The sequence below is a fragment of the Arthrobacter sp. AK01 genome, assembly GCF_021109375.1.
Taxonomy (GTDB): domain Bacteria; phylum Actinomycetota; class Actinomycetes; order Actinomycetales; family Micrococcaceae; genus Arthrobacter.
The window spans coordinates 114,216-171,886 of the sequence record NZ_JAJOHP010000001.1; the positions used below are offsets into that span (position 1 = coordinate 114,216).

Here is a 57,671-nt window from a genome sequence, read left to right on the forward strand (position 1 = left end):
AGGGCAGTGTTGACCATCCCTTTCAGCTCGCTGGCAGCACTGTCATCGGCCGGCGGCCAGGATCTGCCCCGCGGCAACTACTAGGTCTGGGGTGACTTGGTCTTAGCCTCTTCGATCATGCGGCTGGCTTCTGCATAACGTTCCTGGATGTACTGCTCAAGCATCGTTTCCTCGATACGCCATTGCCCCCGGCCCCCTACCTGGATGGCTTTCAATTCTCCGCTTCGGACAAGGGCATACGCCTGTGGGGAGTTGATTTGGAGTTGTTCGGCGACGTCCGCCAGAGTCAGGAATCGGGGCATGGATCCATTTTGCCACTGATGCCCCCGTTTGGTGCACTTATCCACAGTTTCAGGCCATTTGCCCTCATTGGCTTTGGTGCATGAGAAGTCGTCGGTAAAGAATGGTGTGGCGGGTCAGTAGTCCATGCCATTACTCATGACGGGGGAGCAGGGAAATGGGTTCAGCAGCCATCGTTGCCGGCCAGAGACTGAAGAAGCCATCGTGGAAGGACCCCCGCCTTCTTATTGGTGTGTTACTGGTGTTGGCGTCCATCGCGGGCGTCATAGCCTTGGTCGGCACAGCTGACAGGACCACGCAGGTCTATGCGGCCCGGGAAGATATCTCCGTGGGCCAGGCGGTGACGGCAGCGGACTTGTCTATCGTCAAAGTCCGGCTTGATGACATCGAGTCAAGTTACGTGACAGTGGAGGAGGGCCTTGCAGCGGGCAAAGTCGCTCTGCAGCGGGTGGAGAAGAATCAGCTTATTCCCCAGCAGAGCCTGGGCAAGGCCGACGCCTTGAACAGGAAGCCAGTCGCCATTTCAATGGATGAAGAACTCCCCGAGCAAGCAACGCCTGGTGCGCGCGTGGACGTATGGGTTTCCATGCCGGGTTCGAACAATGCGTATGACAAGCCGCAGCTGTTGCTGCCAGGTGCAGAAATTGCCAATGTGGCCTCGGGATCCGATACCTTGGGCGCCTCGAAGACCACCGTGGTTCAGGTCTTGGTGACTGATGAGCAGATACCCAAACTGTTGGGTGCCCAGGCGAACAAAGCTAATATTTCCGTAGTCTGGAACCCAGCAGGCTCAGGCCAATGAGTATTCCCATTGTTACTGTCGGCAGTGCGCGAGAGGCCGTAGTCGGAGGGCTGGAACGACTTCATGGCCCGGTGACGGTGGTTCGTCGTTGTTCTGAGCTGGCTGAGCTGATGGCTGCCTGCCAAAGCGGCCTTGCGATGGCTGCTGTCGTGGCTGAGGGCTCCGAGGAACTGACGACAACTTTGGTCGATCGGCTTGGGGCGGTTGGAGTTTCCATCGTAGCCTTGACGGACGATCCAGCCGAAACCCACCGTTTGCGGTCAATCGGTGTTGTCGCAGCAGCTTCCGGAATAGAACCTTCAGCACTCGCAGCCAGAATCTCCGAGGCTGTTGCCCGCGAGCACACCCGCGGCCGTCTGGGGTCGGGGCATGACGTGGGATTCGCAGATGCCGGGGAGGACTTGGTCTTACTGCCGGCAACCGAAATTGCGGACGAAGTGTCAAGGGGCGCAGGCCAGGTCATTGCCGTCTGGGGGCCTGTAGGTTCGCCAGGCCGAACCCTCGTCGCGGTCAATATCGCAGCGGAATTGGCATTGAATGGTCAATCTGTCCTTCTTGTGGACGCTGACAGCTACGGTGCCAGCGTCTCTGCGGTTCTGGGACTCTTGGACGAGTCCGCCGGCCTGGCCCAAGCGTGCAGGCTCGCAGATCAGGGCATGCTTGACGTCAGCTCCCTTAAGACGACGGCTATCCCCGTCTTCACCAAGGGTGGCTCATTCCGCGTACTTACGGGTACTACACGCGCTGACCGTTGGACCGAGCTCAGGTCGGCGGCACTCTCACTGGTACTCGAACGAGCCAGGCACTTGGCGGATGTTGTGGTCGTGGACACAGGGTTCTGCCTCGAATCGGATGAAGAGCTGAGCTTTGACACCATGGCACCGAGGAGAAACGCTGCAACCCTCCGCAGCCTGGAAACAGCAGATGTCGTGTTCGCCGTGGGGGCAGCGGATGCGGTCGGGGTGCCACGCTTGGTTCGTGGACTGGCCGAACTTGAAGCAGCAGTTCCGCAAGCATCCCCACGTATCGTGCTGAACAAGGTCAGGCGCTCCACCGTGGGCCATTCGCCAAAACAGCAATTGGAGGACGCCTGGGACCGCTACGGCCCGGGAACGGGAATCGATGCCTACCTGCCGGCTGATCCGGTGGCCTGCGACGCCGCATTGCTTTCCGGATCGGTTCTACTCGAAGTTGCACCAGAATCGGCGCTTCGTGTCGCCATTGCCAATTTGGTCTGTGCGCCTGCCCAGCAAAATCCAAAATCTTCTGTACTAACTACCAGAGCCTCCCGCTTCCTAAAGCGCTAGGCTCACCATGTGGGCTGCAGAGTCGCAGCAATCAACATGTGATGGAGGCGTTTGTCGATGTCGTCAGGATCCAGCGTAGAGGATCGGTCCGATGCAGCAGTTGTCCGGGAGGGGTTCTTTGGTGACTACTATGAGCACCTCGCAGAGGAGGACTCCCGCGCATACTCTCCTGAGCTTCTGATATCGCGGGCTACCAATCACAGAAGTGTCGCGCAGTCCCGTTTGCCGGGCAACGCCGTCGTCGAGATCGCCAGTGAGGCTGACCGAAGCGTCGTCTACATCGTCACGGACGATATGCCGTTCCTTGTCGACTCTGTTAACGCAGAACTCGTTCGCCAGAACTGCGCCATCAGGTTGGTAATGCACCCCTTGTTCGTGGTCACCCGTGATCGGGTGTCCGGGGAACTGCGCAATATTTCCAGAGTTCCGTCCAACGTCGGAATATCCAGCGGCGATACCGCTGCCTTACCCAGCATTGCCCATCTTCTCGGTGACGGCGACAACGCCTCCCATATGGAGTCGTGGATCGCTGTGGAAATCGACCGGGTCAGCGACGAAGCCCGTGCAGAATTGATCGCAGGACTGCAACGTGTCCTCGGTGATGTCAAGGCGGCGGTCGAGGACTGGCCAAAGATGCGTAGCAAAGCACTTGAACTGGCTGAAGCACTTGGGAGCGTATCCCACCCTGAACAAGTCGCCGAACTCCGGCAGGCCCAGGATCTCTTGCGGTGGCTGGATAACGGTAACTTCACGTTCTTGGGATACCGCGAATACGATCTCGTTGACGAAGAAGGTGAGGACGTCCTTCAACTGCGTGACGACAGCGGTCTTGGGCTTCTCCGCGCGGGCGACACCACACGCCAGGTCCAGCATCTGACCGATGCCGGTCGTAAGCGTGCCCGGGAAAAGCGCGCACTGGTGATCACCAAAGCGAACTCCCGGTCCACAGTTCACCGGCCCGCGTATCTCGACTACATCGGAGTCAAGAGCTTTGACGCTTTGGGCAACGTTAATGGGGAGCGGCGCTTCATCGGGCTATTCGCAACGAGTGCGTATACAGGATCTGTCCGGAACATCCCCATCGTTCGCGACAAGGTCGACGCCGTACTGCGGAACGCAGGGTTCCCGATTGACTCTCATTCCGGCAAGGACCTCCTCGGCATTCTGGAGACGTACCCGCGTGATGAACTGTTCCAGATCGAAATAGCGGACCTGGCTGCCACAGCTACCGGCATTCAGCGCCTGCAGGAACGCCGCCGGACCAAGCTCTTCCTCCGCCCTGACATCTATGGCCGCTTCATGTCCGCAGTCGTATATCTGCCCCGCGACCGCTACACCACCAGCGTTCGCCTTCGGATCGAGCAAGAACTACGGGAAACCTTCCAAGCTGAGAGCATCGATTACGAGGCTCGAATAACCGAGTCTGCCTTGGCTCGTGTCTTCTTCCGGATCAGGCTGCCACGTACAGCTGAACTCGCTGAAGTCAACGTGGCGGAGCTCGAACACCGGCTGATGAGGGCATCCCGATCCTGGAGCGAAGGTGTTGCCGAGGTCCTCCGCGAACACCGCCCCGCGGAGAATGCCGATGTCCTGTCTGCGCTGTGGGCCGAGGCATTCCCGGCAGGCTACCGCGTCGACTACGAGGTTGAGGATGCGCTGGAGGACATCGAACGCTTCGAGAAATACGGAGCGCAGGCCGAGCGTGCCGGGGAAGCAACCAAGCAGGTCAAGCCGGGTGTTCACGTGTACCTTCCCGACGGTGCCGGCGAAGCCTTGGAGGAGGACGCCCGCGTCAAGCTCTACCTCATGGAGCCCAAGAGCTTGAGCCAGATCCTTCCGTACTTCCATAATCTTGGCCTTGAGGTATTGGACGAACGGCCTTTCGAAATAGAAACGTCCGACCACCGCGACTTCTTCCTTTACGACCTCGGGCTGAAGTATCCCGCCGGTGTCGATCCCATCGCCACCGGCGACCTTCTCGCCGATTCCTTTGGAGCTGCCGTCACGGGGGCCGTGGAATCGGATAACTTTGACCGTCTGGTGCTGCGTGAAGGCATGCACTGGCGGCAGGTGGTGGTTCTCCGCGCGTACGCCAAGTACATGCGCCAAATGGGCAACACCAACTCGTTCGGTTTCATAGCCGACACGCTTCTGGGCAACCCCGATGTCGCCCGGGGGCTTAACGCCCTCTACTCCGCCCGCTTCGATCCTGCGGTAGCGGAGGATCTCCGGCCTGAACGCCAAGCCGCCGCCCGGGCAGCCCTCTCGGAGTCCATTGAGCAGGTTGCCACCTTGGATGCGGACCGTGTACTGCGCACTTTCGTGAACCTGATTGAGTCCACCCTGCGGACCAACTATTTCCAGAACAAGGAATACCTCAGCTTCAAGCTGGACCCTACGTCGATTGACGGGCTGCCCTTCCCACGTCCCATGTTCGAGATCTGGGTCTACTCTCCCCGGGTAGAGGGCGTTCACCTGAGGTTCGGAAAGGTGGCCCGCGGCGGCCTTCGCTGGTCGGACCGCAGGGAAGATTTCCGGACCGAGATCCTCGGCCTCGTGAAGGCGCAGACTGTCAAGAACGCAGTCATCGTGCCTACTGGCGCCAAGGGTGGGTTCTTTGCCAAGAAACTTCCCAACCCGGCAACCGACCGTGCAGCCTGGATGGCTGAAGGAATTGAGAGCTACAAGACCTTCATCCGGGGTCTGCTCGACATCACCGACAACCTCGTAACTTCGGCTGATGGCGAGAGGCTTGTACCGCCGTCGGACGTCGTTCGACACGACGGCGACGACTCCTATTTGGTGGTGGCAGCGGATAAAGGAACGGCGACGTTCTCTGACACCGCCAACGGGCTGGCTGCCGATTATGGCTTCTGGCTGGGCGATGCCTTTGCCTCCGGCGGATCCGTCGGCTACGACCACAAGGCCATGGGTATCACTGCACGTGGTGCGTGGGAGTCAGTCAAGAGGCACTTCAGCGAGCTCGACCTGGACACCCAGACCGAAGAATTCACCGTAGTTGGTGTTGGCGACATGTCCGGTGACGTCTTCGGTAACGGGATGCTGCTTTCCCGTCACATCCGGCTTCTGGCGGCTTTCGACCACCGGCACATCTTCCTTGATCCTGCACCTGATGCCGCGACGTCCTTTGCGGAACGGCAGAGACTGTTCGAATTGCCTCGGTCGTCCTGGGACGACTATGACAGGTCGCTCATCAGCGAAGGTGGCGGCGTTTACCCGCGCCATGCCAAGACCATCCCGGTTTCCGACCAAGTCCGCAAGGCCCTGGGCTTGCCCGATGGCACGACGCAGCTGAGTCCGCCCGAACTTCTTCGTGCGATTTTGTTGGCTCCGGCAGACCTTCTCTACAACGGCGGCATTGGCACGTACGTCAAGGCCAGCACGGAAACACATGCGGCCGTTGGCGACAAAGCAAATGATGCCATTCGTGTGGACGGCCGCGACCTTCGGGTCAAGGTCGTGGGCGAAGGCGGAAACCTCGGTTTGACGCAGCGCGGACGTATCGAAGCGGCCTTGCAGGGGGTCATCCTTAATACAGACGCGATCGACAACTCTGCCGGAGTGGACTGCTCCGACCACGAGGTCAACATCAAGATCTTCGTTGATCGCATGGTCGCGGCCGGAAAGCTGGATGCTGCAGAGCGCGCGTCTTTCCTGGCGGCCATGACGGACGAAGTGGGACGCCTCGTCCTGCAGGACAATATCGACCAAAACATCCTGCTCCTGAACGATCGGACACGGGTTGCCGACTGGAGCCCGAGTTACGAGCGCCTGATGGACTGGCTGGAGAAGTCTGCCGACCTCAAGCGTGATCTTGAAGCGTTGCCCACCACGGATACCCTTCGTGCGAGGTTGGAGCAGGGCCAGGGTTTGACGTCGCCCGAACTGGCGGTCCTGGCCGCCTACGCCAAGATCGAGCTCGGCGCTGCGTTGCGGGACAGCAACCTTGCCGACGATCCTTGGTTTGCGGACACCATCCGCAACTACTTCCCCCAGCAATTGCGGGAGAAATTCGACGCCGAGCTGGACACCCACCCCCTGCGGCGCGAGATCATCGCAACTGTAGTGGCCAATGACATCATCAACCTGGGCGGCATCACGTTTGCTTTCCGGGCGATCGAAGAGACGTCGGCGAACGAGGTAGCAGTCGCCAAGGCATTCGTGGCGCTGCGTGAAATCTATGACCTCGATCCCATGGTGGCGGAGCTGAACGCACTCCCTGCATCTTTCCCGACGGAACACTGGAGTGAAGTCCACCTGGATATCCGTCGACTGCTCGACCGGGCAGTGCGATGGGTGCTGGGACAAGGGATGGCGTCACAGCCGATTTCCAAGGTTGTCGAATCATTCAAGCCGATGATGGTGCCTTTGAGGGCCAAACTCCTGGACTACCTTCGGGGCGAGGACAAGGTCCGCATTACTAGTTGGCTGGAGAAAGCCCGCGGCTGGGAGCTGCCTGAGCATCTTGCCCACCGGTGGGTGGAGCTCTTCGAGAGTTACGCACTTTTGGACATCTCCAGGATTGCCCAAGGCGGCGGCGACAGCGTCGAGGATGTTGCGCATGTCTATTACACCGTGTTCAACCGCTTCCACGTGGACTCGCTGCTGGAACGAATAAGTTCATTGCCGCGGGATGACCGTTGGCAGGCGCTGGCTCGGGCAGCACTTCGGGATGACTTGTACTCGACAGTGGCGGATATGACGACGTCGGTCCTTGAGTCGACGGAGTCCGGCACCGTGGCTGAAGACCGGCTGAGGGCTTGGGAAGGCCAGAATGCCGAGCAACTCGGGCGTGCCAAGACCATGTTTGATGAGGTCAACGCTCTCGAAGCCGACGACATGGCTTCACTGTCGGTAGCATTAAGGCTCTTGAGGTCAATCGTTCGACGCTAGGGCAACACCCGGCGTCGCAAATGGAGGTGCAGTGGCAATCTTTACAGACCCCATCAGGGAACACGCTGATTTCGGGCCTGGCGATGCCGAATGGCTGCACCTCCTCGTCGGTGACTGGCAGATGGTCGCTGACTTGGCTTTCGCGGACCTCGCGCTGTGGTTCCCGCATCCGGAGTTTGGGTACATCGCCCTCGCCCACGTTCGTCCGTCGACATCCCATACGGTGTTCCACGCGGACTTCGTGGGGGAGGGCATCCGATCTGACCTCCGCCCCTTGGTGGACAAGGCATGGAACAGCCGTTCCATCGAACGTTCCAGCGAGACAAGCTGGAGCAGCGAGATGGCGCTTCGGGTTGAAGCTGTCCCCATGGTGCGCAACGGCAGGACACTCGCGGTTGTCACGTCCCACATGGACCTGTCCAGCTCCCGCATGCCTTCAAGGCTGGAACTGACGTACCGCCAGTGCGCGTATGACCTCTTGCGGATGGGAACCCTCGGGCTGTGGCCCGATTTCGCTTCTCCGACGGGTTCTCGGCGAGGAGCGCCGCGTGTAGGGGACGGCCTTATCAGGCTCGATGCCGAAGGCATCGTCCAGTATGCCAGCCCGAATGGCGTCTCTGCCTTCCGCCGACTCGGTGAAGTTGAGTCACTCGAGGGCCGGTCTCTGGCGGAAGTGACAGCTGGCCTCCTCAAGGACCGCCGCATGGTGGACGAGACACTGCCGTTGGTCGTCACCGGCCGAATGCCTTGGCGCAGCGAGATTGAATCAAGGGGCGTCAGTCTTTCCCTGCGGGCCATTCCTTTGCGAGATGAGCAGCATCGATTCGGTGCCCTTGTCTTGTGCCGTGACGTCTCGGAATTGAGGCGAAGGGAAATGGAGCTCGTCACCAAGGACGCCACCATCCGGGAAATCCATCACAGGGTAAAGAACAATCTTCAAACTGTGGCGGCCCTGCTGCGCATGCAATCGCGGCGCATGGTCAGCGACGAAGCTAAGCAGGGTCTGGAACAAGCGATGCGACGCGTGGCCACCATCGCGCTGGTGCACGAGACCCTTTCCCAGGGGCTAACGCAGAGTGTCGATTTTGACGAACTGATTGGGCGTCAGTTCCGGCTGTCTGCCGAAGTCGCGTCACCGTCCCAACAGGTGCGAACCGAGCGCTCGGGGATGTTCGGCGAGTTGCCCAGTGATTTTGCCACCCCTCTGGCGTTGGTGATCAACGAACTTGTTACCAACGCCGTGGAGCATGGCCTTGAGGGCCGTACGGGTACGGTGTGGCTGTTGGCAGATCGGGCAGATGGCGACGGCAACGACGAATTTCTGACCGTGACAATCGCCGACGACGGCGTGGGGCTGCCGGACGGACAGTACACGGAGGGCCTGGGCTTGCAGATCGTCCGCACGTTGGTGACAAGCGAGCTCGGTGGATCCATCCAGTGGAGCCCACGCGACGGAGGGGGCACCGCCGTCGAAATCGTCTTGAACCTGGCGCGCGCGTAGGACTTCGGATGGTCCCTCAACTACCCGGGAGAGCGCACCACTGAAGCTTGGCTTAAAAGCTGACGCTTGGCTTAAAGAGAAAGGCCGGGCGGCGGCCAAGGGCGCGGCCGGGCGAGGTGGGGTGGTGGGTGGTGCGGCGGGGGGGGGGGGGGGGGGGCGCGGGGGGGGCCCCCCCGCCGGGGGAGACCAGCACCCCCCCCCCCCCCCCCCCCCCCCCCCCCCCCCCCCCCCCCCCCCCCCCCCCCCCCCCCCCCCCCCCCCCCCCCCCCCCCCCCCCCCCCCCCCCCCCCCCCCTTCCTTGATCCTGAGGTCTAGGAAGCGCGGCGTGCGCGGGCGGCGCGACGCTTGAGGGCCCGACGTTCGTCTTCACTCATGCCGCCCCAAACACCGGCGTCTTGTCCGGACTCCAAAGCCCACTGCAAGCAGGTGTCCACGACGGGGCAGCGGCGGCAGACGCTTTTGGCTTCCTCGATCTGCAGAAGTGCGGGTCCGGTGTTGCCGACTGGGAAGAAGAGCTCCGGGTCCTTGTCGAGGCAGGCTGCGCGATTACGCCAATCCATGCTGATCAGTCACTCCATTCGTGAGAACTAGATAGGCCTTTTGTGAAAACATTCACGAGAGGCTCCAAAGGAAAGGGGCCCGCATGGGCCCCCTTGGTCGTCTGAGTCAAGCGTTTCATGTTAACGCCTTGTAAACAAGGGGTGTTAGTGGTCGAAATGCCCGGAATCCGTGAGCGATGCATCACATCAGCCGCCAGTGCCCTCACTGCTAGACGACTATGTCCGGTAGTGTGCCAGTGTGTCAAGACCTCCCGTAAACCCCGCCCAACCCGCCTCCGGACCGGAGCCTAGGGACGATTCAGATGTGCAGGCGCACCACAAAACCAGCGGCCCGGGCGGCAGTCACCGACCCCGGGGCGTCCTCGTGATTTCCGCCGTAGTCCTGTTGGAAGCCCTCGCTCTCCTAGGTGCCGCCGCGTGGTACGCGTTCGAACTCCTCACCGGGGCGCCGGTGCTGACTTTTTGGGGAGCTGTCTTTACTCTGGGGCTCCTCCTGGCTTTCTCGGCGTGGTTGTTCGCAGTGGGCCATTTCCTGTTCCGCGGATATCGATGGACGCGGGCGGCGGCGCTGGTGGCCCAGCTGTTTGTCCTAACCATTGGGTTCCCCACTATGACCGCCGGGCTGGTACTGCAGGGCCTCGCGATGGTCGTCCCTGCAATTGCGGCGATCGTCTTCCTCTTCCACAAGGACGTTATTGCTTACGCATCACGCACAGGCGGTACGCCCGGGGTCCTCTAAGGCAACTGCGCTGGCGAATCATGCTTGCACCTGGGGCGGAAAGCCCGTTCCCAGCACTCCTTGAAACGGTTGCACATCAGCTCCGTTCACGAGATAGCCGCGACCAGCGTGGGCTGTCCGGTCGACTTCAAGACGGACACCAAGGAGTTCGCCATCGTGGGGTGTTCGCGGTGCCAGGACCAAACCCGTGCGCCAGGTTTGCACTTCCCGGACAAGTGGCAGTTGCTGGACCAGTGCAGGCCCTGGAGTGGCCGTCAGGACGACGCCGCGGACGCCTTCCACCAAGCTGGCGAGAGCCTGGCGGCCTTGCTTGTCCAAAGAGTCAGCGTCGTCTACCAGCAGAATGCTGTTGGGGTTCAGGCCTCCTTCGGCTGCCTTTCGTGCGACTGACGCCCAAAACGGGGCAGGGGAAGTTCCAACGGTTGGGAAGACCCATGGAACAGAGGGATTTAGGTTGTGGAGGGAGGCCAGCGTTGAGCTCTTCCCGGAGAGAGGGCTTCCGAGGATAACGGTGACAGCGTGTAAACGGAGGGGCAACGACAGAGGGATGGCTTCGTCACCTCCAACGCCGACCCAGAGTTGCGCCCCCGAGCTGCCTTCAGGATGGCCCGGCCCGCTTGTGGCGCCACGTTGATCGGACCACGATGCGGAACCCTGACCTGCACGCATCCGCTGAGCCTCGAACGTCTCCAGCCGGTCGCGGAATTCGTGTTCGCTGAGGCGACCCGGGAGGGGCCTTAGGCGGAACGGAGGTTCCGATGACGTGATGTTCGCGAACGGCCAACTTCCTATGTCCGGAGCTTCACGAAAATGTGTGACGGTGAGCTCTCCTCCGACGAAGCTGCCCGTGGTTATGGCGCGGCCCGGAAGTGGTTCCACGTCCGGAAGGCGCGGCCAGTGGAACCTCGATTCTTCCGTGGACCCGAGAGGGAAATAGGCACGACTCTGTATCGCCGCAAAAAAGCGTGAGCTGACCAGTTCCCGGTCGCCACAAATCAACACTGTGATGCCCAAGGGGCAGCCGTCCCTCACGATATCCTGCAGGACACCCTCTGCCCACGCTGAAGGTCCGGACCGGAACGCGGTTGCCCACGAGCACCACCCCGTGATCATTAACGCCAGTGGTTTGGTCCGGGTGGCTTCATTGGCTCTTCGCCGATGGTCCATTTCCTCTGACAGGCGCCTCAGGACACTGACCGCGAGAGGCAACTCGTGCAGCCCCGCCTTGGCGCCGACTCCTTCCCAGCCATCGAAGTCGCCCAGTATCCCGGCCCCATCCAGGATGTACATGTGTGGTTGAGGCCCGTGTATTGCCAACATGGCAGAGACGGCTCTGAAGCAGTTGTGCATTCCCCCTGAGGGACTGCCGATCATTGCCAGATGGCCGTGCTCGGCCGGCAGCCACAGCAGAGGCTCCACGATTTGGCGGGCCGGTCTGTCAATCAAGGCCAACGGCCCTACTGCCCAAAGTGTGGCTGGTTGTGGGGATTCATCCGAGCCTGGAAGCTCCTCATGCCATCGGATCAGCGAGGGCAGTGGCACAGCTACAGGATGTCTCGGGAGGGGGCTGCCCACCCGACCCCATGCATCCAGGACGGCAGCCGTGAGCTGTTGGACACCAGCATCGGAAAGGCCACTTTGGCGGTTTGACACCGATTGCGCCTCGGAGCGGCGGTGCAGGGCATCCCCGGCCGAACGGACAAGATCCCGCGAGATTTCCCCCCGCCCCTCGGGTGCCGTGGAATCGCTGGAAATGGCCAGGGACGCAGTCTGGAATTCTTCCGGCCTGCCCGAAGCCCGTGCCAGGTATGCCCGCCCCGGCGTGTCCGCACGTATCGAGGCAGCGGCCTTGGAATTGATGATGTCCACGGACTCAGTCTCCGATTGCACTCGAAGGGCGATACTTGAGGTGACGTTTGCCCGGATATCTGCGGTCAGGGCTCCTTGTGGCCTTTGCGTGGCCATCACCAGATGAATGCCAAGGGAGCGGCCGATGGCAGCGACTCTCATGAGTTCACTAAGAGCGCCGGGGGCCTGGTCTATCAGCATGCGGAATTCGTCGATCACCAACACAAGATGCGGGATGGGAGGAAACTCGTCCGAAGCGGCGTGGCGATATTGGGTTAGATCCGTGACACCTGCCGCTGCGAACAGTTCCTCGCGATGCCTGACCTCTCCGCGAAGGGAAGCCAACGCACGATCCAGATGGTGCCTGCCGAGGTCCGTCAGGAGGCCGACACAGTGTGGCAGTCCGGAAAGTGGCCGCAGCCCTGAACCGCCTTTGAAATCAAAAAACAGGAACGTTGTATGGGCGGGAGAATAGCTCAGCGCTATTGAAGCGACGAGCGTCCTGAGAAGTTCCGACTTTCCGGATCCGGTGGTCCCGGCAACCAGCAGGTGGGGACCGTCGAGTTTTAAATCAAATCCAACCCACCCTCCCGGGCCCTGGCCCAGCACAGCCGAAAGTCCGTCCAGCATTGCGGTCTGTTCCCAACGAAGGAGGATCCTTCGTGGTCCGAGTGGAAGCAGATCGGTCAGGGAGCATCGGAGAGGAACATTACGGCCGATGCCGGCACTGTCAGGGCGGGGTATCGACGCCAGATTTCGGCAGAATGCGTCGAAGACTCCCTCAGGGACCAGATCCGGAACGAAAGTCCGGCGCTCGCCGCCAAACTCCAAATAGCCCGTTGTCCCGGACTGCGAAATTTCGACGAGGGGTCCAGCCCGTTCGGCCGATGTCCCGCAACGCACTACTTGCCACCCTGCCAGACGAGCTGAATTGACGACGGCGGTAAGGACGTCGTCTTGACAGCCCGGATGGTCCAGCACGATCAGCCGGCCGTCCGGGCTGTTTTTCAGGTGGTCAAGGGCAGCGAGAGCGGCCTCAGGATTGGTCGTAAGAATCACTTCAGGCAGGAATCTGGCGCTCATGGGCAGCCTCCCGAGGCGTCCAAGAAAAATGACAGCGGACTCTGCCGCGCAGGGGTATGCGGCAAGCTGCATCACCATGAAACGGAGCACGGCGTCCACGTGACTGTTCGGCCCCCGCAGAGTTACCTCAGCATGCCGTGGATCCAACGTCACTGGCACAAAGCCGATTGTTGGCGGACTGAACAGGGGATCATCGGGAGCCCATCGGATGTTCGCCGACTCTTCCGCTGTGCCGAGCCGGATCCATACCCCTGACGGCTCACCTCCTGATTGTGATGATGAACCCAGCAGTGCTGCTGAAACAGCCGGCTCCTGGGCTGTTTCAGCAATCGGCCTGCCTAAGGCCCCGGACCTACCATGCGCAGCAAGCACCAGCTCTGCGGCAGACGGCGAGCACCGACGGCGCCGGTCAGCATCTTCCCGCGCCGCGCGCGCTACAGCGAGTCTGCACTCCCGTCGGCTTTTGCGGCCAGTGAGGAATGGGACAAGGAGGCTTACTGCCGAGATGGCTGTGAAACCCAAGTACATCCACATCCCCGTGGCAACAGCCAGTCCGATCCCGGCAATCAAGGGCAGCCCCGCCGTCAGGATCACGGCCGCACGGTTTCCGGATTTTCCCGCATGCGATACCTCCAGGGCCTCTTCCACGGAGCGGCCGGCATTGGTTGAAATATCCAGAAGTGGACCGCTTTCGGCGGAGACTGTGAACGTGGAGTTGCCGCACCGGATCGTTGATTCGGAGGTAACTGACATGTGGCGGATGGGCTGTTCATCCACGAGGACCGGGTTGGCAGCCTCGACGTCCGTTAAAGTGAGGGAGGTGCTGGATACCTCCAGGACGGCGTGCTCCCGGGACATGCCCGGATCTGGTACCGAGAGATCGACCGGACCCCTGCCTAATCGGAACCGGCCGCGTTGAATCCGGAAGACCTTACCTGCGCTGGGGCCGGAGTGGGTAAGAAGTATCAAAGACATGCACTCCGGTCCAAAGTCGCGCTTCTGCACGGTGCCATCCACTATGACAACGCCTGACACCAGGGGCGGTATGCCAACCGTAAGGGTGGATAGATCCTGTCCCTTGACGAATAACCTGCCAGTTCCACGTTCGCGCATGAGAATGGATTCAAGATGGGCGCCGGACGTGCCGGCAGGAACCGCGATGGTTAGTTCCTCCGGAGTGGGGGGCTCCGCGGCAACGGGGCCGCGTACCAATGTGCACTCCAATGTCATTGCTTCCCTCTCCCGCCTCATCAATGGGTGGTCTTGACCCTCGCTGGCCTGAACACTACGGCCGACGTTATGGGCTTGGAGCCGGGACCGCAGCACCCGGTGCGGCGTATGTGGACAACCCGGGCTGGGCCACTACGCTGGTGAGCTTGACGCTGGGGCATGGTGTCTCGGCTAAGATGAATCTCGTTGTCGCGTGTGCTCAATGAGGAAGGACCTTCACCGGTGATAGTGGTTGCGGAGAGCGCCGATGTTTCAGACAAGGCGGTAATTGGTGATGGATCAAAGATTTGGCATCTGGCCCAAGTCCGCGAGCAGGCCGAATTGGGCGTCAATTGCATCGTAGGACGGGGTGCCTATATCGGCACTGGGGTCAAGATGGGGGACAACTGCAAGGTCCAGAACTATGCACTTGTCTACGAGCCCGCGGTACTTGAAGCCGGAGTTTTCATCGGCCCGGCCGTAGTGCTGACAAACGACACCTACCCCCGTGCGGTCAGCCCGGATGGCAGCTTGAAGAGCGCTCACGATTGGGAGCCGGTAGGCGTCACTATTCGTGAAGGTGCATCAATCGGTGCCCGTGCCGTCTGCGTCGCTCCAGTAACCATTGGTCGGTGGGCCACAGTTGCCGCCGGAGCCGTCGTGGCCAAGGATGTCCCTGATTTTGCCCTGATGGTCGGAGTTCCGGCCAAGCGCCACGGTTGGGTCGGCAAAGCTGGTTTCCCGCTGCAGCGCAGCGGTGAGAACTGGGTATGTCCGGAAACCGGCGCAACGTATGTTGAACAGAACGAGACCCTTCGAGAGGTAGAGGCATGAGCCCCGAATTCATTCCCCCGGCCAAACCCATCATCGGCGATGAAGAGCGCAGGGCCGTCGATGCCGTGCTGGCCTCGGGCCAACTCGCCCAGGGCTCGGAGGTGGCGTCCTTTGAGCAGGAGTTTTCGCAGGTCCTCCTCGATGGCAGGGCAGCCGTTGCCGTTAACTCCGGCACTTCCGGTTTGCACCTGGGCCTTTTGGCAGCGGGCATTGGGGCTGGGGACGAGGTCATCGTCCCGTCATTCACGTTTGCTGCGACCGCAAACTCGGTAGCGCTGACTGGTGCCACTCCTGTTTTCGCCGATGTGGACCCGGACCACTACACGCTGGACCCGGCTTCGGTCGAGGCGAAAATCACGGATCGCACCGCTGCCATCATGCCCGTACACCTTTATGGGCACCCGTTTAATGTTGACGCCATCGGTGCACTCGCCGCTAAGCACGGTGTCAAGGTTTTCGAAGACGCGGCCCAAGCTCATGGTGCAGCCGTCAACGGGCGCAAGGTGGGTACATTCGGCGACTTCGCTATGTTCAGCCTTTACCCCACGAAGAACATGACGTCAGGCGAAGGCGGCATGGTCAGCACTGGTCTGGCGGATGTTGAACGTCGACTGAGGCTGCTCCGCAACCAAGGCATGGAACGCCAGTACGAAAATGAACTGGTCGGTTTCAACTGCCGCATGACAAACATCCACGCTGCCATCGGCCGCGTTCAGCTCACCAAAGTCAATGGTTGGACGAAGACCCGTCAGGAAAACGCAGCATTCTTTGATGCAAACATCGAAGGTGTCGTGACCCCCAAGGTCGCCGAAGGCTACGAGCACGTTTACCACCAGTACACGATTCGCATTGCCGAGGACCGTGACGGGTTTGCGAAGGCCCTCCGCGAGGAGTACAACGTTGGGTGCGGCGTTTACTACCCCATCCCCAACCACCGGCTTGCGCCTTTCCAGACCTCGGATGACCTCCCCGTCACTGAAGAAGCAGCAGCAAGCGTGCTGTCGCTCCCGGTGCACCCGTCCCTCAGCCAGGACGACCTTGACCGGATTGTTGCCGCTGTCAACGCCGTTGCCAAGGCAGGCAGCTAGTGGCGAATCTGCGCGCCGGCCTTATTGGACTGGGCATGATGGGTCGCCACCACGCCCGCGTCATCCGTGAACTGGAGGGCGTTGACCTGGTCGCCGTCGCCGATTCTTTCGGGGACCCCCACAACGTTGCCGACGGCCTGACAGTGTTCAACACGGTCGAGGAGCTCATTGCGCAGGGAATAGACATGGCCGTAGCGGCCGTGCCTACCATCCTGCACGAAGAAGTGGCACTTCAGCTGGCCGAGGCCGGTGTGCACTGCCTCGTTGAAAAGCCGATCGCGAACGACTCCGAGTCCGGCCGTCGCATTGCCGAAGCCTTTGAATCCAAAGGACTTATCGGTGCTGTCGGGCACATTGAACGGTTCAACCCTTCTCTGCAGAGCCTCCGGGACCGTTTGGAGAACGGCGACCTGGGTGAGGTCTACCAAATCAGCACGAGAAGGCAAGGACCGTTCCCGGCCCGCATCGCAGACGTAGGCGTGGTCAAGGACCTGGCAACCCATGACATCGACCTCACGGCGTGGCTGGCCCAGAGCAATTTCATCAACGTCGTGGCCCACACCACCTCCCGCAGCGGACGCGAGCACGAAGACATGGTTACGGCTATTGGCCATCTCAAGAGTGGGGTCGTGACAAACCACATCGTCAACTGGCTATCGCCCATGAAGGAACGCACTACGGTGGTTCTTGGCGAACGCGGGGCGTTCATCGCCGATACCATTTCCGCCGACCTTACGTTCGTGGAGAACGGGACGTTCCAGACGGACTGGGATTCGGTTGCAGCCTTCCGGGGCGTTTCCGAGGGATCCTCGACCCGCTTCGCGCTGGCGAAGCGCGAACCCCTCAAAATGGAGCATGAGGCCTTCCGTGATGCAGTTCTCGGAAAGTCACTGAACATCGTCACGATGGCAGAGGGGCTTGAGACTCTGCGGGTTGCGGAGGCCGTTTTGGCTTCGGCAAAATCCGGCTCAGTCATCGCTCTCTGAGCCATCCACATAAAGCAAGGCACCGAGGGGAGGCTGGCCGCCGGCCAGTCTCCCTTTGCCGTTTCCCGACGCCGCCCATCACCACCGTGTGCCGCCCCGGATACGGGGAACCCTCGTCATGTCGGGTAGCCTTGACCAGTAGACGTGGGCATTTCTGTGCCCGCACGCCAATACACAGGAGAGTTTGTGAACGCTGATCTCGTCGTCGTCGGCTCGGGTTTCTTTGGCCTGACCATTGCAGAACGCGCCGCTACCGAGTTGGGGCTGAAGGTCGCGGTGCTTGATCGCCGCCACCATATTGGAGGAAACGCCTACAGCGAGAATGAGGCCCAGACAGGAATCGAGGTACACCGCTACGGCGCGCACCTCTTCCACACGTCGAATGAACGCGTCTGGGATTATGTGAACCGCTTCACCAAGTTCACCAGCTACCAGCACAAGGTTTACACCAGCCATAAGGGCGAGGTTTACCCCATGCCCATCAACCTGGGCACCATCAACCAGTTCTTCCGCTCGGCCATGAGCCCAACGGAGGCGAAGGCACTTATTGCCGAACAGGCCGGCGAGTTGGCTGGAACTGATCCGCAGAACCTCAATGACAAGGGCATCCAGCTGATTGGCCGCCCCTTGTACGAAGCCTTCATCAAGCACTACACGGGCAAGCAGTGGCAGACGGATCCCAAGGACCTGCCGGCTGAAATTATTTCGCGGCTTCCCGTGCGTTACAACTATGACAACCGGTACTTCAATGACACCTACGAAGGGCTCCCGGTTGACGGCTACACCGCCTGGATTGAGCGTATGGCCGATCACCCGAACATTGAAGTCGTCCTGAACACGGATTTCTTCGACGACGGCGAGTTCGGCAGGTCATCAGTCCTCGGTCAGGTGCCAGTCATCTACACAGGCCCGGTGGATCGTTACTTCGACTATGCCGAGGGTGACCTGTCGTGGCGAACCATCGACCTTGAAGAAGAAGTCCTCCCCATTGAGGACTTCCAGGGTTGTTCCGTCATGAACTACCCGGACGAAGACGCGGCCTACACGCGAATCCATGAATTCCGCCACTTCCACCCCGAGCGGGACTACACCAAGGACGCGACGGTCATCATGCGGGAGTTCTCGCGCTTTGCCGAAAAAGGCGACGAGCCGTACTACCCGGTCAATACCTCTGATGACCGCCAGAAGCTGCTGGCCTATCGCGACCTCGCACGCGACGAGAAGTCTGTCCTGTTCGGCGGTCGCCTGGGCACGTACAAGTACCTCGACATGCACATGGCCATTGGCTCCGCCTTGTCCATGTACGACAACAAGATCAAGCCGCACTTCACTGGCGGCGCCAAGCTTGAAAGCGGGGGAGTGGACGCATGACGGCTACTACAAACGAAAGTCAGAAGACGGCGATGACAACCACGGACGCACCGGCTAAAGAAAACCTCCGCATCGTTCAGCGTGTGGTGTTCCCTGCAAACCGTGACCTTGACACCCTTCCGCTGTACGTCGACCCTGACACCAGCAAGGTGAAGAAGGAAGATGGCGAAAGCAGCACCGTAGTCCAGGCAGTTGGCATGGCGCGGAAACTCCATCCGGAAGACATCCTGGACCGGGGTTCCGTGCAGGTTCGTCGTGGAGAACGACTTTCCTTTGGATCGTACTTCAACGCTTTCCCGGCAAGCTATTGGCGGAAATGGACCGTCGCCACGAAGACAGTCCTGCACCTTGACACCGAAGGCGAGGGGACGGTCATTGTTTACCGCTCCAACGCCCGTGGCGCCTCACAGCGTGTGGATTCCATCCTCGTCGAAGGCGCAGCCAGTAACGACTTCGAGTTGACCCTTGCGCCGTTTGGCGACGGCGGCTGGTACTGGTTCGATCTGATCGCCGGCGGCGATGGCATGACCCTCAAGGGCGCACACTGGGCAGTTCCGGACGAAGGCCGCTCACAAGGACGGGTCACGCTCGGGGTAACGACATTCAACCGCGCGGACTACTGCCTCGAAACCATCAAGTCGATTGACGCTGACGCTGGGCTGAGGGAGATCCTCGCGGAGTTGATCATCGTCGACCAAGGCAACAAAAAGGTTGCCGACGAGGCCGGGTTTGATGCAGTCGCTGAGTCGATGGGTGACCAGCTGCGCGTTATCAACCAGGGTAATCTGGGCGGCTCGGGCGGCTTCGCCCGCAACATGTACGAGATGGTCGTTTCCGACAAGAGCGATTACGTCATGCTGTTGGATGACGATATTGAGCTTGAGACAGAGGGCGTCATGCGTGCAGTGGCGTTCGCTGATCTCTGCCGCAAGCCAACCATCGTCGGCGGACATATGTTTGACATGTACAACAAGTCTGTCCTCCACGCCTACTCGGAAGTCGTCAACTTCTACCGCTTCCTGTGGGGACCGGTCGAAGGCCTTGGCAACCACGACTTCTCTGCTGCAGGGTTGCGGTCCACCCCTCAGCTGCACAGGCGTTGGGATGCCGACTATAACGGTTGGTGGATGTGCCTCATCCCCAAGACCGTGGTGGAAACCATCGGCCTTTCCCTGCCCGTCTTCATCAAGTGGGATGACGCAGAGTATTCACTGCGCGCCCGTGCAGCCGGGTTCCCGACGGTCACTCTTCCCGGGGCGGCAGTCTGGCACGTCTCCTGGGCCGACAAGGACGACTCTGTTGACTGGCAGGCCTACTACCACGAGCGCAACAGGCTTATCGCGACTCTCCTGCACTCGCCGTTCCCCAAGGGCGGACGCATCCTGCGCGAAAGCCTGAACACGGACGTCAAGCACTTGGTGTCCATGCAGTACTACCCGGAGCAGGCGCGGATCATGGCCCTGCGGGATGTCCTTGAGGGTCCGGGCAACCTGCACCAACAGTTGCCCACCACGATGCCTAAACTCCGTGCAATGCGCGAAGAATTCCAGGACTCACAGGTCAAGACGGATCCCGGGGCCTTCCCGGAGGTCTTCCGGAAGCGTCCCCCCAAGAAGCCGCAGTCCTACAAGCAGCCCGGAGCTTTGGGCTTGCTGCCGTGGGCCGTAAAGACTGTCCTGAAGCAAACGCTAGCCCCCGTGCGTGACTCCGCCAAGGAGAACCCCGAGGCACAGGTGGCGCACCAGGACGGCAAATGGTGGAGCCTTGCGCACCTGGACAGTGCGGTCGTCTCCAATGCGGATGGAACGGGAGCGTCGTGGCACTTGCGTGACCCCAAGCTGGCCCGCCAGCTCGTGGTGGAATCGGCAAAACTGCACGCCCAGCTCTTCTCCAACTGGGAGACCTTGCGGGCCCAGTATCGCGAAGCCCTTCCAGAGATCACTTCCATGGAATCCTGGCGGGAAACTTTTGAAGCGTCGGAGCCCAGCAAGTAGCGATGTCGAACTCCACTGATACTTATGCTGTTCCGGGGGTGGGCGCCGGACTGCTGGACGTGTACCGGCGGCGGTACCTCCTCAAACTGATTGTCCGCAAAGAACTTCGTGTCCGCTACCGCGGTTCGGTACTGGGTCTGGCATGGTCGTACGTCAAGCCGCTCGTCCAGTACGTCGTGTTGTTTTTCGCCTTGGGCATCGTTCTGCGCGTCGGGGACCAAATTCCCAACTACGCCCTGTACATGTTCTCCGGCGTCATTGTCATCAACTTCTTCTCCGAAGCATTTTCGAATGCCACAAGGTCGATCGTGTCGAACGCGGCACTGGTCAAAAAGATCTATCTTCCGCGTGAACTGTTCCCCGTAGCCTCCGTCTGGGTCGCTGCGGTCCACTTCCTTCCGCAATTGATTGTTCTGCTGGCCGCGGCCCTGCTGAGTGGGTGGCATCCGGATGTCATGCAGTTATTTGGCGCCCTTCTTGGCTTTGTCATTGTGGCCGTCACGGCAACCGGCCTCGGCCTGTTGGCCGGTGCCGTCAATGTGTTCTTCCGGGACGCCGAGAACATCGTCGATATGTTGATGATGATCGTGACGTGGACTTCGCCGGTCCTCTATGACTGGACGATGATCCGCCGGTTGGCAGCGCCCTGGGTTCTCACGATCTACCAGCTCAACCCCATCACCGTTGCCGTGGAGCTATTCCATTGGGCCTTCTGGTATCCGACGGTCGACCAGCCCGTCGAATTGCCCCCGCATCTCTTGGTGACGGGCTTCATAGGCCTCGGCATGGCAGCACTGTTCCTTGTTATTGGCCAGATCGTCTTCCGACGGCTCGAGGGCCACTTTGCGCAGGAGGTCTAAATGGGCGCCGCAGTAATCGTCAAGGGCCTGAAGAAAACATTCAACCTCCGTCACTCGCACTCCATGAAGGAAACCCTCGTTTGGCTCGCCAAAGGGCGAAAAGGGGACCTCACCAAGAAGTTCGATGCGCTCCATGACGTGAGCTTTGAGATCCAGCCGGGGGAGACAGTGGCATTGCTGGGCTTCAACGGCTCCGGCAAGTCCACCTTGCTGAAGCTGATCTCGGGTGTCATCCTGCCCGACGAAGGCACCGTGCGTACCAAGGGCAGGGTTGCAGGTTTGATCGAGGTGGGAGCCGGGTTCCACCCGGATCTGTCCGGGCGTGAAAACGTCTACCTCAACGCAGCCATCCTTGGGATGACTGAGCAGGAGATCCAGGACAAGTTCGACGACATCGTTGCCTTCTCCGAGATCGAACAGTTCATTGATACTGAGGTGAAGTTCTACTCTTCGGGAATGTTCCTCCGGCTTGCTTTTGCGGTGGCCGTCCATACCCAACCCGATATTTTCCTCGTGGACGAGATCCTGGCGGTGGGTGACGAGCCCTTCCAGAGGAAGTGCCTTGCCAAAATCAAGCAACTCTCCGACGAAGGCCGCACCCTGGTGGTTGTCAGCCACGACCTTGACATGATTTCGCGGATTTGCGACAGGGGAGTGGTGTTGTCCTCCGGCACGGTCCAGTTCGAGGGTCCGGCGGACCAAGCTGTGGCGTGGCTGCGGGAACGCAACTAACCGCAGTCAATTGCAAAGAGTCGTCTGTCAACGGATGGCTAGTGGAAGCATCTAAGAAAGGCGATCGTAGGAATGGGTATCGGCCCGCTGCTGTTGTGTGTACTCCTGATCGTTGTGTTGTGGTGGGGCCCGGGCTGGATCTTGGGGGAAGCCTTGGGCGTTCGCCGGGTTCTGCTGCCCGTCGTGGCACCATTGCTCGGAATGGGCGTATTGACCGTGATCGGCGTGATGGGAAATGCGCTGGGACTCAGCTGGCAGCTGCTTCCAGTGACGGCTGTCCTGCTGGTTCTCTCTGCACTCCTGTTCGCCCTGCGCATCACATTGCGCCGCTATTTCCCGGATAAGTTCGGGTCCGCGGCCAAACCGGCGATATTTGGCAAGCATCGGTTTGCAGGCTCCTGGTGGATACTCCTTGCAGGACTGATCGCAGGCGGTGCGGTAGCCGCTGTCTCATGGATTGTTGGAACTGAAGGCCTCCAGGGGATCAATCAGGACTGGGATATCCCGTGGCACGCCAACATGATCCGGTTGATCTCGGTGAACCACGAGTGGGATCCGAGTATCGCGGGCAACTTCGCCTACTACGACACCAATATTCCTGAAGCTCCCATCCGGAGCTACCCGATTGCCTTCCACGCCGTGCTGTCGCTGTTCTGGCCGATGAGCGGTGTCAGCATCCCCGTGTTCCTTAACGTCTTTGTCCTGGTGATGATGGCAGTTCAACTGCCGTTGAGCACCATGGCACTGACGATGCTGGTCACTCGCCGCCCGATCGCCGTGGCTGCGGCTGCGGCCGTTGCCGGCTGGTTTACGGTCTACCCTTATGACCTCCTGTGGCGTGGCCCGCTGATTCCGTTCTTTGCCGGCATGCTGCTGGTAGGTCCATTCGCTCTGCTGGCAGTGAAGGGAGCGGTGGAACGGCAGAAGTTCTGGGTCCCCGGCATCGCGTTCGGGGCAGTAGGACTTATCGCCGTCCATCCCTCGCTGGCCTTCGTTGTACTTCCCGTACTTCTCTTCTGGTTGCTTTCGGCGTTGATCCGCCGAAAGGGCAGGATTCTCGGCATTACGGTATACCTCGCCGTCTCAGGTGTCCTCGCGGTGGTCCTCGGCTGGCCGATCATCGCCCAGATGCTGAAGGAATCCGAGCGCGTTTCCAAGCAGGTGTGGGCAGCGGACACCGATCGCAACGGAGCCATCCAAAACATCATTTTCCTGAACCATGGTTCGATGGCTATGCCGATCCTGACCGCCCTCGTGGCACTGGGCTGTTTGGCCATGATCCTCAGGATCCGCATGTGGTGGTATTTCGGTCCTGTGTTGGCCTTCGCATTCCTGTCGGTCTACACAATGGGTACCGACAACCCTAGATTCATGACGTTGACGGCTCCGTTCTACGACGACCAGTGGCGTATCTTCGGCATCCTCGTAATGCTCCTTGTACCGCTCGCAGGCTTGGGAGTGGCGCAGTTGGCCGAAGCCATCGCGTGGTTGGTCGCAAAGATACGCAGCAGGTCGGGGAAATCCGCCCCGGATGGATCTCACGCCGGCCACAGGCCCAGCCATGTAGTGACTGCTGCGGCAGCTGCGGCCGTGCTCCTGGTGAGTGGTATTGCCGCCATCCCCTACTTCAAGCAGAACGCCGAGCGGATCAACATCAATACCAAGGTTGATGGCGCAACGCTGAGTGCATCAGAAGTTGGGCTTCTCAGCAAGATCGACCAGTACGTGCCGGCGGACGCCACCGTGCTGAACGACTCATGCGATGGTTCGGTATGGATGTACGCACTGGGCAACCGCATGCCGATGATCCGCCATTTCGAGATTCTTCCGACAAACCGTCAGTTGCTCGTCCTCCAAAAGCTCCCTGAACTTGCAACGGATCCGCAGGTACGCGACGCGGCCGCTGAATTGGGCATCGAATGGGTCTACATTGCCGACGGCAGGATCAGGGCATGGGATGAGCCCAAGGCGGGGCTCACGCAGCCTGATTCCATTCCATACCTCCAGCTCGTGGTGCGTGAAGGAAACGCCGCCCTGTACAAGATCGACTGGTCCCAGTTGCCTGGTGGCAAGGAGGCATTCGATGCCTCGGCGAAGGACCGTCTGCAGCTTGACGGCGTATCAGGGATTCTTGAAAACCGGAATCCGGACGGCATTGCACCGCTAGGAAGGATCTGCTGATCATGAAGGCATTTATCTCCAAGTTCCTGGCATCCAGCTTGTTCAAGTTCCTGCTCATCGGAGGCTTGAGCTTCCTGCTGGACCTTGGTCTCCTGGCCCTGTGCTTCCAGGTCTTTGGCTGGCCGCTGTGGCTGGCCACCGGTGCAGGCTTCTGGGGCAGCTTCTTCTTCAACTACTTCCTGCAGCGCCATTTTGCCTTCAACGGTGGCGGAACGGCCCTCGGGGGAGTGCTTCGGTATTCAGGCCTCCTGGTTTTCAATACGCTGGCTGTGATGGGCATTGTTGAGCTTTTCGAGTTCATTGGTGCCGGCTACGTAGTGGGTAAAGTGGTTGCGACGATCGTGACCATGGGGTGGAACTACTTCATTTACAAGCACTGGGTCTTTCCTCAGAAGAAGCAATCGAACAGCGGCAGCGAACAGTTAGATGGCCAGTCGGGCACCGACACGCCAACACAGAAACTCACACCAAACAGCAGCGAAGGATAATCGATGTATCGAGGCGTTCGAATTGCCGCGGTAGTACCGGCCTACAAAGAAGAAAACCACATCGCCCAGGTCATCGAGACGATGCCTGATTTTGTTGATGACATCGTCATTGTTGATGACTGCAGCCCGGACGACACGTCGGGAGCCGCACGCCGCGCCGACGACGGTCGCGTCACCTTGATTCGGCACGAAGTCAACCAGGGCGTGGGAGGTGCCGTCCTGACGGCCCACAAAGCAGCCATGGAACTGGGTGCCGACATCAACGTGGTCATGGCAGGCGATGCCCAGATGGATCCCGACTACCTTCCCCAACTTCTTGATCCCGTGGTAGATGGCTATGGCTTCGCCAAGGCCAACCGGTTCTTCTCGGGAGAGTCGTTTGCAGGAATGCCCGGCTACCGCATTTTCGGCAACATCGTGTTGTCCTTCATGACCAAGCTTGCCTCCGGCTACTGGCACATCTTCGATCCGCAGAACGGCTACACCGCCATCCGCACCGAGGTCCTCCGCCGCCTTCCAATGAACAAAGTGGCAGCGCGCTACAGCTTCGAAAACGACCTCCTGATCCACCTCAATATTCTTGATGTTCCGATCGTGGATGTGCCGATTCCTGCGGTCTATGGCAACGAAGTCTCCAGCATCAAATTGCGGAAGGTCATTCCCGAACTCCTTGCCATGCTCTTTGGCGGCTTCTGGCGCCGTGTGTGGTGGAAGTACATGGTGTGGTCCTTCTCCGCTGTTGCCCTCTTGCTGATCGCCGGCATTGCCCTCATCGTCATGGGCCTTGTGGCTGGAATCTGGGTCCTCGCGGCAAGCGTGGGATCTCCGACGGCCGGGTCGGTGATGTTGGCTGTGGTGCCTTTTGTCCTGGGCGTGCAGATGCTCCTGGTATCCCTGCAGTTGGATATCCAGGCGAGTCCGAACAGGCCCACCATGCATCCCATGAAGGAACGCACTTAGGATCTCCTGAAAGTTAAAACGGGGAGGGGGGGGGGGGGCGGCCGCGGCGCGGGGCCCCGCGGAAGGTTTTTTTTGGTTGGGGATGGGGCGTGGACACCACCCCCCCCCCCCCCCCCCCCCCCACCCACCCCCCCCCCCCCCCCACCCCTCTCCAGAACTCAACCCCTACCGCGGGGGGCCCCCCCCCCCCCCCCCCCCCCCCCACCCTCCCTTTTTCATGTTCCTATGGAAGGGACGTGAATCCTCCCCAACCCCAGCCGACCTGGCTTCGGGAGAGCCATCCGGATGTTCCGTTGCCGGGGTACAGGAACAAGTTGCCACCGGCGTCACGGGCGAGGACATCGTTCTTGCCGTCACCGTTGAAGTCGCCCGGTCCGAGGATGGCCGTCATCCCGCTCCAGCCGCTCCCAACCTGGACCCGGCTAAGCCAACCACCCGTGCCGTTGCCTGGATACAGCCAGAGGATTCCTGAGGTGTCCCTGGCCAGGACATCGGTCTTGCTGTCGCCGTTGAAGTCGCCGGTACTCAGGATCGCATTCATGGCATTCCAACCCGTACCAACTTGGGCGCTTGAGGTGAAGCCGCCTGTGCCATTGCCGCGGTAGAGCCACAGGACGCCTGCCGAGTTTCTTGCGAGGACATCGGCCTTGCCGTCACCGCTGAAGTCGCCTGGCGCCAGGATGAGCGTCATTCCGGCCCAGCCGGTCCCCGCCTGGACGCGTGCCTGGAGGCCACCGGATCCATTGCCCGGGTAAAGCCAGAGAACACCATTCGCATCCCGGGCCAGGACGTCGCTGCGTCCGTCCCCGTTGAAGTCCTTCGTGGGAACGATGGCATTCAGCGAGTTCCAGCCGGTTCCCAGGGAGCGTTGGGTCAACCAACCCCCGGATCCGTTGCCCGGATACAGCCACAGCGTGCCGCCGTTGTCGCGTGCCACGACGTCGTTCTTTGCATCACCGGTGTAGTCCTTCCAGGTATTCGCCGGTGGGGCTGTCACGGTGTAGGCCTGGCTGACGATGCCCGAACTGTTGTTGGAGGTGTCCACCGCGAAATACTTCAGCGTCATGGCTGCCGTCAGCGTGATCGCTGAGGAGTACTTGTTGGCCGCTGTGGCGGTGGGGTTCGTTCCGTTGGTGGTGAAGTAGATGCTGGATCCAGCTTCGTTGGCGGTGAGGGTGATCTGCTGATTGGCGGGGTAGCTGCCAGCGGGTGGTGTCACAGTTACCACCGGAGGAGTGGTATCCAGAACCGTGTAGGCGCGCGTGGTGACGGCCGAGACGTTTCCGGAAGCATCCACGGCCAAGGCCTTTACGGTGGTGGTGGCAGTCAACGCAAACGCCGCAGTGTAGGCCTTGGTGGTTCCCGAAACGGTAGTTGCGGGGTTTGTCCCGTCTGTTGTGTAGAAGATGCTTCCCGGTTCACTGGAAGACATCGTGACCAGTTGTCCTGAGGCATAGCCCCCTGCCCCGGGAGTGACGGTCAGGGTCGGAGCCGTGTTGTCCAGCACGTACGTCTGCGTGACCACTGCCGATGAATTTCCTGCGGTGTCCCGCGCGAAGTACTTCAGGGTCATCGACGTCAAGGGGATCGGGCCCGAATAAACCGGACTCGATGTAGTCGGCGTCGTGCCATTGGTTGTGACGTAGATGGTGGCCGCTTCATTGACTGACAAGGCAATGGTCTTGCCGGCACCGTACGTTCCTCCGGCCGGATCCACGGATACGACGGGAGGGGCTGTGTCAGGAGCGAAGACAGTCACGTTCCTTGCAGCCGTGGAAGTGTTGCCTGCGTTGTCCCTGGCTTCCACCGTGAAGGTCACAGGACCACTTGGAACGTTCGTGTAGGCCTTGGGAGATGTGCAGGCCGTGTAGGCGTTGGAGCCGAGCTTGCACCTGAATCCTGCAATGTCCGTGGAGGTGGAGGTGAAGGTGAAGGATGGCGAGATGCCGACAGTTGCGCCTTCCGCGGGTGAACTGATGGATACCTGGGGCGCGGTCAGGTCGGCGGTTACGGTTACCGACGCAAGTGTGCTGACGTTGCCGGCCATGTCCGTGGCTCGGACCCGCAGGACGTGTTGCCCCGCGGTAGTGAGATTGAAAACGTGCCCGTTGGCGCAGGCGGTGAACGTTGTCGTGGAATCGACTGAGCAGGACAACGTCGAATCGGGATCGGAGGTGACGCCGAGGACCGGCGCGCCGTTGACGGTTGCCCCCGCCGCGGGTGAGGTGATCACCGGTGCGCTGGGTGCGGCCAGGTCGACTGTGAAAGTCCGCGATACGGGAAGGCCTGATGGAGCTGCCCTCACCGAGAACGTGTAAGCGCCGCTGGCCAAAGCCGTTGACGGCGTGAAGGTGCCGCCGGAGCATACCTGCCAGACCGGCGTCGCCGTGCTCAACTGGAGGCTGCACTCAAGGGCGCCGCCCGGCGGCGTTGAAGCAACAGTGAACGTTGGCGTGGAGTCGTTGGTGAACGCCGGGTTGGCCGCTTGGGTTCCATTTGCCGCCGTCGGACCGCTGACGATGGAAGGTACAACGCCACCCAGGGTGAGCATCCTTCCGCGCTCAGCGGGCTTGGCAGGATCCAATTGTCCCGGGTCTTCCATGACCAGGAGTTTGCCGTCCCGCATGGTCAGGCCGCCGACCTTGCTGAAGCCCAGGGCCCACTGGTTGTCCACGGTGTCCGTACTCAGGTCGATGCGGGAGATGGTGTCCTTCCCGGCATCGGCTGTGGTGGTTCCGACCCCGGTTCCTGTGTAGAGGACGAGGGGCGACTGCCAGTCGTAGTAGATGGCTGTCGGCTTGCCGACGTTATAGAGCGGCGCTGGGACGAAGTTGGTCAGTACACCGTCTTCGGGTGCCGTAAACACCGTCAACCCTGTGGTTTCTGCGACATACACCACTACGTTGCCCGCACTGTTGCGGTGCGTGGCAGCCAGGCTGAGGGAGCTGGAGTTGACCGAAGCGATGGATTCGATGCTCGGATGGAGGGCCGTGGGATCCACGATTTTGACGATTGACCGGGCGTTGGCAAACGACAGGTAGATGTTGCCGTCGGGGCCGTCGCTGACGGCATTTGGCCTCAGGTCGCCGTCGAAGATGGTTAGCGCGCCGTTGTACTCGAATACGCCATTGTCAGGATTCCACAGGGCCCGTACGACGTCGGAACTTCCGACGGCGGCATCCGGAATGAAGGCCACTTCGTCACCATCGCCGTGGTTGGCAGGGGACGGATCGATCATGGCGGGCGTTCCGGCCAAGGCCGGGCCGTTGTCGTGACCAGTCAGGGTTCCACCGAGGCAGGTGTCCGTTTCGAGGCCCCCCGCGGTTGCGCCCGAAGCCTCCGTCACGCGGCAGAACCCTGCCCGAGCGTCGGAAACCCACAGGCGTCCGTCCGGGTCCACCAATGTTCCTGCGGCTTTGGTCAGACCTGTGGCCACTGTCTGGCGTGCTTGGTCCGCGAAGGCCGGGCCCGCTGTCAGGACGCCGGTGAGTGCCGCCGTCGCAAGGCTGGCAGTGGCCAGAACTGCCGTCAGTTTGTGGCGTTGCCGTCCTTCGCCCGCCTTGCTGAGTGCAATGCGGCGGGGAGTCTTATGAGAGGTTCTTGAGCGACCGGCGAAGGCAAGACATGCCAAACCAAGCTGAAGAACACTGCGATTGCGCGTGTCCACCGAGGGATCCCCACTTCATTCGGATGCTCCCCAGCTCCGCATGCATTGGTTATTCGCCCCACGCCGTTTCCGGCTGCGTCTACGTACATCTTCCACCAATTTTCACATTTGTCACTAGTGCATTCCTGAATGGCCTCGGATTCAGGGGCGTCAAGCAGTCCGTCTTGACCACACAACCGCCGCACCGCACGATTGAGGTGGAGGTCACAATGCGCAGAATGTTGCTGATGGCAATGCCGATGGTGATGCTGTTGGTCGCCTGCACGGCCCCTTCATCACAGCCAACTCCTGGGAACAGTACGCCGGCACCCAGTAGTGACACTGCTACCGCAGGGCCCAGCCAGTCGTCGTCCGCTCCCGGAAGCCGCGAAACTGGCGACCCCGGTCCGTCAGCAGGCGACGACGACCCGGGTCGTTTCTCCTACCGTTGCACCAGCCTTGACGCATCGCCGGAAGTCCAGTTGTCGAGCCTCGCGGAGGTCTGGGCTGCCAATAACTACACCCGTATGGACTCCTGCGAAGTCACCTACGCAGGTGAAGAACCATTCGTTCCAACGCCCCGCGAAGCTGAAGCTATTTCCACGGCCGCGCCGCAGGGTGCAGTAGCCGAGGATGGTCTGGCAGCCATGCAGGATGTCCTCCGGTTGTGCACGCGCATCAGCGATGAAACAGGCCCCGGCGGATTCGAGGAGGCAAGTCACGGGACGTTGCTCGCTGCGGCTGCATTTTGTCCGGACGCGCCGCAGGGGAAAATCATCGCTGGCTGGGCTCAAGGTACGAGGGTTGGCGACGGCAGCCATGTAGTGGGCGAAACCGTGGAAGCCGGCGGAGTCCAGCTCGTCAAGCCCGGCGCTTTGGCCAGCGAATGTACGTGGTCCGTCGCTGCGCAGGACGGTTCCGTCGTCGCCAGCGGAGGAGTCCCTGAGGCCGGCAAAAACGTCGAGCTTGAGGCCGGCCAAAACTTTACTAGTGACAAATGCGGAATTTGGGGGAAGATGTACTAAGACGCAGCCGGAAACGGCTTGGGGCGAATAACCAATGCATGCGGAGCTGGGGAGCATCCGAATGAAGTGGGGATCCCTCGGTGGACATGCGCAGGCGCAGTGTTCTTCAACTCGGTGTGGCAACTCTTGCCTTGGCCGGTTGTTCAGGAACCAAAGTAGATACTTCCCAACCAGCCGCACTCGATTTGGCGCCTGTTATCGCAAATGATGACAAAGTCCCCATTGAGCGTCCGGAGCCTCTCATCCGGTACCAATTCACATGTACTGCGGCAGACGGCAGCCTGATTGGCAAATTTTCGAGCCTCGAGGAAGTCTGGGCATCCACGCGGTACATGCACGTCACGGACTGCCAGGTGGCCTACGTCGGAAGTGGACCGCACATCCTGACTCCCGAAGAAACGGCTGCCGTCAACGCGGCCGTGGCCGCCGGTGCGGCTCCCGGCCAAGCGTCGGCTCTGTGCCTGCTCATCATCAGGGCGTGCACGCGTACCGATCACAGGACACTGGCAGCCTCACTCGCGGCCTACGGGATACCCGTAGTGAAGGGCGCACTGACGTTGGCCCCGTTGGCTCCGCAGGCTGCGCTGCTGACCAGGTGGCTCAAGACTGCAGTGCCTGGCTAGACACGGAGAAGGCGCAGATTCCGCCCTGATTTTTCAAGCCGGGGCGGCGCATTTCAGGGCGATATTCATCGCTACCAACCACACAAATCTGCGGGATCACATGGTCTAATGAAGGTGGTCTCACGTATTGGCTGTTCAGCGTATTTGGGAAACTGACTTTGTTTGGGGGCAAACGAAGATCACCCGTTGCGCACAATCAAGGAGTGATCTTTTATGGCGTTTAGAGTAGGAACTGCAAGCGCTGACATAACGCCGTCGCTGAGCACCAATCCGTATATGGCTGGATATGGTTCTACCGACGGCGGACGCGAGGCCACCAGCAGTTCACCGTTCGAGCCCTTGTACGCTCGGGCCATCCTCATCTGGGAAGACGCCCATCCCCACATCATCATCAGCCTGGATGTCCTGGCATTGCCGCGATCCATGCACCAGCGGATCCGGGACAGGATCATCGAGCTCGCGGATTGGTCGAGCAGCGACATCCTGATCCAGGCGACGCATACGCACAATGGGCCCGCCTTGATTGACACTCTCCATCCCTTCATGGCTTACGGGCTGGCGGATTTGGGCTTGGTGCGTTCTTACAGTGCCGATCTTGAAGACACCATCGTTGACCTCGCCCGGGAAGCCTTGGACGCGGATGAAACGGCAGTGACTTTCGACTACAAAGTTTCAACCCAGAATTTCTCCGCCAACCGCGTGGGACTGCCATACACGGAAACGGCAGTCCCAATTCTCGTCGCCAGGCGAGGCAATGGTACGCCGGCTGCCGTGATATTTAGCTATGGGTGCCATCCCATCAGTGCAGGTCTGCGCACGCTCTTTGATGGAGATTTTGCTGCAGGCGCCTGCAATTACATCGAAAACCGGAATCCGAATTGTTTCGCGATGTTCGTGCAGGGTCCGGCTGGAGATCAAGACCCCGGGGGAGTCCGCAGCTGGGAACTCCGGGACCAGCATGGAGACGCCCTTGGTGCCACGGTCCATTCGAACATGCAATCTGCGGGGCGTGCCCTCAGCGGTCCCATGGTGACGCGCTACCAGGAAGTCCAACTGCCGTTGGATATCACTCCGACAGCCGGAAATCTGGCCGCGGTGCGTGCTTCCTACGTTGCCAGGCTGGCCAATCCCAACGGCCAGCCCCAGTGGTACCAACGGCACGCGCAGGTAATGATCGGACGCATTGACAGCAACAGTTTTGAAACGGCTGTACCGTCCCCGTTCCAGGTGTGGAAATTCAATGGCAGCCCGGAGCTGAAGATAGCCATGATCGGTGGCGAACTCGTCAGCGGCTATGCGGCTTATTTTCGCGGCCGAAATGGTGGGACCAACGGTATTATTGTCGGTGGATATGCAAATGAATCCTGCTGCTATATACCAAGCAATGAGTTCTTTCCACCTTTCATGCCTCTGGGCAGTTATGAAGGTGGATGGGAGCCCGACTTCCCTGGAATCGCGGGGGGTTCGATGACTGTCTACGGCCACTTGGCGCACTTCAAAGCCGGCACTAATGGCGTGGAGACCACACTGGTAAATGCCATGAATGCTTTGCTTGCATAGAGTTGGCCCGGCTAAGGGCAATGATGAATGAGGGGCCCGCCCACGGATTTCCGCGGATGGGCCCCTCATTCATGACGTGGTCTGAGCTTGGGGGTCCTGCTAACCGGCGGCCGGTGCCAGGATTGTGAGGTTGCTCCAGCCTGTGCCGATCCTGGTTGGCGTTCCCCAGGTCTTGTTCGAACCTACAGGGTAGTAGCGCAGTTCACCGATGGTGGTTCGTGCAACGACGCCGAGTGAGCCCGCACCCGCAAATCCACGAACGGCACCGAATCCGGAAATCACGTTCCAGCCGGTACCCACAACGCTTGGAGCTTCCTGAATGAAGTTGCCGGTACCGTTAGTGCGGTACAGCTTTAGGTCCCCGGTGCCCGTTTTGACGAGGAGATCAGCATTGGAATCCTTGTCGAAGTCCATTTGGGCAATGTCCAGGCCGGCCCATCCGACGCCGATGTAGACCCCCGCGGAAAGGGTCTTGCCGCTGGGGTTATTGAAGTAGTACAGCCGGCCGGCGGAGTCATAGCCGACAATTCCGGGGTGCGCGTCTGCCTTTTTCCAGGTGCCTACGCTCAGGGTCCAGCCCTTCCAGTTGCTGCCCAACGCTATCGCCGTCCCAAAGCCGCTGCCGTTCCTGCCCGGGTAGACGTTTAACCGGCCGTCAGACCATTGGGCGACAATGTCCAGTGCGCCGTCGCCGTTCCAGTCGGTGACAAACCCTGCTTTGAAGCCCGCCCAGCCCGTTCCGATGAGGTCTTCCGGCAAAAGGGCCGTGGTGCCGGTCCCCGGATAACGGTAGAGGTTGGCATCCGGACGGACCGCCAGGACATCTTCCTGGTCGATGCCAAGGGTTGTCTCCACATCCAGTGAGGCACCACTGATGAGGCTTGCGTCGTTCCACCCCAACCCTATGAGGCTGCGGTTGCCCCATGACCCGGAACCTGCAGGATAGTAGTAAAGATCGCCGTTCGCTGCACGGGCGTGGAGACCTTGGGAGTCTGCTCCATTGAAGTTGATTGCCGAGCTTACTGCCGTCATGCCACCCCAGCCCGAGCCGATCACCCTGCCGGGCTCGCTGATGAAGCTGCCGACGCCATTGGAACGGAAAAGACGGAGGGTTCCGTCCGAAGTGCGTGTGACAATGTCCTGGTTGCCGTCGCCGTCGAAGTCGATTTGGTTGAGTTGGTGGCCGCTGAATCCGGTGCCAATCAAGACACCGTTTCCAAGTCCTCCACCGCCGCTGTTCGGGTACCGGTACAGATTGCCCAGGTAGTCCTGTCCGATCACACCCGGATAGGCATCCTTCGCGTTCCACCACCCTACTGTCAGGGACATTTCCTGCCACCCGGAACCGACTTGGATGGGTGCGTAGAAAGACCCCCCAGGGGCGCCCCGGAATACCTTTAGCGTCCCATCGGACCATTGGGACAGGATGTCCTGCACTCCGTCCTGGTTCCAGTCCACAACGTAGAGCGACTTTGCGCCGGACCACCCTGACCCGATGGCGACAGGTCCGGTGATTCGACCCGAACCGTTTGCAGGGAAGGCGTCCAATCGTCCGCCCGGGCTCGTAGCAAGGACATCGGCAGCAGACTTGATGGACGGATTCGAAGGGTAGGAGACCCCGCGGGCAAACGTGCGCAGCTGGTCATAACTGCCATTGAAAATGTTTGAATCACCCTCAAACGGACCTGTGCTGCTGTACTGCCACATCGTGTAGTCGCCCCAGCTGGCCGGCATGGAGCCCGGCGAATTTGTGGGGTTGTTCCAGTAGGAAGCGATCCACAAGGGGTAGCTTCCGAAGGTGGAATTGCCGACGCAGGTGTTCCACCAATCGGTGGTGCTGTAAATGACAGGGAAGCGGCCGGTCAGGGCCTTGACGGTGTTGCCAAAGTCGGCTGCCCATTGCCCCAACTGGGCTTTGGACATGTCGTAGCACGTGTTGCCGAAGTAGAAACCGTTGATGGTTCGTCCGGCGTACGGGTTGTACTCGATGTCCAGAACGGGCGGGAGGGTGTATCCGTCGGCCGTCCAGCCTCCACCGTTCGCCACGAAATACCGTGCTTGGTCAGCGCCTGATGACCAATTGGGGATGGCGAAGTGATAGGCGCCCCGCACCATGCCCACGTTGCGGGAGCCGTTGTACTGCTGGGTGTATTGCTCGTTGAGGTAGTAGTTGCCCTCGGATGCCTTGACGTAAGCCCAGCGGGATCCTTGGTTCCATTGGCTCTGCCAGTTGATGTTGGGTTGGTGGGCGCTGACGTCCTGTCCGGCGACGCCGATGGTGGGACGCCAGTGGCCCGGATCTGCTGCCATGGAAACCGCGGAGCTGACTGCGCTGCCTATGGCCCGTGAGCCTGAAGCTGCCGGGGTGCCATTGCTTTGTTGCGCTGCCAGGACCCTGGGGGATCGTTGTCCCATTTCCGCGCCGCCTGCCGGGATGGCTGCCCGCATGGCTGCCTTCATCGTTTCCGCGTCCGGTGCGTTGCCGGGCATTGCTTGCGCTTTGGGGAGCTGTCCCTCGGAGCCGTTACCGGGATCGGCGGGCAACGGCGCAATGTCGGGTGAAGGCTCGACGGCGGGCAGCGGCTGTTGCTGCCCGGCACCTGCGGGCTGCGGTCCCTGCGCTGGAATTGTTTCCTGCGCCTCAGGCGATGGGGCCGGTCGTGGTCCGGAGGACTCTGCCCATGACGGCGAACCAAGGCAGCTGCCCGCTACGAGGGCGGTCGTTAGCGCCAGGCCTGCCCGGGCCAGTAGGCTGCGGCCGAACGGGGCACTTGCACGTCTTTTCATCTTCATATCCGGCCCTGTACCGCGGCTCAGCGGCGCATGGGGTGGCTTGCGGACAAGCTCCGGGGCGGGCGCTTGCGCATGAGACCAAAGGCCAGCTCCTAACGGGCTTTACCATAACATCCTGAAACTGGAGTGACTAGTGGGATCCAGGTTGCTCACGTGGCTGGTGTTCCTAAGTTATCCACATGCCATGCCAGGCGACTTGAGGGCGGGTGATGGCTCCCTTAGCGTGAATGACTCGAGATATGCCTCTCGTTTACGGGCTCGGGATCGTTTGGGGAAGATGTGGATGCTGTAAGGATCGTCGAAGGTGAAGTCCGCGAGCTCATTCGACGTCGCGGGCTGGATCCCCTCGAGCAGGCCGCGGATGTCAGACGGCTTGTGGAAGCAGCAGTCAACGACTACGACGAACGGGCGCTCCTGGGACCGCTTCCTCCCCTGGGGCACCTTGATGCAGCCAGAAGGCACATCTTCGATGCCGTTGCCGGGTTCGGGCCGCTGCAGCCACTCCTGGATGATGCCGCGGTGGAAGAGGTGTGGATCAACGCGCCCCACGAGGTCTACGTTGCCCGCAATGGTGAATCCGAACTGACCGCCATCAGCCTCAACGAGCAGCAGGTTCGTGACCTCGTGGAACGGATGCTCAAGAGCTCCGGGCGCCGGCTTGACCTGTCTTCACCATTCGTTGACGCCGCGCTTCCGGACGGTTCCAGACTGCACGTAGCCATACCTGACATCACCCGGAAGCATTGGGCTGTCAACATCAGGAAGTTCATCGCACGGGCGAGCCGACTTGAGCACTTGGTGGAGCTTGGAAGCTTGACGCCACAAGCCGCGCGGTTTCTGGGAGCTTCAGTGGCCAGCGGGCTCAACATATTGGTCTCGGGTGCTACCCAAGCGGGGAAGACCACTATGTTGAACTGCCTTGCCGCCCACATTGGTTCCCGTGAACGAGTCATTACTGTGGAGGAAATCTTCGAACTGCAACTACCCCTGCGCGACGTGGTCGGGTTGCAGTGCCGCCAACCCAACTTGGAAGGGGAAGGTGAAATACCGCTTAGGCGGTTGGTCAAGGAGGCCCTTCGAATGCGGCCGGACCGTCTGGTAGTGGGCGAGGTGCGGGAGGCGGAAAGCCTTGACATGCTCATTGCCCTTAACTCGGGCTTGCCAGGCATGTGCACTGTCCACGCCAATTCCGCACATGACGCGGTCACCAAGATCTGCACGCTCCCGCTACTGGCGGGGGCCAATATTTCCAGTGCTTTCGTGGTGCCCACGGTGGCGTCCTGCATTGACCTGGTAGTGCACTGCAGCCGCCATTCCACGGGGCGTAGACAGGTGACCGAAATCCTCTCCCTCGGGCGAAGGGTGGAGAACGGCGTCATCGAGTCCTCAGGCGTGTTCGGGATGGTCGCCGGTCAATTGCAGCCGCGGGCCAACTCCATGCCTGCCGCGGAGAAGTTTTCCCGCGCGGGCTTCGATGTCGCCGCGCTTCTGGAGTTGAACTGATGGCGCCACTTCTCGGTATTCTTTTCGGTCTTGGTGTCTTTCTGGTGTGGTGGTCCGCATGGGTGCAGCCGCCGGTGGAAGCCAAAGAGCCAAGGCCCCGACGCTTGGACCTGCTGCTCATGTCGGCTGGAATTGAGAAGGTAACGGGTGGGGGACTTCTTCTCACCTGCGCGGGCTTCGGCCTTTTGACACTGCTCGTGTTCTTCGTTGTCACTGGATCGCCCCCGGTGGCCGTGTGCTTTGCGATATTCGGTTCATGGATTCCCTTTGCTGCAGTCCGTTGGCGTGCAAGAAAGCGCCGGGCAGCACTTCGGCTGCTGTGGCCGGATGTCGTAGACCACCTGCGCTCAGCCATACGGGCCGGTCTGGCACTGCCGGAGGCGCTCATTCAATTGGGGCATAAGGGGCCCGAAGAGCTTCGGGTATTATTCTTGGATTTCGGGGCCGATTACAGGTCTGGTGGCCACTTTGAAGCCGCGCTGAATCGGCTCAAGGATCGACTGGCTGATCCCGTGGCAGACCGCATTATCGAGGCATTGAGAATGACCCGCGAAGTGGGTGGCTCAGACCTCGGACGGATGTTGGGCATCCTCTCTGAGTTCCTCAGGGACAGTGCCCGCACCCGTAGTGAGCTTGAGGCGCGGCAGTCATGGACCATTAACGCCGCGCGGCTGGCTGTTGCCGCACCTTGGATAGTGCTGGTTGTCATGGCCAGCCGTCCCGAAGCAATGCTTGCCTATAACTCTGGTGTGGGAGCAATGGTGTTGCTGGGAGGGCTCCTGGTCTCGGTCTTCTGCTATTCCGTGATGCTGCGCGTGGGTGCATTGCCCGAAGACGAGCGTGTTCTTCGATGAGCACGTCGTTGGCCTTCGCCGTGCTCTGCGGATTGCTTCTGGGGTCGGGTTGTTGGCTCGTCCTGGTGCGGCTGCCTTTCATGCGTGCGACCACATTTTCGGAACGTATCGAGCCCCAGTTGAAGTCCCGCAATCTTGAGTCACGCCTCCTGCGGAAACCAACTTCCAATCTCACGCCGTTCGGGCCGCTGGAGCGGATTCTCCGCCCGATCATCGGTGACGCTGTCACGTACTTGTCCCGCTTCAATCCGGGGTCGGCTGCGCTGGTAAAGAGAATGGCCCGCGCCGGTTCAACAAAGTCCACGCTGGATTTCAGGGCCGAGCAGCTGATGTGCGCCGGTGTTGGTTTTGTGCTCATGGTGCTCGTCGTCGCGGTCAGCGCCGCGGCTGGCCAATTCAGCCCTGCATTCGCGTTGGTTTCAGTCGTCGCAGGTTCCGTGGGTGGCTACTTGCTCCGCGACTACCTACTGGGCCAGCGGATCAAACGGCGTGAATCAGCAATGCTGGCCGAGTTTCCCAGTCTCGCGGAGTTGATGGCGCTCGCAGTCGCGGCAGGGGAGAGCGCGATGGGCGCCATGGACAGAGTCAGCCGCAGTTCCCACGGTGAACTTTCGGCGGAATTTGACATCGTCCTTGCCGACACCCGGTCCGGGAAGCCCCTCTCAGAGGCACTCCAAGCCTTCTCTTCAAGGTCGGAGTTGCCTCCCTTGGTCAGGTTCTTTGACGGTCTTGTGGTCGCCGTCGAACGGGGGACACCGCTGGCAGATGTCCTCCGGGCACAGGCTGCAGATGTCCGCGATGCCGCAAAGCGTGACCTCATGGAGTCCGCCGGCAGAAAAGAGATTGCCATGATGGTGCCCCTGGTTTTTGGAGTGCTGCCACTCACGGTCGTTTTTGCCGCGTTCCCGGCCGTTGCAGCTTTGGAAATGAGTCTTTAGGGCGTCCACAACAGAATCTGACCAACTCACGATGAATCCGCTGACCGCACTACTCGAATTGGAAAACCATGAAGCAAATTGCAAGATTACTGTCCACCTCATCGATCATGATCCTTGGCTGCGGCTCGTGGCTCATGACGATCAATATGAGAGGGATGCCCCGTCGCGAAGACCGTGATCGCGGCGACGTCCCAGGTTGGGTCATGATCACACTGATGTCGGCCGTGCTGGTAGCCGGGCTTCTTGCCCTTGCCACGCCGGCACTGAGGGGCATGTTCGAGCAGGCAATGAGCAAGGTAGGCAAGTAGGGAATGCGGTGTACCAGCACCGCGGTTGCGTCGCCCGCCATGGGTGAGCGGCAGGGAGCTGCCGAGGAGCGCGGGTCAGCCATTGTGGACTTCGTCCTGGTAGGGGCGTTATTGACCGTTTTCTTTATGGCGATCGTCCAGCTCACGCTGGTGCTGCATATCAACAACACGCTCATTGATGCCGCAGCTTCCGGCGCGCGCTACGGAGCGCTGGCGGACCGCACCCAGGCGGATGCCCAAGCGCGGACTGCGCAGCTTATCCACGCGGCGTTGAACAGCGATTATTCCAAGGACATTTCCTGTTCCGAGGTCACAGTAGACGGCGTTCGTGCCTTGGAGGTGACGGTGAAGGCACCACTGCCGGTGGTCGGGCTCGTAGGTCCCGGTGGATTGCTGGAGGTGAAGGGGCATGCAGCACTCTCCGGATAAGCCAACCAAGAGAGTGCTGGACGCCTTCCTGCGGAGGCTGAGTGAGGCTCTGTGCCTGCCTGTCGAGGTGGTCGACGGGTTCGGGGACCGCAACCGGACTTGCCAGGCGCAAAAGGGCAGCGCCGTCGTGGAGTTTACTTTCCTGGCGGTGCTGCTCATGGTTCCGCTGGTCTACTTCGTAGTGACAGTAGGCCAGATCCAAGGCGGGTCGTTCGCGGTGGTCGGGGCTGCCGACCAGGCCGCCAAGGTCTTTGTGACCCGCACGGATGCCACGGGTGCAAGGGCTGCAGCTGAGGGCGCCGTCCTCCTGGCCGTTCGGGACTACGGTCATACAGCGAACCAAGCCAGCGTCGATATCGCATGCGATCGAGCGGACTGCTTGTCGGCAGGAGCAAGCGTCACAGTGACCGTGGGCCTGGATGTACCTCTGCCCATGCTGCCGTTCGCAGACTCTCTGCACTTGAACGCCGCCCGACTGAGTGCGTCGTCGACCCAGGTCGTGGGGCGTTACCAATGACATCGCTCCGGCGTCGCGGGTCCAGTCCTCCCGTCGGTGAACCACGCGAAGATGGCCAGATCGGTGTTCTCGTCATTGGCTACGTTGTGTTGGCGCTTCTTCTGGCCACCGTGGTTATGGCTGCTTCGGCGGTCTACTTGGAACATAAGAAGCTGCTGTCATTGGCGGACGGAGCAGCCCTGGCGGCCGCTGACTCTTTTCTGGTGGGGGATATTGGGGCAGGGAGCTTGCCCGCAACTTCGCTGATGGAAGAGCGCGTCAAGGCGACAGCAGGCTCCTACCTCACAGCCAACGGTGCCTTCGGGCGTCATGATCAGCTGGTTCTCACGGCCGGTACAGGAAGCGAACCCGGCGGTACGGCGGTGGTTGTTCTGGCAGCAGTCGCACATCCTCCGGTGGTCAGCTTCCTGTTGCCCGATGGGATCCTCGTTGAGGCCAGGTCCGTCGCCCGGTCTTCCTTGACCCAGTAATGGTCCGGCATGGCAACATGGGTGCCGTCGGGGGAGCGCGGTGAATAGCGTACGCTGGGATGACCATGGCTGAGATAGATTTTCCCGCAGAAATCCGCGCACTTCGCGCAACTTACAGCTCCATCGAGAACGTCACTGATGTTGATGCCCTCAAGGCGGAGATCGCTGAACTGAGCGAGCAAGCCGGCGCTCCGGACCTCTGGGACGACCCCGCTTCGGCCCAGGTGGTCACGTCGCGGCTGTCCCACAGACAGTCGGAAGTTGAGCGCCTTTCCAAGCTTGCCTCCAGGATTGACGACCTCGAAGTCCTGGTGGAACTCGGCCAGGACGAGGGCGACGAAGACTCCATGGCGGAAGCTGCGAAGGAACTGTCGTCAATACGCAAAGCCCTGGCGGAACTCGAAATCACCACACTGTTGTCAGGTGAGTACGACGAACGCGAAGCCGTAGTTACCATCCGAGCCGGGGCCGGCGGCGTTGACGCTGCCGATTTCGCCGAGATGCTCATGAGGATGTACCTGCGTTGGGCCGAACGCCATGGCTACCCCACCACCGTGATGGACACCTCCTATGCGGAAGAAGCAGGCCTGAAGTCCGCTACTTTCGAAGTCAAGGCACCTTATGCCTTCGGTACGTTGAGTGTTGAGGCAGGTACCCACCGGCTGGTCCGTATCAGCCCGTTCGACAACCAAGGACGCCGGCAGACATCCTTCGCTGCCGTCGAGGTTATCCCGCTGATCGAACAGACCGATTCAATTGAGATTCCCGACAACGAAATCCGCGTTGACGTCTTCCGCTCGTCGGGCCCCGGCGGCCAGTCGGTCAACACCACTGACTCAGCTGTGCGGTTGACTCACATTCCCACGGGCATCGTGGTCTCGATGCAGAATGAAAAGTCACAGCTTCAGAACCGGGCCGCTGCCATGCGTGTGCTTCAGTCCCGGTTGCTGCTGGTTAAGAAGGAACAACAGGACGCTGAAAAGAAGGCACTGGCCGGAGACGTCAAGGCGTCCTGGGGTGACCAGATGCGGTCGTACGTTCTTAATCCGTACCAGATGGTCAAGGACCTGCGTACAGAACACGAAGTGGGCAACACCTCGGCAGTGCTGGACGGCGATATCGATGACTTCATTGACGCCGGCATCCGTTGGCGCACGGGCAATCGTAACGCTGCTGCCAACTAAGACCCCGAAAGGCGGGGTCCGGTTCGGACTGACCCTCGGGATTCTGCGACACGCCCCCCAAAGGCCCGGAAACCCGGTCCGTCCGTGCGTATAGTCGAGTGGCCGGTGCTCTCACTTCCCCCATCGAAAGCCCGTGCTCCGGCTGTTGGACTGGGCGACTATGTCATGTCCGGCGGGGTTCTAAAGGGCCATGATCAGATTTGAGAATGTCACCAAGGTCTACGAGCAGAATGCCCGACCGGCGCTCGACTCTGTCAGCCTTGAGATCAACCGCGGCGAATTCACCTTCCTGGTGGGCGCTTCGGGCTCAGGAAAGTCAACCTTTCTGCGACTGATCCTGAAGGAAGACAAAGCCTATTCCGGATCCGTGTATGTTGCCGGCCAGAATGTTGCCAACATTTCGAGCTGGCGCGTCCCCAAGCTCCGGCGCGGCATCGGGGTTGTTTTCCAGGACTTCCGCCTCCTTCCGCAAAAGAACGTGTTCGCCAACGTTGCCTTCGCCATGCAGGTCATCGGCAAGAGCCGCTCAATCATTCGCGAAACAGTTCCTGAGGTCCTGAAAACTGTGGGCTTGGAGGGCAAGGAACGCCGCATGCCCCACGAACTCTCCGGCGGCGAGCAGCAACGCGTGGCGATCGCCCGCGCCGTCGTAAACCGTCCCGGCATCCTGCTGGCGGACGAGCCGACGGGAAACCTGGACCCCATTACGTCGATGGGAATCATGGGAGTCCTGGACAAGATCAACCAGAACGGCACCACGGTAGTCATGGCAACCCACGACGACGACATCGTCAATGAAATGCGCCGCCGCGTGGTGGAGCTCAAGAATGGCAAGGTCATTCGAGACGAAGCCAAGGCCCTATACACGTCGATGATTCCGGTGGTTGGCGAATCGCGTCGGCTGCGGGACGCCAGCGGTGAGGAACTCGACCGTGCACAGGGGGCACAGCTGTGAGGCTTTTGTTTATCCTGGGGGAAATCGGCAGCGGTCTGCGCAGGAATCTCTCCATGGTGATTTCCGTGGTGCTGGTGACGTTCGTTTCCCTGACCTTCGTGGGTGCCGCCGGAATGCTGCAAATGCAGATCAACCAGATGAAGGGCTACTGGTACGACAAAGTCCAGGTGGCCGTCTTCCTCTGCAACGACGGTTCGACGGCGGTTGGTTGCGCTTCGGGTCCGGCCACCAAGGAACAGCAAGCCAACCTTCAGGCGATGCTGGAGTCGCCGGCGGTCAAGCAATACATCAACGATTTCCAGTTCGAATCCCAGGCCGAGGCATACACCCACTTCAAGGAACAGTTCTCCAATTCACCGATTGTGGATTCGGTCTCTGAGGACCAACTGCCGGCATCCTTCCGGATCAACATGAAGAACCCTGAGAAATACCAGATCATCAGCGAGACGTTCTCTTCCCAGCCGGGAGTCGAGACGGTCAGCGACCAGAGGCAGGTTCTGGAACGCATCTTCTCCTGGATGAACGGGGCGTCCGTTGCGGCGATGGGTGTGGCCGTGGTGATGATCTTCTGCGCGGTATTGCTCATCACCACCACCATCCGTCTCTCGGCCTTCAGCCGACGGCGGGAAACCGGAATCATGCGGTTGGTGGGCGCCTCCAAGACGGTTATCCAACTGCCCTTCATCCTGGAAGGTGTCATCGCAGCTGTTGTGGGGGCGGTGTTGGCTTCGGTCACGCTATGGCTGATGGCGCACTTCTGGCTCAACGGCGACTTGTCCACGCAGTTCCTCAACACACCGTTCATTTCCTCCACCCAAGTGCTGGTGATTGCACCGGTGCTGATCGCCCTTGGCGCTGGCCTTGCCGGGATATCCTCGCTTTTGACGCTCCGGCGTTACCTGAAGGTCTAGCGCAATGAAAACTCTGACTCGATTGACAATCATGATCACGACGGAAAAGGACTCCTGATGACCACGTTGGACCCGACATCCCTGCGTCGGCGCCTTGCGTCGGGCAATGCTCGGATTTTAGGTGCAGTCCTTGCTGTGGGTCTGGCTGTCAGTCTCTTGTCGGGCGCTCCCGCGGCGCAGGCCGACAACCTTGAAGACCAACAGGCTGCACTCGAAGCAGAAGCTGCCCGCGTCCAGGCGTCCCTCGAATTTGTGGACGCCAACATCGCCAAGGCCGCCGGCGACCTCGTGATCTACCAAGGCCGCCTTCCAGGGGCGCAGCAGGCCCTGCTTGAGGCCCAAGGCAGGGTGGCCAGTGCGGTCAAGGAAGTCGAGGCATTGGCGGCGAGGGTTGAACTTGCCCAGCAGAACAAGGCCAAGATCACCGAGCAGCTGGAAAGTGATAAGCAGAAAATCACCGACACCAAGAAGCTGATCGGCCAGATCGCGTCACAGGCTTATAAATCCGGTGGCGTCCCGACCAATATTGCCCTTCTGTTCGGGTCCAGCGAGTCCGGCAACCTGACGGAATCCATGGATTTGGCAGACCAGGCCATGCGGAGCCAGAACGCAGCGATGACCAAGCTGACCCAGCAGAACGCCACCAACGTGAACTCGCAGGCGAGGCTGGTAGCTGTCGAAGAGGAGATCCAGGACCTCAAGGCGAAAGCGGATGCTGCGCTGGAACGCGAAAAATCGGCAAGGGACGAGGCTGCGAGCAAGAAAGCCGAAGTCGACAAGCTGATCGAAGACACCACCCGCCTCAACGGGCAACTTCAGGCGGCCAAGCCCGGCATTGAAGCGAACCTTGCCAGGGTGAAGGCCGAACAGGACACCGTTGCTGCCGAGATCGTGGAACGGGACAGGAAACTCAGGGAAGCCTGGGAAGCAGAGCAACGGCGTCTTGCCGAAGAAGCTGCTGCTGCCGCTGCGGCCGCAGCGGCAGCACAGGGGCGGCCTGCGCCTCCGGAGCAGCCCTATGTTCCTCCGGCTGCGGGTTCGCCCTCTGCCTTTGGATTGCGTCACCCGTTCGCAAGCTATGTGCCTATCACCTCTGGATTCGGCTGGCGCGCAACCCCGCCGGGCACCATCGACTTCTACGGTACTGGTGGCTACATGCACACCGGCATCGACTTCGGTGCGGCATGCGGCACACCCGTCTATGCGGCAGCTGCAGGCGAAGTCTTCAACTCAGGCTGGAACTCGGCCGACGGAGGTGGCTGGCGAGTAAAGCTGTCTCACGGTGTTGTCCAAGGGAACTCACTGACCACGATTTACTACCACAACAGCAGCATCGTGGTGGCGAATGGCCAGCGGGTCTCTGCAGGCCAGCTCATCGCATACTCGGGAAGCACCGGTAACTCGACCGGCTGCCACGCGCACTTCGAAACGTGGCTGAACGGCTCCGCAGTGGATCCCATGAACCTTCTCTAGCGTGGGGCCAGCGCGGGGGCCTCGTCGTGCTGGCGTACACTAGTTGAAATCCGCAACTAACAAGGAGTTCTACCGTGCCCAAGGAAAGTGGCCGTAAGGTAGTGGCCACCAATCGGAAGGCCCGGCATAACTACCATGTCCTGGACACCTATGAGGCTGGCATCGCGCTCATGGGGACAGAAGTGAAGTCCCTCCGTGAGGGCCACGCCTCCATGGTGGACGGCTTCTGCACCTTCTACAACGACGAGTTGTGGATGGAGGGTATCCACATCCCTGAGTATCACCAAGGGAGCTGGACCAACCATGCAGCACGCCGGCGTCGTAAGCTTTTGCTGCACCGCGAAGAGCTGGACAAGATCTCGCAAAAGATCCGCGAGTCCGGATTCACTGTGGTGCCGCTGCAGCTGTACTTCCTTGACGGCAGGGCCAAGGTGGAAATCGCCATCGCCCGGGGTAAGAAGGACTACGACAAGCGCCAAACGTTGCGTGAGCAACAGGACAAGCGTGAATCACTGCGTGAGCTGCGGGAACGCAACCGCCGGTAGGCGCCACGCCAATCGCGTCCGGGGAATGTTCCAACGGATGAATGCGTTATGATGGGTAGTCCGACGGGAACTCGACATGATCGATGTGCCGGTCGGGTTTGGTAACAAAATACGGGGATGATCGGTTTCGACGATGTTAGTCGCGACAGGTGAAGCGGGCCGAGGATGCAGAATTATCTCGTAAACGCTGTCTGCAAACCAATAAGTGCCGAATCTAAGCGCACTGACTTCGCTCTCGCTGCCTAAGCAGTAAGACAGTCCGTCAGCCCGGGGTTGCTATCGCCCCGGTTCCTGGCGTCATTTAGATAGCCACTGCTGTTTGCCTTCGTCATTGAGGTAAACGGGACTCTTAGATGACTGGGCCCGGATCAGCCACCTGTTCGCAGGATGGCTGGGGCCGAGAAAATCCGACGCGAACTGCGCCCGGAGAAGCCCTGACAAAACGACATCGGACGGGGGTTCAATTCCCCCCATCTCCACCCCGGAAAGCCCTCGGATCCTCGTGATCCGGGGGTTTTCTTTTGCCCGGGTGCTTGATGAATGCCAGGGGCGCTTAGGCGTTCACCCAGGGCGTACCGACCCCAGGACTACCGGAACCGGCTCAGCGGTTGAACAGGATAGGCGCCGAAACACGGTGGAGCGGTGGCAGGAGGCTTGTGATGAGTACTGAGCCGGAGTTCGAACTGGACGACCCTGATGACGGGCAGGCACTGGATGCCTACTCGAGGATCGTGATTCGCGTGGCCGAGTCAGTGACGCCGCATGTTGCCGCCATCGAGATGACCAGCACCGGACGACGGGGACAAATCCGCATGGGCAGCGGCTCGGCCGTTGTCTTCACCGGCGATGGGTACATGCTCACGAACGCCCACGTAGTGGCAGGAATCCGGTCCGGGCGGGCCGTGTTCGCCGATGGCAAGCACACCGATGTGGAGCTGGTTGGGGCAGATCCGTTGTCAGACCTCGCCGTGGTCCGGGGCGTGAAGTCCACTCCACCGCCAGCGTTGTTGGGCAATGCCGACACGCTGCGGGTTGGGCAGTTGGTCATCGCCGTGGGCAATCCCTTGGGCTTGGCCGGTTCGGTGACCGCGGGTGTGGTCAGCGGTCTTGGACGGTCCGTCCCTGTCCGTGCGGGGGAACACAGGCGTGTCATTGAGGATGTCATACAAACGGACGCCGCCCTGAATCCCGGGAACTCCGGTGGTGCTTTGGCCGACACCAAGGGGCGTATCGTCGGCATCAACACCGCTGTGGCGGGGCTGGGCCTCGGGCTGGCAGTACCGATCAACACGACAACGCAGCGCATCGTCGCCTCCCTCCTGCGGGACGGCCGTGTTCGACGCGCCTACCTGGGTTTGGTGAGCACTCCGATTCCGCTTGATGCCAGTGCCGTAGTGAGGACGGGGCAGAAAGAGGGCCTGCGGGTGGTGGAGGTGATTCCCAACTCCCCAGCGGAGTGGTCCGGACTCCGAGCAGGGGACTTGGTGTTGCGCGCCCAGGGGCGGGCAGTGTCGAGCGCCGAGAGCCTTCAGAAGCTATTGTTCGAGGAAGCCATCGGCGAACCCTTTCCGCTGACAGTGCTCAGGGAAGGAAAGGCCCTGCAGATCATCGCAGTGCCCTCAGAAATGAGCCAACAGCAATGAAGCCTGGCTAGGCCTGGTTCTCCGGAACGTCGACGACGCCGACGAAGCGGCTGCCCACACCTTCGTATTCGCTGCGCACTTCACCCAGGAAGAGCTTGGGAAGGTCGCTGTTCCGATGGGTGCCGCAGTAGACGAATGAAAAGTCAGGCCACCATTTCTTGGGGCGGACGGCCTCGGAGTAGCCACACACGGCACAGGTCAGATGGACCCAGACTGGTCGTTTGCCGGTTCGGTTGGCACGCGACTGAACCAGCCACGCCGGGGGGTTGTCCTGCATTTCGCGGAGTTCGGCCTCTGAAAGCCGGGACGGAATACCGTGGCGTTGGGCCATTTCCATCGAAATATCAAGGGCCAATGCGGCATCACGTCTGCTAATCACCATTCAACGATACGGGACTTCCCGGGCGTAGGCTGTGCTCATGACTGACGCAGCGGCCCTGCTACCCAGTACTCCGCTCCAAAGGCGCGTGCTGGTGGTGGCAATTGTGGCTTCGTTCATCGCCATACTTGATGGATTTGTGGTGAATCTCGCACTCCCCGCCATAGGGCGCGAGCTGGGTGGAGGCTTGGTCATCCAGCAGTGGGTGGTGGATGCGTATCTGCTGACATTGGGTGCACTGATACTGGTGGCCGGTTCGCTGTCCGACCATTTCGGCAGGGCACGGATCCTCGAATGGGGCCTCGCGGGCTTCGCAGCGACATCGGTGTTGTGCGGGCTGGCCTGGACCGGCGAAGTTCTGGTGGTGTCGAGGGCGCTTCAGGGAATTGCCGGTGCCTTGTTGGTTCCGAGTTCGCTCGCCATGATCATCACGTCCTTCTCCGGACCTGCGCAATCCAAGGCCATCGGCCAGTGGTCCGGTTGGACCAGTGCTGCAGCCATCGTCGGGCCCCTGATCGGCGGGATGGCCGTGGACCTTCTCTCCTGGCGTGTCATCTTCTTCATCAACGTCGTTCCGGCTGTCGCCATCTGGCCGATGCTGGCCGGCCTCCGGGCGTCCGACGCAGCGAGGGACAAGAGCAAGCGCATTGACTACCTCGGGGCATTTCTGGCCATGGTGGGCCTCGGCGGCCCCGTATATGCCTTCATCGAGCAAGGCCGCATGGGCTGGGGAAGCATCCAGGTGTGGGTGCCCCTGGCGGTGGGCATTGTGGCCATGGCGCTCTTCCTGGTCCATGAGGCCCGGACGGCGGAGCCCATGCTGCCCCTCAGGCTTTTCGCCATCCGCAATTTTGCTTGGGGGAACCTTGCCACCCTTGCCATTTACGGTGGAATTTCCCTCGGATTCTTCGTACTGGGAATCTATCTGCAGCAAGTTGGCGGCATGGCAGCCACGATGGCGGGCATCGCGCTGCTCCCGGGTACCGTCATCCTCATGCTCAGTGCATCGTATTTTGGCGGCCTGGCCGGAAAATACGGCCCCCGCTGGTTCATGACCGTGGGTCCGCTGCTGTGCGCGGTGGGCTTCCTGCTGTCACTCTCAGTTCAGGAGCCACTGAACTATTGGACCCAGGTGCTCCCGGGACAGATCGTCTTCGGCTTGGGTTTGGCCACTCTCGTGGCGCCTCTCACGGCCGCCATTCTTGGTGCTGTCCCAACCGACGAAGCCGGGATCGGGTCTGCGGTGAACAACGCAGTGGCGCGCATCGCCGGGTTGATCACCATTGCCTTTGCAGGGCTGATCGTGGGCCCGGTCTTTACCCGGCAAGGGCTTTTCAACGCACTGGTGGTAACGGCGGGACTGTTCGTGCTGGGGGCAGTGGCATCCGCCGTCGGAATCCGGAACCCTCCAAAGGAGGCGGCGCCGGCCGCTGGCAGCGAACCGGATGCAGCGTCCGACGACGGCGGGGCGGTCGGGCTGCCCAACTGACCTCATGCGGGGCTCCGGTCACAGGGCGGGCAGGACGCAACCTTCATGGACTTCAGCGCTCTGAACCCAAAGGGCAGACGCTACTTCATCGGCGAGATCGAACTCGCGGCCTTGGGCTCCGGTTCCGATCCTGACTACGAGTGCACCACCGAACGGTTTGCGTCCGACGACTTCAACCGGAGCGTCCAAGGAAATTTCTTCGGCTGCCAGGTACCTGAGGAGATCGGGGTTTTCATCGCTGATCCGGGTGATACGGCCGGAGTGGCCCTGGTCCAGTTCGATCATGCGGTAGGCGTGCGGCAATTCAACGGAGCCATCTGCCGAAGGAATGGGGTCCCCGTGCGGGTCCCTGGTGGGATGGCCAAGTTTGGCAGACATCCGCTCGATGAAGGTGTCTGACACCGCGTGCTCCAGCATCTCGGCTTCATCGTGGACCTCGTCCCAGCTGTACCCGAGTTCTTCCACCAAGTAACTCTCAATAAGGCGGTGTCGTCGGACCATGGAGAGGGCAAGGCGCATGCCTTCGGGAGTCAACCTGATGGCGCTGTAGGGCTGGTGGTCCACCAAGCCTTGGTCCTTGAGCTTGCGGACCATCTCAGACACTGACGAGTTGGCCACACCCAGGCGCTGGGCAAGCTGGGAGGACGTAATCGGCTTGTCTTGCCACTCCGTGTAGGAGTAGATGACCTTGACGTAGTCCTCGATCGAGGAGGAGGGCGTACTGGTCTTCACAACCCAAGCCTACCGTGGCAGGGCGCGGTGAACCTTGACCGCCCGCCAGGTTTGCGTCACGTAGGGCAACTGGACGGTCCCCCCTGGCGCGTGCGCAAGGTGGTCGTACAGATACCACTCGAGGTTTCCCATGACTTTCGCCCGCGTTGCTTCGTTGGCCCGGAGGTAGTAACTGCGCGACTTGGTCAGCTCCATGATCTCTTCGGGCGTGGTGGGGTCCGCCCACGCCGTGAGGTTGCTCTGCAACCCGGCGAACTCCGGACCGATGGCAGGCCGGAAGCCAGGTTTGTGGACATCTCCGGCGTGCATGATGCGCGAAAGCCTGTGGACCCACGGAACCGACGTATCCAACTGGTTCCAGATCAGTCCCAGGATTCCCTGCGGGCGCAGGATCCGGGAGATTTCGGTGCTGGCGGGGAGGGGGTCGCACCAGTGCCAGGCCTGGGCAACGCTGACGACGTCGAATGCTGAGTCCGCCAGCCCAGTTGCCTCGGCCGTACCCTCCACTGCGCTGACCTGCGGATACCTCTTCCGCAGTTGTTCCAACATGTCAGTGGAAGGATCGACGGCGGCCACCTCAAGTCCGCGTTCGAGGAGGAGGGCAGTGAACTTTCCGGTACCTGCTCCAATGTCCGCAGCTGTCTCTGCTCTATCGGGAAGGAGCCACGTCAGGGAGTCTGCGGGGTAGCCGGGCCGCACGCGATCATAGTGCTCACCGCCGTCTTGAAAGCTCTGGCCGAGTTCTTGCCGACGTGTGGCATGGAGTTTCGGACCGCGCGGTCCAGCCGGTCCGGGAATGCCGGGCTGTCCGTTTGATGGAGCCGGAGAACGCAATGCCACGCAAAGACTCCTTCACAGGGTCGCCAAAATATACCCTACGAATTTACCGCAGCAGCGGGAGAGCTTGGATCTCGGGGTTAGCCGCGTCCCTGGTCCACGGTGGGGTTCTAGTCCACGGTGCAGGGAGCAGCGCCGGCAGTGCCGGGTGTGTTGGGAGCCCATTCCGGGTAGGTTCGGTGGTCATTGGCAGGTACCCAGCGGCCCTCGTCCACCACGTAGTCCCAACCCAGCCCGTTGCGCTTGAGTTCATCGATGCCTGCCAGCAGCCTCGTGGCGTCCTCCAACCGGGAGCCGACGCCAAAGCTGGCACGCAAGGAGCCTGAGGGCAGGCCGAGCCGCTTGAGCAGGGGGTGGGCGCAGAAGCGTCCGTCCCGGAGACCAACGCCGTGCTCCGCCGCCAGATACGCGGCGACCAACCCGGCGTCGAATCCTTCCACGGAGAAATTGACGACGCCAATGGTGTCTTCGGAGTCGCTGAAGATCCTGTGGACCGTCACGCCATCGATGGCCTCCAGGCCGTCCACCAGGTAGGAACGGATGGCTGCTTCATGGGCGTGCCACGCCTCTTGGTCCAGTCCGGCGAGGACCTGCGTGGCGCGGGCGAGGGTTGCCGCACCCAGGACGTTGGGCGAGCCACCCTCGTGGCGGGCGGGACCGGTTGCCCAGCTGACGGAGTCCAGGCGGGCTTCACGGACGGCCCCGCCGCCGGCCAGGTGCGGCGTTCCGGCGTCGAGCCAATCCGGGCGACCAACCACGACACCAGCGCCGAACGGTGCGTACAGCTTGTGTCCGGAGAAGACGATGTAGTCGACGTCCGCCTCGGTGATGTTGATCCGGCGGTGCGGTGCGAGCTGGGCCGCGTCCACCACGATACGGGCGCCGTATTCGTGGGCCAGGGAAGCTAGTTGCGCGATGGGAAGGATTTCGCCGGTGACGTTCGAGGCACCTGTCACGGCAAGCAGGCTTACTCCGCCCTGGGCCAACTCCGTGCGGAGCCTGTCCAGTGTTGCTGTCAAGGTAGACGCTGCGACGACGCTGCGGTGCGGGACACCCTGCCATGGAAGGAGGTTGGCGTGGTGTTCGATGTCCAAATACAGGACTTCGCCCGTCGGTAGGCTGTCAACCTGCGGGAGGCATCCCGCGAGAAGATTCAAGGAGTCGGTGGTATTACGGGTGAAGATCACGGAGTCGTCGGGGCGTCCTCCGACGAATTCACGGACGATGTTCCGCGAATTTTCGTAGACAGACGTGCTGATCTGGGACGCATAACCCGCACCGCGGTGAACGCTCGCATAGTACGGCAGGACTTCGTTGAGGTATGCAGAAACGATGGTCAGGGCAGGCGCCGATGCTCCGTAATCGAGGTTGGCGTACCGAACATGCCCGCCCTGGATCAGCGGAGCCTGTAACTCTGCACCCGTGACTGCGGAGAGCGGCCTTGAAGCGGCGGCAGCCTGCGCCGGGGTTTCTTCGGCAAGAGAAGGAATGATGTTTGAGTCGAACGTGACAGTGCTCATGGGACCTCACTCAAGAGGGACCCCCATAGGGGGATCCGCGCTTGCCGCATCCGTTCCGGACCGGCCGGGTCGTCACCCGGGGCACCCCACCGCGAATGGAGGGTTGCCGGCCAGCAAACCGGGGTTTAGCGCTGGCACTCGTGACCTGTAAAAAGGTTAGGGCACTGCCCGGGACCGCTCCAAAGCTGATTCGCATTGTTAAGCGCTTTGTTACGTCGGTGGCCGAATGAGGTGATCCGGCGAAGAAAAAACGGCGGACACCCCCAAAGGGGGGAATCCGCCGTCGAAAATTCGGAAAACGCGCGCGGCCGCGACCGTCCGCAACTGTGCCTTAGAGGAGGTCGTCCAGCCCCGGGTTGAGCCGTTTGAGGACCTCGGAGTGCAGGATCGAGTTGGTGGCCAGGGCGTTGCCGCCGAAGGGGCCGTCTTCGCCTTCCAAGGAAGTAAAACGGCCACCGGCCTCGGTAACGATCGGGACGAGTGCTGCCATGTCGTAGAGGTTCAACTCCGGCTCGCAGGCGATGTCCACGGCGCCTTCGGCCACCAGACAGTAGGACCAGAAGTCACCGTAGGCTCGGGTTCGCCAGATGTCTTCGGTGAGCCCCATGAACTCGTCGAGGTTTCCTCGCTGCTTCCACCCGGACAGGCTTGAATACGACATCGAAGCGTCGGCCAACCGGGAAACGTTCGAGACCTTCAGGCGCGTAGCGGACGCGAGGGAGCGGCCCATGTAGGCGCCCATGTCCTTGGCCGCCCACCAGCGCTTGCCCAATGCCGGTGCGCTGACGACGCCGACAACAGGTTCTCCCTCGTCAACGAGGGCGATCAACGTTGCCCAGACCGGCACGCCGCGGACGAAGTTCTTGGTCCCGTCAATGGGATCTATGATCCAACGCCGTGAGCCATGGCCGCTGCTGCCAAACTCCTCGCCCAGGACGGCGTCCCTCGGCCGGGAGCGGGACAGCTGACCCCTGATTGCTTCCTCAGCGGCCTTGTCGGCATCGGTGACTGGTGTGAGGTCTGGCTTGGTTTCGATCTGCAGGTCCAGTGCCTTGAAGCGGTCCATGGTCTGGGCGTCGACTGAATCAGCGAGGACGTGGGCAAGGCGCAGGTCATCGTTGTAGGTGGAAACGGGATGGGTCATGCCACCAAACTATCCTGAATCATCAGCTGCGGTGGGGACGTGGCGCCGTAAGGATCAGTTGACGGTGCCCAGTTCCTTGGCCTCTTTGGCTTCAAGCCGGGGGTCCGCACCCAGCAGGCGGCGCAAGGAAGCCAGCCGGGCCACACCGGAGGGCCCTGCATGGCCTTCGTTCACCCAGGGATCCAGGCCGCAATTGATGGCTGTGGCGTCATGCTTGCAGCCACGCTCGCAGGCTTCCGTGCCGGGCTCAAGGTCAGGGAACGAATGCAGGATCCGGTCCGGATCCACGTGCGCAAGACCAAAGGAGCGGATGCCGGGGGTGTCGATGATCCAGCTGCCGGACGGGGCATCGGCAAGTTTCAGGGCCAAGGCAGACGACGAGGTATGCCGTCCACGGCCCGTCACGGCATTGACGCCGCCCGTGGCTCGTTCCGCCCCCGTCAAAGCATTGACCATGGTGGATTTGCCGACGCCTGAGTGGCCGAGCATGACGGTCACCTTGCCGCCGAGGTGGGAGCGCAGCTGGGCCACGGCGTCCCTGTCCAAACGTGCTGATAATCCGTCATCCGAACGCGCGTCAATACCGCTGGCTTCAGTGTCCGCTGTGCGGCTGATGATCACGGGGAAGTCCAGGCTGAGGTAGTTGGCGAGCAATTCCGCCGGATCCTTGACGTCCGCTTTGGTGATGAGCAGCAGCGGCTCTATGCCGGCGTCGTACGCTGCCACCAAGGCGCGGTCGATGAACCCGGTGCGCGGTTCGGGGTTGGCGGCAGCAACAACCACCACCAGCTGATCGGCGTTGGCCACAACCACCCGTTCGATGGGGTCAGTGTCGTCGGCGCTGCGACGCAGCAGGGTGCGGCGTTCTTCAACACGGACCAGCCTTGCAAGCGTGTCCGGGGCGCCGGAGACATCACCTACCAAGGCGACGAAATCGCCGGGGACCACGGGGTTCCGCCGCAGTTCACGGGCGCGGGCGGCGATAATGACGCGTTCATCCGCGGAATCTTCGTCCACAATGGCCCTGTAGCGCCCGCGGTCCACGGTGATGATCCGGCCAATAACGGCGTCATCATGGCTTGGCCGGTCCTTGGTCCGGGGCCTTGATCCTTTTTTGTTGGGGCGGATCCGGACGTCGGATTCGTCCCAGGAGCGTGCATCGCGGCCCATGGTCAGTTGCTGGCCTCGTCCGTGCCGGCGGATTCGAGCATACTTGCCCAGATTTCAGGGAACTCCGGCATGGTCTTTGACGTCGTGGCGATATCTTCCACGTGGACGCCTTCGATCGCGAGTCCGAGGATGGCACCCGCAGTGGCCATGCGGTGGTCGGCGTAGCTGTGCACCACACCGCCGTGCAAGGCCGCGGGGCGGATAATCAAGCCATCGGCGGTTTCTTCGGAGTCTCCACCCAGGGCGTTGATCTCAGCGACAAGCGCAGCAAGCCGGTCCGTTTCGTGACCACGGAGATGGGCAATGCCCGTCAGCCGCGAGGGGCTTGCGGCAAGAGCGCACAAGGCCGCAACAGTGGGAGCGAGTTCGCTGGTTTCGTCGAAGTCGGCTCCGAGGATCGCCGGCCCGCCGGTCACGCTAAGGGTCCCGTCCGCCAAGGTGACCTCGGCCCCCATAGTGGCGAGGATCGTCCTCCACATATCGCCGACCTGGGTGGTGCTGGCCGGCCAGTTGGGGATGCGGACGGTTCCCTGCGTGGCCAACGCTGCGGCCAGGAACGGCCCCGCATTTGAAAGATCCTGTTCGATCCGTTGGTCAAAGGCCTTGATGGAGCCGGGGGAGACCCGCCAATGGTTGGGCACGGAGTCGTCCACGGAGACTCCGACACTTCGCAGGACCTCCACGGTCATGGTGATGTGGTCGAGGCTGGGTACCGGCTTTCCGACGTGCTCCAAGTGAAGCCCCTCGGTAAACCGTGCGCCCACCAGCAGCAAGGCGGAGACGAACTGGGACGAGGCGCTGGCGTCGATCACCAAGTGGCCGCCGCGGACCTCGCCGGTGCCTTCCACTGTGAACGGAAGGGCCGACGGCGTCCTGCCGCCTTCCGCTGCCACGGGAACGCCGAGGGCGATCAACGCCTCGATGATGGTTCCCATGGGCCGGTTGCGGGCATGTGGATCTCCATCGAAGACGGTGGGCCCGTTGCGCAATGCCGCGAGGGGAGGCACGAAACGCATGACGGTTCCAGCCAGGCCGCAGTCGATGGCAGTTTCCGAGCCCGAGGCTGCAGGATCCATGGGCGTTATCTCAAGGTCCGGACCGTAGTCGCCGTCACCGGGGACCTCCGTGACGGTGGCGCCCAAGTGCCGCAGGGCCTGGATCATGAGTGCGGAGTCACGGGAATGCAGGGGAGCGCGTAACCTCGAGGGGCCATCCGCCAAAGCCGCCAACACCAGGAACCGGTTGGTCAGCGACTTTGAACCAGGCACCGTCACCGTGGCGTCCACTGGCCCCTTGGCGTACGGGGCCGGCCAGAGTGGCAGCGCGGCGGCTTCGGTCGATCCTGTGTTTGCGGCGGTGGTACCTGTCATGCTTCCTTATGCTCCAACTGCGTTGTCTACGGCCTTGCGTACTGCTTTGTCTGCCCGCTTGATCTGCTTGCCCGTCACCTTTTTGGCATCGGCAGCCAAGTGCTCTGCGCGCCAGGCGATGCTCGGACGTCCGTCGGTATCAACAGAGGCAAGAAGGACTCCGCCCGTCAGGGAAATGTTCTTCAACAGCTGTGCCTTACGGGCGCTCCGGCCCTCCTTGGTGCTGATATCGGCCGAACGCCATTCGACGTAGGAGTTCAAAGCCGACGTCACAGCCAGCACAGTGGCGGCGAAACGGGAAAGCTTTCCCAGTCCAAGCAATGCTCCGGCGCCCAGCTGTGCTCCACCGATGAGGCGCGCGAGGGTCTTCTCATCGGCCTTGAAAGGGAGGGATTCGGAGGCGCGTCGTAGGACGGGGGAGAGCTGCTTGGCGGTGTCGTCCGCGTTCCTGAGCTTGTCCAGACCTGCGACGACGAAGCTGGACGCGAGCATGGGACGGGCGAGAAAACGGATAACAGACATGTCTTGCCTCCTGGGTGGCTTGCCACACGATGTCAATGAGTGTTGTGTTCAAGGGGTGCAGTCTGCTCTAGTCTTGCACCTTTGCGGAATATTTACCCAGCGGCGGCCGTTGTGAACTAGTGGTGCGGTGGAGACCGGACTGCGGCAGGTGTTGCCGCCTTGGTGAACGGAGTTGGTTTTTTGACTTTGGTTAAGGACCGGGTGGTTCTACCGGAGCCCGGGTACGGCATGCAGCCGGAATCCCGGCAGCTGACAGTAGACTTGGCAACGATGAGCACCACGGAACCGGCCGCAGCGGCCACGGACCAGGCAGCCGGCGCGAATGACGACGCAGTGGCCGCGACCGACGTCGACCTTGCCACGGAGACTACCGAACAGCGGCGGGAGCGCTTCGAACGCGACGCCATGCAGTACGTGGACCAGTTGTATTCGGCGGCCATGAGGATGGCCCGCAACCCCTCGGATGCCGAGGACCTGGTTCAGGAGGCCTACACCAAGGCATTCTCGGCTTTCCACCAGTACAAGCCGGGAACAAACCTTAAGGCGTGGCTTTACCGCATCCTGACCAACACCTATATCAACCTTTACCGTAAGCGTCAGCGGGAGCCTTTGCAGTCCAACTCGGACACGATCGAGGATTGGCAGTTGGCCAAGGCAGAATCGCACACGTCGGCAGGCCTGAGGTCCGCCGAAACTGAGGCACTGGATCACTTGCCGGACTCCGATGTCAAGAACGCGCTGCAGTCGATCCCGGAAGAATTCCGTCTGGCCGTCTACTTTGCAGACGTCGAAGGCTATGCCTACAAGCAAATCTCAGAAATCATGAACACCCCGATCGGCACGGTCATGTCACGGTTGCACCGAGGCAGGAAGATGCTGAGGGACATGCTGGCGGACTACGCCACCGAACGGGGCTTCAGGGCCCATACCGAAGATCAGGCCGCGGCCGGAAGCAACAATCAGGAGAAAGAGAAATGAGCGACTGCCAGGGATTGGGCGATTGCGACGATACGCGAATGCAGCGGATCTACGAGTACCTCGACGGCGCTTTGACCCGCGAGGACCTCACTGAGATCAAGCAGCATTTGGACACCTGTGAGGAATGCTCTGAGCAGTATGACCTTGAGTGCCTTATCCGCACCATGGTCAAGCGCTCGTGTACGGAATCGGCACCGGAAAACCTGAAGAACTCGATTCTTGACAGGATCCACTCCATCAAGCCGGTAGAGGCCTGATCAGAGCCGGCCACAACGCCAAGGGCCCCGGAAACCGCATGGTTTCCGGGCCCCTCGCTCTTAAGCCTGTGACACTAAGCCGCTGGCTTAGGTGTTGGGACGCTTGCCGTGGTTCGCGCCGCCGCGCTTACGGTCACGA

The 57,671-nt window shown here is 61.1% G+C and carries 49 protein-coding genes, 1 other RNA gene and 1 riboswitch (2 of these 51 cut by a window edge); of the genes, 36 read left to right on the forward strand and 14 right to left on the reverse strand.

Translation table 11 applies throughout. The annotated features are described in order from the left end of the window. Positions 1–84, forward strand: partial view of a hypothetical protein gene (locus LN996_RS00515; protein ID WP_231338002.1) — the 3' portion only. Its footprint begins 504 nt before the window's first position; the window shows 84 of its 588 coding nt (coding positions 505–588); its start codon lies beyond the left edge, outside the window; it ends in the stop codon at positions 82–84. On the opposite strand, the gene LN996_RS00520 is transcribed toward LN996_RS00515, so the two are convergent. Beyond that, entirely contained in the window at positions 81–302 is a 222-nt protein-coding gene (locus tag LN996_RS00520; RefSeq protein ID WP_231338003.1) for a helix-turn-helix domain-containing protein, read from the reverse strand. The genes LN996_RS00515 and LN996_RS00520 overlap by 4 nt on opposite strands. Before the next feature lie 155 nt (positions 303–457). Here LN996_RS00520 and LN996_RS00525 point away from each other — a divergent pair, with 155 nt between their 5' ends. The 4 genes from LN996_RS00525 to LN996_RS00540 are packed head-to-tail and all read left to right on the forward strand — an operon-like array spanning position 458 to position 8,824. Next, positions 458–1,102, forward strand: coding sequence for an SAF domain-containing protein (locus LN996_RS00525; protein WP_231338004.1), 645 nt, complete (start codon positions 458–460; stop codon positions 1,100–1,102). Then, positions 1,099–2,409, forward strand: a complete 1,311-nt coding sequence (locus tag LN996_RS00530) for a P-loop NTPase (RefSeq protein ID WP_231338006.1) — start codon at positions 1,099–1,101, stop codon at positions 2,407–2,409. Before LN996_RS00525 ends, LN996_RS00530 begins: the two co-directional genes overlap by 4 nt. A 57-nt stretch (positions 2,410–2,466) precedes the next feature. Continuing rightward, positions 2,467–7,323: an NAD-glutamate dehydrogenase gene (locus tag LN996_RS00535; RefSeq protein ID WP_231338007.1), complete on the forward strand. Its 4,857-nt coding sequence runs from the start codon at positions 2,467–2,469 to the stop codon at positions 7,321–7,323. 31 nt (positions 7,324–7,354) lie between these two features. Next, positions 7,355–8,824, forward strand: coding sequence for a sensor histidine kinase (locus LN996_RS00540; RefSeq protein ID WP_231338009.1), 1,470 nt, complete (start codon positions 7,355–7,357; stop codon positions 8,822–8,824). Between the two features lie 311 nt (positions 8,825–9,135). Here the strand turns inward: LN996_RS00540 and LN996_RS00545 are convergent, their stop codons facing one another. Beyond that, positions 9,136–9,384, reverse strand: coding sequence for a WhiB family transcriptional regulator (locus LN996_RS00545; protein WP_003804966.1), 249 nt, complete (start codon positions 9,382–9,384; stop codon positions 9,136–9,138). A gap of 364 nt (positions 9,385–9,748) precedes the next feature. Here LN996_RS00545 and LN996_RS00550 point away from each other — a divergent pair, with 364 nt between their 5' ends. After that, entirely contained in the window at positions 9,749–10,123 is a 375-nt protein-coding gene (locus LN996_RS00550; protein ID WP_231338011.1) for a hypothetical protein, read from the forward strand. Between the two features lie 18 nt (positions 10,124–10,141). Here the strand turns inward: LN996_RS00550 and LN996_RS00555 are convergent, their stop codons facing one another. Next, entirely contained in the window at positions 10,142–14,284 is a 4,143-nt protein-coding gene (locus LN996_RS00555) for an FtsK/SpoIIIE domain-containing protein (protein WP_231338013.1), read from the reverse strand. Positions 14,285–14,479: 195 nt separating this feature from the next. On the opposite strand from LN996_RS00555, the gene LN996_RS00560 reads away from it, so the two are divergent. From LN996_RS00560 to LN996_RS00605, 10 genes are all read left to right on the forward strand, one after another. Further along, complete coding sequence (locus LN996_RS00560; RefSeq protein WP_374110844.1) at positions 14,480–15,097, forward strand: acyltransferase; 618 nt, start codon at positions 14,480–14,482, stop codon at positions 15,095–15,097. Further along, entirely contained in the window at positions 15,094–16,185 is a 1,092-nt protein-coding gene (locus LN996_RS00565) for a DegT/DnrJ/EryC1/StrS aminotransferase family protein (protein WP_231338014.1), read from the forward strand. Before LN996_RS00560 ends, LN996_RS00565 begins: the two co-directional genes overlap by 4 nt. Further along, entirely contained in the window at positions 16,185–17,171 is a 987-nt protein-coding gene (locus LN996_RS00570; protein ID WP_231338016.1) for a Gfo/Idh/MocA family protein, read from the forward strand. Before LN996_RS00565 ends, LN996_RS00570 begins: the two co-directional genes overlap by 1 nt. A 186-nt stretch (positions 17,172–17,357) precedes the next feature. Continuing rightward, positions 17,358–18,542, forward strand: a complete 1,185-nt coding sequence (gene glf / locus LN996_RS00575) for a UDP-galactopyranose mutase (RefSeq protein ID WP_231338018.1) — start codon at positions 17,358–17,360, stop codon at positions 18,540–18,542. Continuing rightward, positions 18,539–20,536, forward strand: coding sequence for a glycosyltransferase (locus LN996_RS00580; RefSeq protein WP_231338020.1), 1,998 nt, complete (start codon positions 18,539–18,541; stop codon positions 20,534–20,536). The genes glf and LN996_RS00580 overlap by 4 nt, the downstream gene beginning before the upstream one ends. Positions 20,537–20,538: 2 nt before the next feature. Beyond that, positions 20,539–21,396, forward strand: a complete 858-nt coding sequence (locus LN996_RS00585; RefSeq protein ID WP_231338022.1) for an ABC transporter permease — start codon at positions 20,539–20,541, stop codon at positions 21,394–21,396. Then, entirely contained in the window at positions 21,397–22,128 is a 732-nt protein-coding gene (locus tag LN996_RS00590; RefSeq protein WP_231338098.1) for an ABC transporter ATP-binding protein, read from the forward strand. A 72-nt stretch (positions 22,129–22,200) separates the two neighbouring features. Further along, entirely contained in the window at positions 22,201–24,309 is a 2,109-nt protein-coding gene (locus LN996_RS00595; protein ID WP_231338128.1) for a DUF6541 family protein, read from the forward strand. Between the two features lie 2 nt (positions 24,310–24,311). Then, entirely contained in the window at positions 24,312–24,797 is a 486-nt protein-coding gene (locus tag LN996_RS00600) for a GtrA family protein (RefSeq protein ID WP_231338155.1), read from the forward strand. Positions 24,798–24,800: 3 nt separating this feature from the next. Continuing rightward, positions 24,801–25,757 carry a glycosyltransferase family 2 protein gene (locus LN996_RS00605; RefSeq protein WP_089595595.1) on the forward strand — a complete coding sequence of 319 codons (957 nt, stop codon included), beginning with the start codon at positions 24,801–24,803 and terminating at the stop codon, positions 25,755–25,757. A gap of 223 nt (positions 25,758–25,980) precedes the next feature. Here the strand turns inward: LN996_RS00605 and LN996_RS00610 are convergent, their stop codons facing one another. After that, a complete protein-coding gene (locus LN996_RS00610) occupies positions 25,981–29,424 on the reverse strand; it encodes a chitobiase/beta-hexosaminidase C-terminal domain-containing protein (RefSeq protein ID WP_231338181.1) in 3,444 nt (1,147 codons plus the stop codon). A gap of 227 nt (positions 29,425–29,651) precedes the next feature. Between LN996_RS00610 and LN996_RS00615 the strand changes: the two genes are divergently transcribed. From LN996_RS00615 to LN996_RS00625, 3 genes are all read left to right on the forward strand, one after another. Then, the gene (locus LN996_RS00615) at positions 29,652–30,428 is read left to right on the forward strand and encodes a hypothetical protein (RefSeq protein ID WP_231338201.1); all 777 of its coding nucleotides are present in this window, start codon (positions 29,652–29,654) and stop codon (positions 30,426–30,428) included. 86 nt (positions 30,429–30,514) lie between these two features. Then, positions 30,515–31,051 (forward strand): hypothetical protein, encoded by a 537-nt coding sequence (locus tag LN996_RS00620; protein ID WP_231338211.1) that lies wholly within the window; start codon positions 30,515–30,517, stop codon positions 31,049–31,051. Positions 31,052–31,264: 213 nt separating this feature from the next. Then, positions 31,265–32,611, forward strand: a complete 1,347-nt coding sequence (locus LN996_RS00625) for a hypothetical protein (RefSeq protein ID WP_231338219.1) — start codon at positions 31,265–31,267, stop codon at positions 32,609–32,611. A 99-nt stretch (positions 32,612–32,710) separates the two neighbouring features. Here the strand turns inward: LN996_RS00625 and LN996_RS00630 are convergent, their stop codons facing one another. Next, a complete protein-coding gene (locus LN996_RS00630) occupies positions 32,711–35,398 on the reverse strand; it encodes a GH25 family lysozyme (protein ID WP_374110810.1) in 2,688 nt (895 codons plus the stop codon). Between the two features lie 285 nt (positions 35,399–35,683). Here LN996_RS00630 and LN996_RS00635 point away from each other — a divergent pair, with 285 nt between their 5' ends. The 14 genes from LN996_RS00635 to LN996_RS00700 all read left to right on the forward strand — a co-directional run bounded on the left by LN996_RS00635 (position 35,684) and on the right by LN996_RS00700 (position 47,134). Then, positions 35,684–36,907: a CpaF family protein gene (locus tag LN996_RS00635; RefSeq protein WP_231338233.1), complete on the forward strand. Its 1,224-nt coding sequence runs from the start codon at positions 35,684–35,686 to the stop codon at positions 36,905–36,907. Further along, positions 36,907–37,761, forward strand: coding sequence for a type II secretion system F family protein (locus LN996_RS00640; protein WP_231338244.1), 855 nt, complete (start codon positions 36,907–36,909; stop codon positions 37,759–37,761). The genes LN996_RS00635 and LN996_RS00640 overlap by 1 nt, the downstream gene beginning before the upstream one ends. Continuing rightward, positions 37,758–38,699 carry a type II secretion system F family protein gene (locus LN996_RS00645; protein ID WP_231338263.1) on the forward strand — a complete coding sequence of 314 codons (942 nt, stop codon included), beginning with the start codon at positions 37,758–37,760 and terminating at the stop codon, positions 38,697–38,699. The genes LN996_RS00640 and LN996_RS00645 overlap by 4 nt, the downstream gene beginning before the upstream one ends. A 68-nt stretch (positions 38,700–38,767) precedes the next feature. Next, positions 38,768–39,007, forward strand: coding sequence for a hypothetical protein (locus LN996_RS00650; RefSeq protein ID WP_231338305.1), 240 nt, complete (start codon positions 38,768–38,770; stop codon positions 39,005–39,007). Positions 39,008–39,046: 39 nt separating this feature from the next. Further along, positions 39,047–39,436 carry a TadE/TadG family type IV pilus assembly protein gene (locus tag LN996_RS00655; RefSeq protein ID WP_231338303.1) on the forward strand — a complete coding sequence of 130 codons (390 nt, stop codon included), beginning with the start codon at positions 39,047–39,049 and terminating at the stop codon, positions 39,434–39,436. Continuing rightward, entirely contained in the window at positions 39,417–39,953 is a 537-nt protein-coding gene (locus LN996_RS00660; RefSeq protein WP_231338278.1) for a hypothetical protein, read from the forward strand. Before LN996_RS00655 ends, LN996_RS00660 begins: the two co-directional genes overlap by 20 nt. Continuing rightward, positions 39,950–40,423: a pilus assembly protein TadG-related protein gene (locus LN996_RS00665; RefSeq protein WP_231338279.1), complete on the forward strand. Its 474-nt coding sequence runs from the start codon at positions 39,950–39,952 to the stop codon at positions 40,421–40,423. The genes LN996_RS00660 and LN996_RS00665 overlap by 4 nt, the downstream gene beginning before the upstream one ends. Before the next feature lie 65 nt (positions 40,424–40,488). Next, on the forward strand, positions 40,489–41,607 hold the full coding sequence (gene prfB, locus LN996_RS00670) for a peptide chain release factor 2 (protein ID WP_231338280.1): 1,119 nt from the start codon (positions 40,489–40,491) through the stop codon (positions 41,605–41,607). A 190-nt stretch (positions 41,608–41,797) separates the two neighbouring features. Then, entirely contained in the window at positions 41,798–42,562 is a 765-nt protein-coding gene (gene ftsE, locus LN996_RS00675) for a cell division ATP-binding protein FtsE (protein ID WP_231338281.1), read from the forward strand. After that, complete coding sequence (ftsX, locus tag LN996_RS00680; protein WP_159707478.1) at positions 42,559–43,473, forward strand: permease-like cell division protein FtsX; 915 nt, start codon at positions 42,559–42,561, stop codon at positions 43,471–43,473. The genes ftsE and ftsX overlap by 4 nt, the downstream gene beginning before the upstream one ends. Positions 43,474–43,530: 57 nt before the next feature. Next, on the forward strand, positions 43,531–44,946 hold the full coding sequence (locus LN996_RS00685; protein ID WP_231338282.1) for a M23 family metallopeptidase: 1,416 nt from the start codon (positions 43,531–43,533) through the stop codon (positions 44,944–44,946). A 74-nt stretch (positions 44,947–45,020) separates the two neighbouring features. Then, a complete protein-coding gene (gene smpB, locus LN996_RS00690; RefSeq protein ID WP_026540087.1) occupies positions 45,021–45,491 on the forward strand; it encodes an SsrA-binding protein SmpB in 471 nt (156 codons plus the stop codon). A gap of 113 nt (positions 45,492–45,604) precedes the next feature. Next, positions 45,605–45,973, forward strand: a transfer-messenger RNA (tmRNA) gene (gene ssrA / locus LN996_RS00695). A gap of 177 nt (positions 45,974–46,150) precedes the next feature. Next, positions 46,151–47,134: a S1C family serine protease gene (locus tag LN996_RS00700; RefSeq protein WP_231338283.1), complete on the forward strand. Its 984-nt coding sequence runs from the start codon at positions 46,151–46,153 to the stop codon at positions 47,132–47,134. 7 nt (positions 47,135–47,141) lie between these two features. Here LN996_RS00700 and LN996_RS00705 read toward each other — a convergent pair whose 3' ends face one another. Beyond that, positions 47,142–47,516 (reverse strand): hypothetical protein, encoded by a 375-nt coding sequence (locus tag LN996_RS00705; protein WP_231338284.1) that lies wholly within the window; start codon positions 47,514–47,516, stop codon positions 47,142–47,144. 37 nt (positions 47,517–47,553) lie between these two features. Between LN996_RS00705 and LN996_RS00710 the strand changes: the two genes are divergently transcribed. Beyond that, complete coding sequence (locus LN996_RS00710) at positions 47,554–49,002, forward strand: MFS transporter (protein ID WP_231338285.1); 1,449 nt, start codon at positions 47,554–47,556, stop codon at positions 49,000–49,002. 18 nt (positions 49,003–49,020) lie between these two features. Here the strand turns inward: LN996_RS00710 and LN996_RS00715 are convergent, their stop codons facing one another. From LN996_RS00715 to LN996_RS00745, 7 genes are all read right to left on the reverse strand, one after another. Continuing rightward, positions 49,021–49,734, reverse strand: coding sequence for a metal-dependent transcriptional regulator (locus tag LN996_RS00715; RefSeq protein ID WP_231338286.1), 714 nt, complete (start codon positions 49,732–49,734; stop codon positions 49,021–49,023). A gap of 9 nt (positions 49,735–49,743) precedes the next feature. After that, the gene (locus LN996_RS00720; protein WP_231338304.1) at positions 49,744–50,568 is read right to left on the reverse strand and encodes a class I SAM-dependent methyltransferase; all 825 of its coding nucleotides are present in this window, start codon (positions 50,566–50,568) and stop codon (positions 49,744–49,746) included. Between the two features lie 113 nt (positions 50,569–50,681). After that, positions 50,682–52,091, reverse strand: a complete 1,410-nt coding sequence (locus tag LN996_RS00725) for an aminotransferase class V-fold PLP-dependent enzyme (RefSeq protein WP_231338287.1) — start codon at positions 52,089–52,091, stop codon at positions 50,682–50,684. A gap of 32 nt (positions 52,092–52,123) precedes the next feature. Further along, positions 52,124–52,237, reverse strand: a riboswitch (SAM riboswitch). Between the two features lie 185 nt (positions 52,238–52,422). Continuing rightward, positions 52,423–53,235 (reverse strand): histidinol-phosphatase, encoded by an 813-nt coding sequence (hisN, locus tag LN996_RS00730; RefSeq protein WP_231338288.1) that lies wholly within the window; start codon positions 53,233–53,235, stop codon positions 52,423–52,425. Between the two features lie 54 nt (positions 53,236–53,289). Beyond that, complete coding sequence (locus LN996_RS00735) at positions 53,290–54,405, reverse strand: ribosome small subunit-dependent GTPase A (protein ID WP_231338289.1); 1,116 nt, start codon at positions 54,403–54,405, stop codon at positions 53,290–53,292. A gap of 2 nt (positions 54,406–54,407) precedes the next feature. After that, positions 54,408–55,775: a 3-phosphoshikimate 1-carboxyvinyltransferase gene (gene aroA, locus LN996_RS00740; RefSeq protein ID WP_231338290.1), complete on the reverse strand. Its 1,368-nt coding sequence runs from the start codon at positions 55,773–55,775 to the stop codon at positions 54,408–54,410. Between the two features lie 6 nt (positions 55,776–55,781). Further along, on the reverse strand, positions 55,782–56,297 hold the full coding sequence (locus tag LN996_RS00745; protein WP_231338291.1) for a DoxX family membrane protein: 516 nt from the start codon (positions 56,295–56,297) through the stop codon (positions 55,782–55,784). Between the two features lie 180 nt (positions 56,298–56,477). On the opposite strand from LN996_RS00745, the gene LN996_RS00750 reads away from it, so the two are divergent. Together LN996_RS00750 and rsrA are read left to right on the forward strand one after the other, a co-directional pair. After that, the gene (locus tag LN996_RS00750; RefSeq protein WP_231338292.1) at positions 56,478–57,275 is read left to right on the forward strand and encodes a sigma-70 family RNA polymerase sigma factor; all 798 of its coding nucleotides are present in this window, start codon (positions 56,478–56,480) and stop codon (positions 57,273–57,275) included. Continuing rightward, positions 57,272–57,532, forward strand: a complete 261-nt coding sequence (rsrA, locus tag LN996_RS00755; RefSeq protein WP_159707456.1) for a mycothiol system anti-sigma-R factor — start codon at positions 57,272–57,274, stop codon at positions 57,530–57,532. The genes LN996_RS00750 and rsrA overlap by 4 nt, the downstream gene beginning before the upstream one ends. A gap of 87 nt (positions 57,533–57,619) precedes the next feature. On the opposite strand, the gene LN996_RS23850 is transcribed toward rsrA, so the two are convergent. Beyond that, a protein-coding gene (locus LN996_RS23850) for a 50S ribosomal protein bL37 (RefSeq protein WP_369299106.1) crosses the window boundary here: on the reverse strand, positions 57,620–57,671 show its 3' portion. It continues 23 nt past the right edge of the window; 52 of the gene's 75 nt are visible here — the last part of the coding sequence; the start codon falls outside the window, past its right edge; the stop codon is at positions 57,620–57,622.

What these genes read in the sequence shown, in the direction of transcription:
- LN996_RS00600 (WP_231338155.1), top strand. Translation starts at nt 24,312, where the DNA reads ATGAAGGCATTTATCTCCAAGTTCCTGGCATCCAGCTTGTTCAAGTTC.
- LN996_RS00625 (WP_231338219.1), top strand. Translation starts at nt 31,265, where the DNA reads ATGGCGTTTAGAGTAGGAACTGCAAGCGCTGACATAACGCCGTCGCTG.
- LN996_RS00525 (WP_231338004.1), top strand. Translation starts at nt 458, where the DNA reads ATGGGTTCAGCAGCCATCGTTGCCGGCCAGAGACTGAAGAAGCCATCG.
- LN996_RS00535 (WP_231338007.1), top strand. Translation starts at nt 2,467, where the DNA reads ATGTCGTCAGGATCCAGCGTAGAGGATCGGTCCGATGCAGCAGTTGTC.
- LN996_RS00705 (WP_231338284.1), bottom strand. Translation starts at nt 47,516, where the DNA reads ATGGTGATTAGCAGACGTGATGCCGCATTGGCCCTTGATATTTCGATG.
- LN996_RS00735 (WP_231338289.1), bottom strand. Translation starts at nt 54,405, where the DNA reads ATGGGCCGCGATGCACGCTCCTGGGACGAATCCGACGTCCGGATCCGC.
- prfB (WP_231338280.1), top strand. Translation starts at nt 40,489, where the DNA reads ATGGCTGAGATAGATTTTCCCGCAGAAATCCGCGCACTTCGCGCAACT.
- LN996_RS00620 (WP_231338211.1), top strand. Translation starts at nt 30,515, where the DNA reads ATGCGCAGGCGCAGTGTTCTTCAACTCGGTGTGGCAACTCTTGCCTTG.
- LN996_RS00650 (WP_231338305.1), top strand. Translation starts at nt 38,768, where the DNA reads ATGAAGCAAATTGCAAGATTACTGTCCACCTCATCGATCATGATCCTT.
- ftsE (WP_231338281.1), top strand. Translation starts at nt 41,798, where the DNA reads ATGATCAGATTTGAGAATGTCACCAAGGTCTACGAGCAGAATGCCCGA.
- LN996_RS00630 (WP_374110810.1), bottom strand. Translation starts at nt 35,398, where the DNA reads ATGAAAAGACGTGCAAGTGCCCCGTTCGGCCGCAGCCTACTGGCCCGG.
- LN996_RS00745 (WP_231338291.1), bottom strand. Translation starts at nt 56,297, where the DNA reads ATGTCTGTTATCCGTTTTCTCGCCCGTCCCATGCTCGCGTCCAGCTTC.
- LN996_RS00655 (WP_231338303.1), top strand. Translation starts at nt 39,047, where the DNA reads ATGGGTGAGCGGCAGGGAGCTGCCGAGGAGCGCGGGTCAGCCATTGTG.
- LN996_RS00555 (WP_231338013.1), bottom strand. Translation starts at nt 14,284, where the DNA reads ATGACATTGGAGTGCACATTGGTACGCGGCCCCGTTGCCGCGGAGCCC.
- LN996_RS00685 (WP_231338282.1), top strand. Translation starts at nt 43,531, where the DNA reads ATGACCACGTTGGACCCGACATCCCTGCGTCGGCGCCTTGCGTCGGGC.
- rsrA (WP_159707456.1), top strand. Translation starts at nt 57,272, where the DNA reads ATGAGCGACTGCCAGGGATTGGGCGATTGCGACGATACGCGAATGCAG.
- LN996_RS00595 (WP_231338128.1), top strand. Translation starts at nt 22,201, where the DNA reads ATGGGTATCGGCCCGCTGCTGTTGTGTGTACTCCTGATCGTTGTGTTG.
- LN996_RS00700 (WP_231338283.1), top strand. Translation starts at nt 46,151, where the DNA reads ATGAGTACTGAGCCGGAGTTCGAACTGGACGACCCTGATGACGGGCAG.
- aroA (WP_231338290.1), bottom strand. Translation starts at nt 55,775, where the DNA reads ATGACAGGTACCACCGCCGCAAACACAGGATCGACCGAAGCCGCCGCG.
- LN996_RS00665 (WP_231338279.1), top strand. Translation starts at nt 39,950, where the DNA reads ATGACATCGCTCCGGCGTCGCGGGTCCAGTCCTCCCGTCGGTGAACCA.
- LN996_RS00660 (WP_231338278.1), top strand. Translation starts at nt 39,417, where the DNA reads ATGCAGCACTCTCCGGATAAGCCAACCAAGAGAGTGCTGGACGCCTTC.
- LN996_RS00585 (WP_231338022.1), top strand. Translation starts at nt 20,539, where the DNA reads ATGTCGAACTCCACTGATACTTATGCTGTTCCGGGGGTGGGCGCCGGA.
- LN996_RS00725 (WP_231338287.1), bottom strand. Translation starts at nt 52,091, where the DNA reads ATGAGCACTGTCACGTTCGACTCAAACATCATTCCTTCTCTTGCCGAA.
- hisN (WP_231338288.1), bottom strand. Translation starts at nt 53,235, where the DNA reads ATGACCCATCCCGTTTCCACCTACAACGATGACCTGCGCCTTGCCCAC.
- LN996_RS00645 (WP_231338263.1), top strand. Translation starts at nt 37,758, where the DNA reads ATGAGCACGTCGTTGGCCTTCGCCGTGCTCTGCGGATTGCTTCTGGGG.
- LN996_RS00615 (WP_231338201.1), top strand. Translation starts at nt 29,652, where the DNA reads ATGGCAATGCCGATGGTGATGCTGTTGGTCGCCTGCACGGCCCCTTCA.
- LN996_RS00710 (WP_231338285.1), top strand. Translation starts at nt 47,554, where the DNA reads ATGACTGACGCAGCGGCCCTGCTACCCAGTACTCCGCTCCAAAGGCGC.
- LN996_RS00580 (WP_231338020.1), top strand. Translation starts at nt 18,539, where the DNA reads ATGACGGCTACTACAAACGAAAGTCAGAAGACGGCGATGACAACCACG.
- LN996_RS00640 (WP_231338244.1), top strand. Translation starts at nt 36,907, where the DNA reads ATGGCGCCACTTCTCGGTATTCTTTTCGGTCTTGGTGTCTTTCTGGTG.
- LN996_RS00545 (WP_003804966.1), bottom strand. Translation starts at nt 9,384, where the DNA reads ATGGATTGGCGTAATCGCGCAGCCTGCCTCGACAAGGACCCGGAGCTC.
- LN996_RS00605 (WP_089595595.1), top strand. Translation starts at nt 24,801, where the DNA reads ATGTATCGAGGCGTTCGAATTGCCGCGGTAGTACCGGCCTACAAAGAA.
- LN996_RS00590 (WP_231338098.1), top strand. Translation starts at nt 21,397, where the DNA reads ATGGGCGCCGCAGTAATCGTCAAGGGCCTGAAGAAAACATTCAACCTC.
- LN996_RS00530 (WP_231338006.1), top strand. Translation starts at nt 1,099, where the DNA reads ATGAGTATTCCCATTGTTACTGTCGGCAGTGCGCGAGAGGCCGTAGTC.
- LN996_RS00520 (WP_231338003.1), bottom strand. Translation starts at nt 302, where the DNA reads ATGCCCCGATTCCTGACTCTGGCGGACGTCGCCGAACAACTCCAAATC.
- LN996_RS00565 (WP_231338014.1), top strand. Translation starts at nt 15,094, where the DNA reads ATGAGCCCCGAATTCATTCCCCCGGCCAAACCCATCATCGGCGATGAA.